Raw genomic sequence first — 54,994 nt, 5'->3', positions numbered from 1 at the left:
GCTGACGCACACCGGGGTCGTCAGCCACCGAACAGCAGGTACAGCCCACCGAACGTGTAGGTGACCATGGTGAGCAGCAGTGCCAGCTGCCCGGTCAGCTGATGGCCCCGCGGCAGGAGCCGAACCGATTTATCGTGTGCCGCAATCACTCCCAGAACGTGTCCGGCGAGGACGAACAGCACCTTGATCGACGCCGAGGCGGCCGGGTGCTCGGACAGCACGTACCAGACCTCGGCGTCGCCGAGCCCCAGCGGGTTCCATCCCCGACCCATCGGGTCGGCCAGCAGGATCACCGTCGCCTGCCCCTTCTCCACCAGATACGTCAGATAGTGCGCGAAGACGTAGCCGATGATGATCGGGATCAGCGAATGCGACAGCTGTCCCGGGAGAGCGGCGCGCTGCTCGGGCCGCAGTCCCCCGGCCGACCGCGAGGCCACCCAGAACGACACCCCGACGAAGCCGACGAAGGCCAGGACCCCGGCCGTGCGCGCGAGGGTGGCGCCGATCGGGGAACCGATCCCGTCCACCAGACGAGACCACCAGGGGAACGCAGAGAAGCTGTCGAAGGCCGTGGACCCCAGCAGGGTTGCCATCAACGCGACCGAGCCGGCGCGGACGGGCATCGACCCCAGGTGGTCCAGCGGGTTGCGCAGGACGATCCGTCCGCTCGGCCGGTCGCGGCTCAGCGGAGACAGCCGCGACGCCAGCGTGCTGTACACCTCGAACGGATCGCCCCGCTCGCACCAGCGCTCGCCGCACAGAAACGCCCCGGCCGTCGTGACCACGACATACACGAGCAGCCACGTCCGCACCGCGGCCACGGAACCCGGGTCGCCGGAGGCCAGTTCCAGCCAGACGAAGGCGAACAGTCCCGCGACCGCGGGCCAATAGCCCCACGAGTTGCGGTACCGCGCATCGTTTTCCGCCGGCGAGTGGCCGATCGCCGCGCACACCGACCGGTGCACGGTGCGGACCGGGGACAGCACCCGCCAGACCGGACCGAACGCCAGCGACGCCGCGACCAGCCCCACCCAGAGCAGCACGTAGAACGCGCCCGGCAGTGCGTTCTCCGACGATTCCGAGGGTCCGAAGAAGGCGGCGAGGGCCACCCACACCGCGAACACCACACCGGTCGCGGCCAGCACGTTGCGCGTGGCGGGCGCGTCGGCGAACCGGGTCACCCAGCCGGGCAGCCTGCGCCCCGGGTTGTCCGGATCCAGCTTCGGGGTGCGCCACGCGAACGCCAGCACCACGAAGGACACGGTGAGCGCCCAACTCGCCCCGATCAGCGCATACGTGAACGGGATGGGAAGGTCGGTGGATCCGCCGAGGCCGTGCGCGAGAACAGCGGTCATGGACGCACGAGCAGGGTGGCCACCGTCTTACCCGTGTCGTGCAATTCCACCGCCACCTGGCCCGGAACGTCAACGGAGAACTGGGTTTCCTGCGTTCCGGGGTGAATCTCGAACGAGCGCTCCGGAACGGCGTGCACGTGCAACTCGTCGTCGGCGTCGCTGTCGATCCGCACCGTGATGTTCTCCCCCACCGTGGCCTCGATGCGCTCGTTGCCCGGGGTGACCGTGCCGTTCTCGATCACGACGTCGATCACGACACCGCCCTCCGTCGCCGGGGTGTCGTCGTCGCCTCCGCAGCCCGACACCAGGGCCACGACGACAGCGGGCATCACGACAAGTCCGGCCAACCGCCTGATCACCTAGTTCTCCTCGTCTTTCTCGCTCGGGCCGTGCTTCGCGTTCTCGGCATTCTCGGCGGCTTCCGCCTTGCGGTCCCGGACCGCCAGGTAGATGACCAGCCCGGCCACCAGGAACGCGGGGACGAACGCCGGAATCGCCAGCAGCACCGAATGATCGGCGAGGTAGACGACGTCCGGATCGTGCACCGGGTTCATGTCACCGTCACGTCCTCGCGGGTGCCGGTCGCCGCCTGCCCCTGTGTGTACTTGCTGATCCGGCCCGCTCCCCACGCCAGGGCGGTGATCAGCGCCAGGGTGCACACGAGCACCACCAGCGATGCGGCGCCGAACAGCCAGGACGGGTGGTCGAAGTTCCGCTCCCGCTGCAGGATGGTGATCTCCGGGACGAAGTCGCGGGTCGAGGACGCGACGGCGGGCAGTTCCTCCGCGCCGATGCCCGGGTCGCTGGGCAGGTAGATCGGGACGGCCGTCATCGTTCGCCCGTCCTGCACGCGCAGCAACGTCTTCCACGTTCCGTGGACCGGGACCGGTTCGTGCGTCCGGTAAGTGCCGGGCCCGGTGCGTTCGAGCCGGTCGACGGTGAAACCGTTGCCCAGTCCGGGGCCGCCCTGCCAGGACAGGATGGACACCCACGCCGGATCGTCGCTCACGAGATCGGGTGGGTCGATTCGCACCTCCGCGTCGACCATGCGGCCGCCGTCCGGGGCGGCCTCCGTGAGAGCGATCGTCGCCGTGGCGTTGTCCGGGACCGCGGTGACCAGGCCGTTGGCCGTGGCACCGGCGATCACCACGACGGTGGCGACGACGATGGTGCGGCTGATCGCGGGGCGCGGAAGACCCTCGGATCGGAGCACCCGCGCGAGAAGGGCGCCACAGGCTCCGGCCGCGATGCCGACGGGCACGGCCATGGCCAGCGCCTCCGGCCACATGCTGGTGGGCCAGGGGTAGATGTACACGGCGTCGATCCACAGCGACTCGAGCCACAGCCCGACCGTCGCGACGAGGAGTCCACCGACGGCACCGAAGGCCACCCGGTTCTTGATCAGTGGCGTCAGAGCGAGCAGTTCGATCACCACCGCGGCGCCGAGGCACAGTTCGAACACGTTGGTGGGGGCACCGAGAACCGGTCCGACCACCAGAGCCGTGATCGCGCGCACGACGCCTGCCACCGCCACGGCCACGATCGCCGCGAACGGTCCGAGGACGATACGGGCCGCCACCAGGGTGAACGCGGCTGCTCCGGCAATCATCATCGGCTGCAGGACGAGGCGGAACTGCTCGACGCCGAAGTCGTATTCGATCTGGAAGACGGACAGGCCGATCAGCAGGCCGCCGAACATGCCGCACCGCAGGAACCAGATGAGCCTGCTGTCCGGCTTCACCTCCCCGGGGGTCGCCATCCGGCCCTCGTAGTCCAGGAGCAGGACGCCGATCAGCGACAGTCCCGCACCGCCGATCAGCATCAGGTGCGTCGGCCCCCACAGCGTGACGTCCTGACCGAAGATGCGGTGCCAGACGTCGTCGAGCGGGAACCCGATGAGGGCGTACAGACCCGCTCCGGCCACGAGGACGCCGCCGACCGGGACGTACCAGGTGCGGGTGATCTTGATCGCCGCACGGCCGGGTTTCTCGTCGCGCGGCAGGATCATCGCCAGCATTCCCGTGATGAACAGCAGGAACAGGCCGACGAGGATGAAGTAGTGCGCAGGGTTCGCGAGCGGCCCGTTGTCGCGGCCGCGCCCGATGTGCAGGCTGACGTCCCAGATGAAACCGAAGAACGCCGTCAGGATGGTCCCGACGAAAGTCACCAGGGGCAGGGCCACCCACGGGGGCCGGTCGAGTGCGCGCGACGCCGCGTCGGCGATCGTCTGCAGCCACGTGATCTTGCGTGTGCGGTGCAGGTACGCGATCCACAGCAGACCTATGGTGATGATCGCCGTCGCCACCGTGATTCCGATGATCTGGTCGAATGCCGCACCGCCACCCTCCCCGCCCGACTGGGCCAGAATGAGTGAACTCGGAGTAACAGTAACTTGGCTCACGTGGTGATTATGTGCGCCTCGTGCCGAAAATGCCAGACCCTCGACCCGGAAACCGGCGGTCCGTATACAAATCTATTCAGATCTGCGATCGAACGTAGATATGGCTAGATTCCGCTAGCGGCGCCTCGACCAGCGACAACTGCCACCGACCGCACGCGCAGCCGAGGTAGGTGACCACGCCCGTGCTCGTGCGATGCCGGGATACTTCCTGCCAGTCGTGTTCGTGATGTTCGCTCATGTACCCAGCGTGATGTAATGGCATTGTGCATCTCAACCCTTACGGGGAGTATGCGGTCACGCTCGCCGCCGACCTCGCGAATCACCCGCCCGATTCGACCGGCGAACTCGTCGACCGATGCGTCGACGCCGGCATCGTCGTCGACTTCCCCGTCACCGACGACGACCTCGCCGACGTGCTCGCCATGCTCGACCGGTGGTCGGCCATCGCCGACGCCACGAGCGACGAAGACCGGGCCGAACAAGTCAATCTCCTGCTCACGAAGGCGTCCGCGTACCCGCGACTGACCAACCACGCCGGCAACGGCTGGCACCTCCACTACCGCGACGACCAGCAGTCGCTGGCCGGGGTCCTCGAGGCACTGTTCTCCGTCGGCACCGCGCTGCACCTCGTCGGCCGGGGCATGCACCGCCTCGGCCGCTGCGCGCTCGAGGAATGCACCGCCATCTATGCCGACACCTCCCGCAACGGCCGTCAGCGGTACTGCTCACCCAAGTGCGCGAACCGGGACGCCGTACGACGTCACCGGGCGCGCTGAAGCTTGGTGGTGGGGTTGGTCAGTGCGCGAAATCTTCACCCGTGTACTCCCGCTTCTCCACCAGCACCAGCCAGTTGCCGGAGTTGTCCCGCATCACCGCCTCGACGCCGTAGGGCCGTTCGGCCGGCGGCTGCGTGAACTCGACGCCCTTGGCGACCAGATCCTTGTACGTCGCGTGACAGTCGGTGGTGGTGAGCCCGAATCCGCCCATCGTCCCGCTCGCCAGCGACCGGCGGACCGCCTCCGCCATTTCGGCGTCGAGCGGCGGCCCCGGCCGCATCAACGTGACCTCGAGCTCCGGGTGGTCGGGGTGCAGGATCGTCACCCACCGGAACCCGTCGCCCATCGTGACGTCAGTGCCCGGGGCGAAACCCAGTGTGTCGATGTAGAACTTCTTCGCGTCGTCCTGGTCGGTGACCCACAGGGTGACGAGAGAAACGTTGGTGATCATGCGACCAACCTATGTCCGGCGCAGCCGGCGGCGCTTCTCCGAAATTGCGGCGTTCACCGGCGGTCGCTCAGCCCGTGCATGAACACGTAGCACCCGGGGATTCGCGGCGCCCCGTGCTCGGCGAACTTCGCCTGGTACACCGACGGTGACGTGCCGACCAGCTGACGGAACTTGGCACTGAACGACCCGAGGCTGCTGTACCCGACGAGGTGGCAGATCTCGGTGACCGTCAGGTTCGTCGCCCGCAGCAGGTCCTGGGCGCGCTCGACGCGGCGCTCCGCGAGATACACACCCGGCGTCCGGCCGTAGACCGCCGCGAAGCACCGGAGGAAGTGGTACTTCGATACCCCCGCCGTCGCCGCCAGTTCCGACAGATCCAGCGGCGAGGCGTAGTCACGATCGGCGAGGTCGCGGGCACGGCGCAGGTGCGGGAGTAGTTCCTCGGGGACTCGCCCGACCGCCGGCATGCCTCCAGTCTGGCAGCCGCTACCGACTCGAGGACAGGAACGCCGTCGACCCCGACAGATCCCCGGGTCGGTGGGTGCGGGACTGCACGAGCCCGCGGCGTTCGAGGATCGGCCGGACACCTTCGCCGAAGTTGTACGCCTCCTCCAGGTGCGGGTAGCCGGAGAGGACGAAGTGGTCGAGTCCGAGCGACGCGTACTCGGCGATGCGGTCGGCGACCTCCTCGTGGGAACCGACCAGCGCGGTGCCCGCGCCGCCGCGGACCAGTCCGACCCCGGACCACAGGTTGGGGGCCACCTCGAGGGCGCGCGCCCCAGCATCCTTCGAATACACGCTTCCGCCGCCGCGCAAATAGGCGGCACCGCCGCCGTGCAGTTCGCGCATCCGCCGCTGTCCCTCGGAACCCGACCGGGCCAGGCTCTGCTGCGCCTGCTCGACCGTCGCGGGGTCGAGGCCGGACAGCAGGCGGTCGGCCTCGGCCCACGCCTTTTCGGACGTGTCGCGGCTGATCACGTGCAGCCGGATGCCGTAGTCGAGGGTGCGGCCCTGGACGTCGGCGAGGTCGCGGATCCAGGCGATCTTCGCGGCGACGGCACTGGGCGGCTCACCCCAGGTGAGGTAGGTGTCGGCGAACTGGGACGCGACGGTGCCCGCCGCCGGCGACGACCCGCCGAAGAAGATCGGCGGCACCGGATCAGGGATGCGCTGCAGCTGGGCGTTCTCCACCCGGATGTATTCGCCCGCGTAGTCGACCGGTCCCGTTCCCGCCCACAGCTTTCGGATGACGTCGAGGAATTCGCCGCAGCGCGCGTAGCGCTGGGTCTTGTCGAGGTAGTCGCCGTAGGTGCGCTGTTCGTGGTCCTCGCCGCCGGTCACGACGTTCAGCAGGAGCCGTCCCTGCGACTGCCACTGGAACGTCGCCGCCATCTGCGCGGCCAGCGTGGGGCTGAGCAGGCCCGGCCGCAGCGCGACCAGGAACTTCAGCGTCTCGGTGGTCTCCAGCATCATGGCCGTGGTGAGCCAGGCGTCCTCGCACCAGGCGCCGGTGGGCGTCAGCACCGATTCGAATCCGCTCGACTCCGCCGCCGCGCCGATCTGATTGAGGTACCGCAGCGTCGCCGGCCGGTCCCCCGCCATGGAACTCCCGTGACCGCCTGCCATCAGGTTGCGGGAATCACCGTAGGTGGGAAGGAACCAGTGGAAATGAAGAGACACGCGCGATCCTCTTGTCGACGACAGATGGGCAGCGCAGGCCAGTTCATCAACGACGCAGCCGGGCCGCGAGGGTTTCGATCACCGTGATTCAGAGTAGTGCAGCACCGACGCGAACGGCGTTAGCGTCGCCCCCCGTTATGACTACGCTGTCCGACGCCCCGTACACGTCCTCACCGGAATCCGATCTCGAGCGCCGCAAGCGGCTCCGCACCGTCGTCGCCGCCAGCCTGCTGGGTACGACAGTCGAGTGGTACGACTTCTTCCTCTACGCCACAGCCGCCAGTCTGGTGTTCAACCAGCTGTTCTTCCCCGACCAGAGTTCGTTCGTCGGCACCATGCTGGCGTTCGCCACGTTCGCGGTCGGTTTCGTGGTCCGGCCGATCGGCGGAGTCGTGTTCGGCCACATCGGCGACCGCATCGGACGGAAGAAGACGCTCGCGCTCACCATGTTCATCATGGGCATCGCCACCGCCCTGATGGGTGTGCTGCCGACCGCCGCACAGGTCGGGGTGATCGCGCCGGTGCTGCTGCTCCTGCTCCGCGTCCTGCAGGGGTTCGCGCTGGGCGGTGAATGGGCGGGCGCCGTGCTCCTCGCCGTCGAACACAGTCCCGCGAAGAGACGCGGCATCTTCGGCAGCATCCCCCAGATCGGTCTGGCACTGGGACTCGCTCTGGGCACCGGCGTCTTCGCCGCGTTGCAGACGATCTTCGACGACGCCCAATTCCTCACGTACGGTTGGCGAATTGCGTTCCTGCTTAGCCTGATTCTCGTGTTCGTCGGATTCGTGGTCCGGCTGAAGGTCGAGGAGACCCCGGCGTTCCAGGAGGTGCACGACCTCGAGAAACGCTCCTCCGCTCCACTGAAGGACGTGTTCCGCGGCCGGGTGCGCCGGGGCAGCATCCTCGGCCTGCTTTCCCGGTGGGGTGAGGGCGCCGCGTTCAACACGTGGGGCGTCTTCGCGATCACGTACGCCACCAAGGACCTGGAGTTCGCGAAGATCCCCGTTCTCCTCGTCGTCACCGTCGCCGCGACGGTCATGGCGGTGCTCCTGCCGTGCTCCGGCCTGCTCGTCGACCGGTACGGCGCCAAACGGATCTACCTCATCGGGATCGGGGCCTACGGACTCGCCGTCTTCCCCGCGTTCGCCCTGTTCGGGACGGAGAATCTCGTCCTGTTCGGCGTCGCGATGGTGCTCGTGTTCGGCGTCGTCCACGCCCTCTTCTACGGCGCGCAGGGCACGCTGTACGCGAGCCTGTATCCCACCGAGATCCGCTACACCGGACTGTCCGTCGTGTACCAGTTCTCCGGGATCTACGCCTCCGGCATCACGCCGATGATCCTCACCGCCCTGATCGCCGCCGGCGGCGGAACCCCGTGGCTGGCCTGCGGGTACCTCGTGGCCACCTCGGTCGTCAGCGTCGTGGCGACCGCCCTGATCCGCAAGCAGGACCTCTACCTCTGAGGCGCCTCTACCTCTGAGACCGCCGACCTCGCCGAGCGGGCTGCGCTGACCGAGTTCGATACACCGGTGTATCCGATACGCTAGTGTATCGACGGTTGTTGTCGACCCGATCGGAGGAGAGGCCATGCCGACGCCACCGGCCCGCTCCTCCGAGCCTGCCACCGGCACACCCCGGAGGGTGACGAAACGGCGCGGCCAGACTCGGCAGCGACTGCTCGACGCCGCCGTCGAGGTGTTCGCCGAAAACGGCTTCGGACGGTCGACGGTCGAGCAGATCTGCGAACGCGGCGGGTATACGCGCGGCGCCTTCTACTCCAACTTCGCGTCGCTGGACGAAATGTTCTTCGCCATGTGGGAACAGCGCTCCAGCGCGATGCTCGCGCACATCCGGCAGGCCGCCGACTCGTCGAGCATCGACCTCTCCGGGCTCTCGCCTGCCGACAAGCTGCGCGCCGGCACCGCACTGGTGCTCGACGTCGTCCCCGTCGACGACCAGTGGTACCGGATCAACGCGGAATTCACCGCCCACGCCCTGCGCAATCCGTCACTGAAGAAGGCCCTCGCAGCCCGCGAGCACACCATTCTCGACACCATCGTACCGATCCTCGAGACCGCCCTGCACCGACTCGGGCGCCGCATCGCCGGCGATCCCCGGGTGCTCGGCCGCGCGCTCGTGGCCCTCCACGACGGCACCAGCGTCCAGTGCCTCGTCGAAGACGAGAACGCGGCCGCGCGGGAACTGCGCGTCGAACTGTTCACCCGCGTCGTGGCCGCCTACACCGAACCCGACACCACCCACACCCACACACACCGGAAAGAGGGGTCCTCGTGACCGAACAGGCTGATGTGATCGTCGTCGGCGCCGGACTGGCCGGACTCGTCGCCACCTACGAGATGGCCAAGGCAGGCAAGAAGGTCCTCGTCGTCGACCAGGAGAGTTCGGCGAATCTCGGCGGGCAGGCCTTCTGGTCGCTCGGCGGCCTGTTCCTCGTCGACAGCCCCGAACAACGGCGCCTCGGCATCAAGGACTCATACGAACTGGCGATCCAGGACTGGATGGGCACCGCCGCCTTCGACCGCGAGCGTGAAGACCAGTGGCCGCGGTTGTGGGCGCAGGCATACGTCGAATTCGCGGCCGGCGAGAAGCGGCAGTACCTCCACGACCTCGGACTGCGCCTGATGCCGAACGTCGGGTGGGCCGAACGCGGACGCGGATCCGCACTCGGACAGGGCAATTCCGTTCCCCGTTTCCACATCACCTGGGGTACCGGCCCGGGTGTCGTCGAGGTCTTCCTCACCCGCGTCGTCGCCGCGTCGAAGCGGGGACTCGTCACGTTCCAGCACCGTCACCAGGTCGACGAGATCGTCGTCACCGACGGCGCCGCCACCGGTGTGCGCGGCACCGTCCTCGAACCGTCCACCGAGGCACGCGGTGTGAAGAGCTCGCGCACCGCGGTCGGGGAGTTCGAATTCTCCGCGCAGGCCGTGGTCGTCACGTCCGGCGGCATCGGCGGCAACCCCGAACTGGTCAAGAAGAATTGGCCCGCACGACTCGGCAAGGCCCCCGAGAACATGCTCGCCGGCGTCCCCGCGCACGTCGACGGCCGCATGCTCGAGATCACCGAGAACGCAGGCGGCAACATCGTCAACCGCGACCGCATGTGGCACTACACCGAGGGCATCCAGAACTGGGACCCGATCTGGCCCAACCACGGCATCCGCATCATTCCCGGCCCGTCGTCGATGTGGTTCGACGGCAACGGCACCCGCCTGCCCAGCCCCAACTTCCCCGGTTTCGACACCATGGGCACCCTCGAGCACATCGTGAACAGCGGCCACCACCACACGTGGTTCGTCCTCGACCAGAAGATCATCGAGAAGGAGTTCGCGCTGTCGGGGTCCGAGCAGAACCCCGACATCACCGGCCGCGATTTCAAACTGCTCGCCGAACGACTCAAGAAGGGCGCCCCCGGTCCCGTCGAGGCGTTCAAGCAGCACGGCGCCGACTTCGTCGTCCGCGACAACCTCCGCGACCTCGTCGACGGCATGAACGCCCTCACCCCCGACGCACCGCTGAAGTACGAGGACCTCGAACGTGAAATCGTGGCCCGCGACCGGGAGGTGAAGAATTCCTACACCAAGGACTTCCAGGTCATGGCGATCCGCAACGCCCGGAACCTGCTGGCCGACAAGATTACCCGCGTCGTGAGCCCGCACGAGTTGCTCGACCCCAAGAACGGTCCCCTGATCGCGGTCCGGCTGCACCTGCTGACCCGCAAGACCCTCGGCGGCCTCGAGACCAACCTCGACTCGCAGGTGATCCGGCCCGACGGCACGCCGTTCGAGGGTCTCTACGCCGCCGGTGAGGTCGCCGGATTCGGCGGCGGCGGCGTCCACGGGTACAGCGCACTCGAGGGCACGTTCCTCGGCGGCTGCATCTTCTCCGGCCGGGCCGCGGGTCGCGCGCTGGCCCGGTAGGCGGCTCCGCCGCCCGTGCGTGCGTAACGAGTCCCTGGACTCCTCAACCACTCACGGGCGCGAGCCTCTCGGAAGCCTCGAGTTCGCGGACCAGCGGCAGGACGTTGGCCCCGAAGTACTCGATCTCCTCCTGGAAGTGCAGGAAGCCGCCCAGGATGAGGTCGACTCCGCGACGGCGGTATTCGACGATGCGCTCGGCGACCTGCTCCGGCGTTCCGATCAGCTGCGTGCGGAATCCGTCGTTGTACTGGACGAGATCCTCGAACGTGGAATCCGCCCACATCCCCGACTTGTCGGCGGTGGACGCCCCCGCCTGCTGGACGGCGGACCGGAATCCCTCGACCGCCGGCTTGTTGGCCTTCTCGATGATTTCGCGGAGGGTGTCGCGGGCTTCCTTCTCGGTATCGCGGGCGATGATGAAACCGTTGAGCCCGAACTTCACTTCCCGGTCGTGCTCGCGCGCCACCCGTCGCACGTCGTCGATCTGCTCGGTGACGCCGTCGTAGTCCTTGCCGTTGCTGAAGTACCAGTCGGAGTAGCGGCCCGCGTTCTGCCGGGCGGCGGCGGAGTTGCCGCCCTGGAACAGTTCCGGGTTGGGACGGTCGGGGGTGTTGAGCGGTTTCGGCTTCAGGGTGAAGTCGTGGATGCGGTAGAAGTCGCCGCGGAAATCGACGTCGTCCTCGGTCCAGATCTTGCGGAGCACCTGCAGGAATTCGGCGCTGCGCCGGTACCGCTCGTCGTGCTCGAGCCACGGCTCCCCGAGGTGGGTGAATTCGTCCTTGAACCAGCCGCTCACGACGTTGACGGCGAACCGGCCGTTGGACAGATGGTCGGCCGTGGCCCCCAGTTTCGCCAGGACGGCGGGCTGCCACAGGCCGGGGTGGACCGCGGCGATCACCTTCAGCCGCTCGGTGGCCAGCAGGAGCGCGAGGCTGAAGCTCGTCGACTCGTGCTGGAACTCGGCCCCGTAGCTGGCCTCGTACCGGACCTGGCTGAGCGCGTACTCGAACCCGTTGTTCTCGGCGGTCTGGGCGAGTTTCTTGTTGTACTCGTAGTCCCAGTTGGTGCGCTGTTCGATGTCGGACGTGACCAGCCCGCCACTGACGTTGGGCACCCAGTAGGCGAACTTGATCTGCTCAGCGATGTGTTCGGTTGACATACCCAGCATGGAACCCGCCGGCCCGGCAGACGCCCACCCTTCCAATCAGCGCGCGTCCAACCCTTCACCCGGCTCGCGGGACCGTGTGAGGTTCGACGGCATGACAGCCGTACAGGAAAGAAGAGCTGCACAACCCATCGCGAGCGAGACCGACTACGACACGCTCGCCGCCAGGTTCCGTCCCCTCTTCGCGGACATCGCGGAAGGTGTGGTGGAGCGCGAACGCGACCACGTCCTCCCCTACGAGCAGATCGACGCCCTGAAGCGGGCCGGTTTCGGGGCGGTGCGCGTGCCGAGATCCCACGGTGGGTCGGGCGCGAGCATCCCCCAGCTGTTCCGGCTGCTCGTCGAACTGTCCGCGGCGGATTCCAACATCACCCAGGCGCTGCGCGGCCATTTCGCGTTCGTCGAGGACCGGCTGGTGGCCGCGGACGGTCCCGGCCGCGACACGTGGCTTCGGAGATTTGCGGACGGTCAGCTGGTCGGCAACGCGTGGACCGAAATCGGCGACGTCCCGCTCGGTGAGGCGAACACCAAGGTGTCACCCGTTCCCGGTGAGGCCCACTTCTTCGCGAACGGGACGAAGTACTACAGCACCGGTTCAATCTTCGCCGACTGGATCGATCTGTACTCGCAGCGGACCGATACCGGTGCGTTCGTGATCGCCGCGGTCGAGGCGCGCCAGCCTGCCGTCACGCACAGTGACGACTGGAACGGTTTCGGCCAGCAGACCACCGGTTCGGGCACGTCGACGTACGAGAACGCGATCGTCCAGCCGGAGAACATCTTCGACTTCTCCACCCGGTTCAAGTACCAGACCGCGTTCTACCAGTTGTTCCACCTCGCCACACTCGCGGGCATCGCGCGGGCGGCGACGGACGCGATCGCCCGCCGGGTGGCGGCCCGCACCCGCACGTTCAGCCACGGCAACGCCCCCACCTACGCGCAGGACGCGCAGATCCAGCAGGTGGTGGGCGAGGTGTCGGCCGCCGCGCACGCCGCCGAGGCGATCGCACTGCACGCGGCGGAACCCGCCCAGTGGGCGTACGAGGCCGCGTTCACCGGCAGCCGCGAGGAGGAGAAGTCCGCCAACATCGCCGCCGAGATCGCGTCGGCGCAGGGCCAGATCTCCGCCACCGCGCTCGTCGTCCCCGCCACCGCCAAAATCTTCGATGCGCTCGGCGCGTCCGGGGTCGGCCGCGACTGGGACCTCGACCGCTTCTGGCGGAATGCACGCACGGTCGCCAGCCACAACCCCGTGGTGTTCAAGGCCAAGGTGGTCGGCGACTACGAGATCAACGGAACGGAACCCGTCTACGTGTGGGCCATCGGCACCGCACCGACCGCAGAGGGAGACAAGGCATGACCGTCATCACCGAAGAGAAGATCTGGTCGGACGCCCCGGCCACCGCCGACGGCTGGATCGCGCGTGCGCGTGAGGTGAGCGCGATCCTCGCTCGCGACGCCGTCGAACGCGACCGCGCAGGCGGCGCACCGTTCGAGGAGGTCCGGCTCCTGAAGGACAGCGGGCTCGTCACCCTGCTCGGGCCCGCCGAATTCGGTGGCGCCGGGCAGCCGTGGGAGACCGCCTACCAGGTGGTCCGCGAGATCGCGCGCGGCGACGGCTCCATCGGACAGTTGCTCGGCTACCACTATCTGTGGGCGTGGGCCGTGCGGCTCGTGGGCACCGAACCGCAGATCGGCGCGGTCGAGGAGTTGTACACGAGCAACCGCTTCCTGTTCGGCGGGGCGGTCAACCCGCGCGACACCGACCTCACGATCGTCGACCGCGGCGACACACTCGTCTACAACGGGGTGAAGTCGTTCTCGACGGGCGGCCGCGCCACCGACCTCACCGTGCTCGAGGGCATCATCGAGGGCACGGCCACACACGTGTTCGCGATCGTGCCGACGGCGCAGGACGGCATCGTGTTCCGCGGTGACTGGGACAATCTCGGGCAGCGCCTCACCGACTCCGGCTCGGTCGAGATCAACGACGTCGAGGTGGCCTGGGCGGGGGCGGCCGGGTTCGTGGACAAGGAGTTCCAGCCGCTCGTCTACAACACGCTGAACTTCCCGGCACTCGAGATCGTGTTCGCCAACTTCTACGTCGGCATCGCCCGCGGCGCACTGGACACCGCGGCCGAATACACCCGGACCCGGACCCGTCCGTGGCCGTATGGCGGCGACGACAAGGAACTGGCGACCGACGAGTGGTATCTGCGCGAGGGCTACGGCGACCTGCAGTCGAAGCTGTGGGCGGCTGAGGCGTTCGTCGATCAGGTGAACCGCGAGGCCAACGCGGTGCTGCACGACGCGCGGGAGAACCTCACCGAACAGGCGCGTGGGGATCTCGCCGTCCGTATCGCTGCCGCCAAGATCCGCGCCGCCGACGTCGCCCTCGAGATCGGTACCAAGGTGTTCGAACTGACCGGTGCGCGTGCCACGTCCAACACGGTGGGTCTCGACATCTTCTGGCGGAATGTGCGGACGCACACCCTGCACGACCCCGTCGCGTACAAGCGGCGCGAGGTGGGCGGCCACCTGCTGACCGGCGAACTGCCCGAACCCACCTGGTACACATAACAATTCCGAACCCCGAGTCCGGCCACCCGTCGTGGGCGGCCGGATTCGGTGCGTCCGCACCACCGACCCACGGAGAACCATGACCGCCGTCCAGAACGCCCACCGCATCAGCGACGAAACCGAAGCCCTCACCGTCGCCGCCGATCTCGCCGCACACTTCGCCGAGGAGGCGGCGGCACGCGATTCCGGGCGGCAACTACCGTACGAACAGGTGCGGGCGCTCGCCGCGTCCGGACTGCTCGCGCTCGGCGTTCCCCGCGAGCACGGCGGCATCGACGCACGGACCGAAACCCTCGCCGAAGTGTTCCGTATTCTCGCCGAGGGCGATCCGAGCATCGCGCAGATCCCGCACAGCCACTACACGTTCCTCGAGGTGCTGCGCCATCAGGGCACCCCGGCGCAGCAGGAGTTCTTCTACTCCGAGGTGCTCGCGGGCCGCCAATTCGCCAATGCCCAGAGCGAGCGCGGAACGAAGACGATCGACATCGACGCCACGACACTCACCGAGCAGGGCGGGGACTTCGTCGTCGACGGTCGCAAGTTCTACAGCACGGGCGCGCTGTTCGCCGACTGGATCGCGGTGCGGGCCACGCTTCCCGGGCAGACGACGCAGGCGGGGAAACCCGCCAAGGCCGTCGCCTACCTGCCGCGGACCGCCGCCGGACTGTCGATCGTCGACGACTGGGACGGCATGGGGCAGAAGACCACCGCGAGCGGAACCGTCACCCTCGACGCCGTCCGGGTGCCCGCGTTCCACGTCGTGCCGTTCTCCCCCATCTTCGACGCACCCACCACCTACGGCTCGCAGGCCCAGATCCTGCACGCCGCCATCGACGCCGGGATCGCCGCGGCCGCGCTGAACGAGGGCGTGCGCGCCGCCCGCAGTGCGAGGCCGTATTTCGAGGCGGGCGTCACCGACGCCGTCGACGATCCCCTGCTGATCCAACTCGCCGGAGAGGCCGCGGTCGGCGTCCGGTCCGCGGCGGCACTGCTCCGGGAAGGTGCCCGCAGCATCGACGCGGCGCGGCGCACTCTGACCGAGCAGACCGCCGCGGTCGCTTCGATCGACGCCGCCGCCGCGAAGGTCGCCGCCGCACGCGCCTCACTCGAGGCGTCGAGCGTGCTGTTCGAACTGGGCGGCACCCGCAGTGCGTCGGACACGTCCAACCTGTCGCGGTACTGGCGCGACGCCCGCACCCACACGCTGCACGACCCCACGCGGTGGAAGATCCAGCACATCGGCCGGTGGACGCTGTCGGGCACCGTCCCGTCCCGGCACGGCCTGCTGTAGGCGGCTTCGCCGCCCGTGCGCCTTTCTGGTTGCTCCAGCTACCAAAAAGGCGCACGGGCGCTACGCGCCTATGTCCGCCTTCATCAGGAAGACGTTGTAGTCCGACCACGTCGACATCGTGAAGTACAGTTCGTCGCCGCTGGACCACGGGTGGATGAAGCCGCCGTACAGTTCCGGGTATTCGGCGGCGCTGACCATCGGCGCCCCGCCGGACCAGACGCCCTGCGGCGAGTCGGACTCACGGAGCACGATGGCCGCCTTGGACGTGTCGAGGTAGGCCATCTGCCACTTGCCCGTGGCTTCCTCGTAGCGCACGGACAGTTCGGCGGCGGGGGCGTCCACGATCGGCGTCGCCTCCGTGTACCCGCCGACCGGCGTCCAGTTACCGTTCTGCCAGTACTGGTACGCGGACGTGTTGAGCACGTCGGCGGCCGGGACGCGCGCCAGACCGATGGCGCCGAGCCTCGTGTTGGGGGTGCCGAACATGTACACGAAGTCGCCGGCCGGGACCATCGACGCGACCTGGAACTTGGTGACCCCGAAGATGTTGTCCCACTTCGCGTACGGGTCCTTGGTCCAGGTCGATCCGCCGTCGTCGGAGTAGGCGATGCCGCCGTAGTTCGTCCACCACGTGGCGGGGATGCTGTTCCAGGTGCGGATCGACATGTAGCTCATGTACTGCCGATTCCCGACGGCGAAACCGGACGTGGGGATGGTGGTGATCTCGATGTTGTCCAGTTTGCGGCTGTCGAGCAGTTCCGCCGCGTGGCACCGGCTGTCCTGGACCATGCTGTCGAGGCTCATGCCGTCGGACAGGTTGCGGTCGGAGCTGAAACCGAGGACGTTGCTGCGCCAGTCGTCACCCTGACCGCCGGGCGGCTGGAATCCCTTGCCGACGGTGTCACCGAATGCGACGGCGACCTGGTCGGGGGCGCTCTCCCAGATGATGCCGAGGTCGGTGCCGTTCACCTGATAGCGCTTGTCGGTGCGGCTGACGGAGCCGGCACCGGTCACCTTCGCCACTCGGGTCACGTCGCCGATCTTCGGGGTCGCCGGGGCCGCGCTGCGCGGCGCTTCCTCGGTCGCGGGGTGCACGAGGGGCGGCGGCGGGGGCAGCTGGATGTCGGCCCCCGGGACGGGAATGCCGAAGTGGAAGGGCGTGAACTTCACGCTGACGTCCGGGATGTTCAACTCGCTCGACAGGTTTCCCGGGCCGTGGTCGGTCTCGTCGGTGAGATCGGGGCACGGGTCGGTGCACGTGTCGGCGGGCAACGCCTGCGAGACGCGGACGGGATCCGTGACCGGGGCCGGATAGGGCACCGTCGTGATCTTCGGGTACGGGATCGGAATCTCGAGCTTGTCCGGGATGAGCGAGTGCGTCTCGTTCGACACCTCGCTCGCGCAGGGTCCGCTGCCGGGGATTCCGTTGGATACCGGCTCGGGTTCCGCGCCGGCGGCGTTCTGGTTGGAGTAGGCAATCATGCCCGAACCGATCGCCACAGCCGCGACCGACGCGATCCACCTCTTCGACATTCCCCGACCCCTCCGTCAACTCCGGCCACACCCGGCGAGGGGAACATAACATCGCCCTCCTACGCTCGCCGGTCACCACACGCCATACCTGGCGGTAACATTTGCGTCCCGATCCGCGAACGAAGGCTGTGACTCCAGACACGCGGCAGCAGAAGTTGACCGTACTCGGAGTCACTGATATCGCAGGTCAACGACTTCCGCCCGTCGCGTTCGCAGGCCGGACACCGTCGGATGATCGGTGAACACCCGATTTCATGTGTTGACGCTCCGGGTCGCCCGGTATTCACTGATCGTGCGCATTCACCGGGACTCCCGGCCCGCGACGAGACCCCGTGCTCGTCGCCCTCCGCGCTGCGGGTCCGCCCGCGTTCTTCCGCTCCAGCGCGACACCCCGTTCTGCACGGGTCCCGCACCCCAGTGATCACCGCCTCGACCGGCGGTATCGACCCGTGCGAACTCCGCTGTCAACGAAAGGAATCGACATGACCGCCGTCCTGGAACCGACCCTGTCCTATTCTTCGTCCATCCCCCGGGCGCACGTGCACCGCGCCGCGATCTGCGAGGTCTTCCTCACCGACATCACTTGCGAGAGCTATCCCCGATTCCTGCTCGGCGTGCAGCTTCCGCGGGTGCACAGCTACTACAGCGATCACAATATCGTTGCGCGGCAGTATGATCCGCTCCTCCTTCTCGAGACGTTCCGGCAGGCGTCGATCCTGATCTCACATCGGGGCGTCGACGCGCCACTCGACGCAAAGTTCGTGTTCAACGCCGGAGCGCTCGAGGTCGCCGATCTCGACGCCGTGCGAGTGGGCCCCGCACCCGCCGCCGGTGTTCTGGACGCCACGATCACCGCGGAGAAGAGGCGGGGCGCCGACATCGTCGGAATCACGCTCGAGATGACCCTGGCGCTGGACAGGGCGGCCGCCGCCACCATGAGCATGACCATCCAGTGGATGCCCGGCCACGCGTGGGACCGCCTCCGGCACCGGGGCCGGGCACCGCTGCGACTCGAACCCGCCCGTCCGCATCCGTTGCACGAGCGGGTCGAGCCTCGGGAGGTGGCTCGACATTCGTTCGACAACGTGGTGCTGAGCCGGGTCGAGATCGACGGCGAGACCGTGCGTAGCCAGGTTCTGGTGGATCAGTCCCACCCGGGCCTCTTCGACCATCCCCTCGACCACGTGCCGGGTGCGGTGATCTTCGAGGCCATGCGTCAGACGGCCCTCGTCGCTGCGCACGAATTGTTCGGTCTGTCACCGCGGATGCTCGTGCTCGTCGGGTGCGACACCGTCTTCGAGAGTTTCGGTGAACTGGAATTGCCGACCGATTGCGCGGCCGTCGCCGAGGCGGAGATCTGCTCCCGCCAGGTCGTCCTGTCCGTCACTCTGGCGCAGGAGGGCAGGCAGATCGCCCACGGCCGGGTCACCCTGCACCGGGTGAGCGCCTCGACTGCCGCCCTCGAACGGATCGTCCGATGACGACGCTCGACGACACCATGGTGTGGTTCGACTTCGGTGGCGTACTGTCACCCCCGCTCCCGGACCTTTTCACCGCGTACGAGGCGAAGACGGGCGTCTCCCCTGCCGCTCTGCAGGCGGCGATGCAGGCAGTCGGCCATGACCTCGGCGCGCATCCGCTCGCCCCGATCGAACTGGCCCAGATCACCGAACGTGAGTGGGGTGCGCGGCTGAGGGAGCACCTCGCTGTCGCCGACCCGGCTCTGGACCTGACTCCGGCACGGCTGGAGACGTTCGGCGAACAGTGGTTCGACGGCATCACCGTCAACACGTCGATGGCCGCCGCGGTACGCGGGCTGAAGGCTCACGGTCTGCGCGTGGGCGTCCTGTCGAACAACGTGGTCGAGTGGGAGCGGTTCTGGAGGCCGATCATCGAACCCGCAGGCCCGCTCGATGCGCTCGTCGACTCTTGCCTGGTCGGCGCGCGCAAGCCGGACCCGCAGATCTTCGCGATCGCGGAGAAGACGGCCGGTGTCGACGCCGGCCAGTGCATCCTGATCGACGACCTGGAGCAGAACGTGCATGCGGCGCGCAAGAGCGGTTGGCGTGCAATTCATTTCCGCAGCAACGCCCAGGCGTCGAGCGAACTGTCCCGGCTGACCGGCGTCGCCGCAGTCCTGTGAATCCCACCAACAGAAAGAGTAGAGCGTGACGACCCAGGCTTCGACACTCGCTCCCCCCGCACGCCGAACCGGTGTCGCGGTGTCCGTCCACGACATCCCGAACCTCGACCCACCCGTCGCCTACACGCCGGTGACCGCGGAAGGCGCCACCGGTCTACCGGACATCGTCCTGCCGAGCGGGCACACCGCCCTGCACCTCACCCGGTACGACGACGTGCTGAAGGTACTCACTGATCCGACGTTCGGCCGGAAGGACACCAACGTCGAAGGCGGGCCGAGCTTTCAGCCCACGACGATGCCACCGGACCTGCTCCTGAATCTGGACACCCCGGATCACGCGCGGATGAAGAGTTTCGTCAACGCCGACTACAGTCCCGCCGGTGTCGAGAAGCTGAAGGGATCGGTGCATCGCATCCTCGACCGGCGGATCGCGTTGCTGCGCAACCAGGACAGCCCCGATCTGTTCGCCACGGTCCTCGACCGCCTGCCGATCGAGGTGAATGCCGGCTTCCTCGGGATCCCGGAGTCGGACATCGACTACTTCCGCCCATCCTCGCGGGTGGTGCAGTTGTCCCACGACACCGACATCCCCGGCCTGCTCGAGAACTTCTGGCTCGTCTACCACTACGTGACCGACCTCGTGCAGCGGAAACGGCCGGTCGCGCCGGGTGGGCTGATCGACCGCTTCCTCTCTGCACGCAACGAGGCGGAACCGCCGCTGAGCGACGACGAACTCGTCGCGACCCTGCTCGGCTCCGTCCTCGGCGCCGACCAGAACGTGCTGTCGGTGCTCGCGAAGGCCGTGTATGTGCTGCTGCAGGCCCCCGCGCTCTGGACTCTGCTGGCGGAGGAACCGGCGGTGGCCCCGCAGTTGGTCGAGGAGTTGCTCAGGGTGCTTCCGCTGGGCACCATCTCGACGTTTCCCCGGATCGCCACCCGCGAGGTGCGCCTGCGGGACGCCGTGATCCCCGAGGGCGCCCTCGTTTACGCCGACGCGTTCGCTGCCAACCGGGATCCCGGCACGTTCCCGCAACCGGAACTCGTCGATCCGTTCCGGGACGGGAAACGCCACCTGCAGTTCGGGTACGGCATGCATCACTGCATGGGCGCATCCCTGGCCCGGATGGAGATCACCGTGACCCTGGTGCGGCTGGCTCAGGAGTTTCCGACCCTCCAACTCACCGCCGAACCCGCTGCGGTTCCGTGGGATTCGGGGGTACTCCTGCGGCGTCCGACGTCACTGCCCGTCCGCTGGTAGGCGCTTCGCGCCCGTGCGTGCTCAACGAGTCCCTGCACTCGTCAACCGCGCACGGGCGGCGGAGCCGCCGAACGTCTCGGCCAGGCGAGCCGGGAGTTCGCTGCCGTCGCCCCACACCCCCGACCATGCGACGACGCCGTCGGGCCGGACGAGGACGTCGGCTTCGAGGTTCCGTGCCCGGACCACCGCCACCCGCTCGCGCCAGCCGGTGTCGACGAGCGCGCGGGCTGATTCGGGTGCATTCCCGCACAGCAGGAGACCCCGGTTTCCCGCCGCGGCGTGCAACCGGATCAGGTCGGTGACTCCGGTGCCCGTCTCGATCACCGTGTTCGCCGCGAAGTCGCCGGGGCCCGCGTGGGTGAGGGCGCGGGGCGCCGGCCGGCTCTGCGCACTGATCGCGGACCCCAGCGCCCGGTTCCGGTCGCGGTCCCTCAGCAGGACGTCGAGTTCGTGTCGCAGGCGGTCGCCGTCGGCACCGATCCGCATGCGTTCACGCTGATCGGCGACGTTGGCGATCACCGCGGCCGCGCACGTGTGCCGCTCCCGGGAGTAGGCGTCCAGGACCGACGGTCCCGCCTGCCCCCGGGCGACGAGGGCGAGGCGCCACCCGAGGCCGATCGCGTCGCCGATACCGAGATTCAGGCCCTGCCCGCCGAGCGGAAAGTGCACGTGTGCAGCGTCACCGACGAGAAGTACCCGGCCGAGCCGGTAGTCGTCGACCAGCCGCGAGTAGTCGCTGAACCGGGACAGCGACCGCGCGTGCCGGAATGGAACGGGCCTGCCCGCGAAGCGGTCGACGGTCTGCTGTAGTTCCGCCGCGGTGAGGGGCCTGCGGTGATCCTCGTGCGGGCCTCCGAGGTCGAACGTGATGATGCGGCTGAGCCCGGAAGGGTTGACGTTGAGGACGGTCCAGCCGCGGTCTGTGCGCACCCATCCCCGGGGTGCGCCTGCGGGGTCGTCGAGGACGGCGAGACCCAGCAGCGCGGCGGCCGTCGGCACGGTCTCGGTCGCCGTGAAGCACACACTTCGTCGCACGATGCTGCGGGCGCCGTCGGCGCCGACCACCCAGTCGGCCGTCGCCGTTCGCGTGAGTCCCTCGTGGGTGAACGTCACCGTGGCCCCGGCGTCGTCCTGGTCGACGCCCGTGACGACCGCGGCCTTCAGCACCGGCGTGCCGAGTTCGATCAGCTTTGCGGTGAACAGCCTTTCGAGGTCGCTCTGACCGATACCGGCGATCGCCGGACCCTCGCCGGGTGGTGCCGTGATCTCCAGACCCCACACGCCGGCGTAGTGAAACGTCGTCGACGCGGCGGCGGCGTCGACGTCTGGCGCCGCGAAATGCCCGCGGCGCGTCAGCAGTTGGATGCTTCGGGCGTGGATCGTTCCCGCTTTCGGCACGTCCGTGGTGTGCGGCTCCGCCTCGAGGACGAGGACGTCGATTCCGCTGCGCGCCAATTCGAGTGCCGTCAGCGATCCCACCGGGCCGCCGCCGACCACCACGACCTGGTAGTGCGATCGCAGGTCGCCGGCCGCCGTCACGATGCGCTCGCCGCGCGCCGCAGCAGCACCGCGATGACACCCGACAACCCGGCGACGACGACGGCCAGCACGACCAGCGTCGTGTGGAACGCGCTGTTGTAGGCGTCGACCGCGGTCAGCCCTTCCTCGCCGCGGCGGGTGGCGAGCCCGGTGAGCAGCGCCGCGTACACGGCCACGGCGACGGCCTCGCTGCCCAGTCGCATCGTGTTCACCACCCCCGCAGCCATACCCGCCTTCTCCTCGGGGACGAGTGCGAGCGCCTGACCGTCGACGAGACCGGCGGACAGTCCCATTCCGGCTCCCGCGAGCAGCAGCGGCACCGCGATGACCGCGACCACCGTGTCGGGGCCCGCCAGCAGCAGCCCCAGGTCGCCGGCGATCAACGCTCCCAGGCTGATCCAGATCACCGCGAGCGGGTTCACCCCGGCGCCGACGGCGCGGCCCGCCGCGAGCGGACCCACCACGACCGGAATCGTGAGGAGCACGGTCACGAGTCCCGCCTTCGCCGAAGACTGTTCGGCCACGAACTGGAGAAAGGTCGGGAAGTAGGTGAGCAGCGTGACGAAGCCGAACGACGCTGCCACCGGGACGAGGCACAAGGCCATGAACCGCGGATGGGTGAGCAGTTCGAGATCCAGCAGCGGGGCGGGGCGACGCGATTCGACGCGGGCGAACCCGATCAGCAGCGCGACCGCGAGGACGAACGACGCCACGACCGCCGGACTGCCCCAGCCCCAGGGCCCGCCCTGGACGATGCCCACCATGGCGGCGAACAGACCCAGCACCAGGAGGACGGTGCCGAGGAGATCGAATTTCGCGGGCGCGACACCGACCGGTCGGGCGAGCCCGATCACCGGGGTCGCCGTCAGCACCACGAGCAGCACGGCGGCCTGGATCACGAAGATGGGCCGCCAGCCTGCAGTGTCGACGAGAAGCCCGGACAGCGTCGGTCCGAGGGCCACACCGATGCCGGCGGTCGTCCCGAACAGGGCGAACGCGCGCAATCGGGCGGGCCCGTCGAACGCGGACGACAGGATCGCCGCACCGCACGAGAAGATGGCGGCACCACCGAGACCGGCGACGCCGCGGGCGACGTCGAGGACCACGATGTTCGGGGCCAGCGCGCTGGCGATGCTCCCGGCCGCGAATGTGGCGGCCCCGGCGGCGAACAGGCGTCCCCGGCCGAAGCGGTCCGACAGCGACCCCCAGACCAGGGTGAAGCAGGCGAACGCCAGGTTGAATGCATTCACCACCCACTGCTGGCCGGATGCGCCGCCGCCGATGTCGGAGGAGATCGCGGGCAGCGCCACCGCGGTCCCGGAGATCGACATCGGGACGACGAGCACGGCCAGGAGGACCGCAGCGAGGGTGAGATTCCCGCGTCGAGGGTCGGCCGGTGTCGTGTCGGGTGGTGGCGTCGGTGTCGTGGCGTCCGCCGTGGTCAGCTCCGAGGTCATGTCGATCCTTCCTGAAGTGTGCGTTGCCCCCGTGCACCAGAGGTTCGATACAATACGAACCATGCACCAGAGCTAGGTTCGATGCAAGGCGAACCTTCAGTCTGGTGGTCGAAGACCCGAACCTGGAGGTGGCCGTGCCCGACGCCGAGGGACATCCCGCAGTCGACGAGATCGAACTGGTCTCCGTGCTCGCCGCACTCGCCGACCCCCTGCGACTGGAGGTCGTGCAGAAACTCCTGATCGAGGCCGAGGGCGCAGAACGCCACTGCACGTCGTTCGGGCTGCCCGTGTCCAAGTCGACCCGCAGCCACCATTTCAAGGTCCTGCGCGAGGCGGGGCTGATCAAGCAGGTCGACCGCGGCAATTCCCGGATGGCGCAGTTGCGCAGATCCGACATCGACGCCCGTTTTCCTGGGCTCCTCGACGCCGTGGCGACCGCACCCGCCTGAGGTTCTCTCGCCGCGCGCGAGGGTCTTCGCCGTGCGATGATCGGGCGCCGAGGGGGCGGTACGAGTGGAACAACGGGAACGCGGCGACGGCTGGATCCTGGTCGAAATCCTGGGGGACGCACCGACGGTGATCGCCGAGGGTATCAAGCAGCGGCAGTGCCGGCCGCTCGGCAACGTGTACCGCGGCAGGATGCTGACGCTGGTGGCGGGGGCCATCGACACGGTGAAGTCCTCGGGACAGCCGGTGCAGGTGACCCTCGGCGAGACGGTCGGCGACATCGATCTCGTCGTGGGACGACCGGTGCTCGGTCCGGGCGGAGACGTCCTGGCGGTGCAGATCTACACCGGTCGCGCGGACGGTCCGGTGCCGTGGCCGCACGCGGCGGCGGGGTGGGAATGGAATCTGTCCGTGGCGGCGGGGCCGCGACGCACCCGATGGACGCGTGAGTTCCGGAATCTGTACGGCGTGGCGGACACTCGGCCGGAGCACGACCACTTCGGCCTCGCCGACCTGTACCGGAGGGTGCCGCGTATCTCCGACATCGCGGTGCTGATGGAACGCGTCGACAACGCCCGCGACGGCGAGTTCTTGTCCGGGGAACTGATCGCCCGGCACGACGACGGGGCGCTGCGCCTCGTCCGCTTCGTGCGCCGAGCCGTCGCGACGCCCGAAGGGGTGGTGCTGCGGGGCGTCGACCACGACGTCACCCGCAAGACGGATGTCGGCGAGCTCGCGATCCGGGTGATGGACTCCGACGTCGCATCGACCGTGCATACCGTCGCGGGTGTCCATGCGGCACTGGTCGACTCACAGCACGGGTACGTCATCAAGTGGATCACGCCGCCGCTGGCGGGACTGTCAAAGGAGGCGGCGGGTGGCCAGATCGGATTGCTGCACGGCGAAGACCTCGCGGCGGTGCGGCAGCGGATCACCGGCCGTCGTCCCGGGCAGGCCCGCGTCGCCGTGTCGGACGGGTCGTGGGCCCGGCACACGGTGCGCGCGTTTCCCGTTCCCGGCTACGGTTCCACACCCGTGGTGATGATGACGTTCTCAGGCGCCGGTTCCGAACAGCATGCCCAGCAGGTAGGTGGCGGCGGCTGCGCCGTACCCGATTGCCAGCTGGCGTAGCGCCCGTTTGACCGGGGGTCCACCCGACAGCAACCCCACCACCAGGCCGGTTCCGAGCAACGCGACGCCGACGAGTGCGGCCGCGACCACGAGCGCGGCGGTCCCTTCCATGCCGAAGAGATACGGCAGCACGGGGATCACCGCACCGGACGCGAAGAAGCAGAAGCTCGCCGCCGCCGCACCGAGCCCGGTGCCGATGGCCTCATGCTCGTCGACGGCATCCGAACCCGAAACAGGCTCGGGCTGAACGGCTCTCTTCAACACGTCGGCCGCGCGTTTCTCGGCGTCCGCGGCGGGCATGCCTCGCGCCCGGTACACGAGTGCGAGTTCGTTCGCGTCGACGTCGAGGAGCGGCACCGCCTGGCGGGCACCCTCCCCCGGCGCCGACGCCTCGAGCAGTTCGCGCTGCGACCGCACGGACACGTACTCGCCTGCGCCCATCGACAGCGCGCCGGCGAGCAGACCGGCGAGCCCGGTCAGCAGCACGATGTGATTGTCGACGCCGCTGCCGCTGATGCCGAGTACGAGGGCGAGATTGCTGACCAGGCCGTCGTTGGCACCGAACACGGCGGCACGAAACGTGCCGGACAGACGATTTCGCCCACGCGCCGCCAGCGCCCGCACCACTTCTTCGTGGATGCGCTCGTCCGCGCCCATGGCGACGGTGGCGTCGACGTCCGTCGGGTACGGCGACCGGGTCTCCGCGCGTTGCGCGAGGGCGAGCACGAACACCGATCCGAACCGCCGGGCCAGCACACCGAGGATGCGCGTGCGGACGTCACCGCGAACGGGTTTGCCGACGTGCTCCCCGAGCAGCGCGCGCCAGTGCGCCTCGTGCCGTCCCTCGGCGTCGGCGAGCGCCAGCAGAATCTCGCGTTCCTCACCGGTGCGACGTTTCGCGAGATCGCGGTAGACGGCGGCCTCGGCGCGTTCGTCGGCGAGGTAACGACGCCATTTCCGGACCTCGCGCGGACCGGGATCCGGTCGTGCACCCGCAACCATCGTGAGCCTCCCGATCGTCGACGGATCGAAGCCTACCGACGCGACTACCGCACCGCGGCGGTTCGAGGTCAGTCGCCTGCGGCGAGGGCCTTTCCGAGCGAGTCCTCGGGTTCGGAGACCACCACCGGATCGCGCCCGGACAGCAGGTCGAGGACGGCCTTGGGCCGGGCCAGCGATTCGCGCACGGTGTTCCTGGCCATCGTGATCGGGCGGCATTCGCATCCGGCGTTGACGCCGGCGACGTCGATTCCGGCGCCGCGGCACAGCGCGACCGCGCGGGGGACGTGGAAACCCTGAGTGACGATCAACGCCTTGGTCACTCCGTACGTCTGGACCGCCCTCGCGCACGTGTCGTAGGTGTCGAGCCCGTACCGGTCGCCGACGATCCGGCTGCGGTCGATGCCCTTCTCGACCAGGTATTCCGTCATCGCCGCGATCTCGTCGCCGGATCTGCCTGCGCCGTCGCCCGAGACGAGTACCGCCCGCGCACGCCCGTCCTGCACGAGGCGGACTGCGACGTCGAGGCGCCCGGCCAGATACTCCCGGGGTTTGCCGTCGCGCACCTGCGCACCGAGAACGATGACGACGGGCGCTTCGGGTGCGTCGTCGACGTCGTAGACGTGCCCCTCGGCCTCGCGCGAGATCCACACCGTCGTGGCCGCGACGACGAGGACCGCGAGCGCTCCGAGCCCCGCTCCGATGCCGACCAGCCGGCGGACGATCCGTCGTTCCCCCATGCCGCCATCAAACCACAGCGTCAGGCGACGGCCGGTTCCTCCGGGGCGCGCCGCTCACGCAGTCCGGATACCAGGCACAGGCCCAGCCCGAAAAGGATCCAGCAGGTCAGCACGAGCAGGCCAGCGCCGGCGCCGTGTCCGTCGAAGAACGCCATCGAGCGCACCACGGTTCCCGCCGCTCCGGGCGGCAGGAGCTGCCCGAACGCGCCCCACCCCGACGGCAGCCACGCCGGGGAGCTCGCCAGACCCGACAGCGGGTTGGCGAGGAACATCATCGTCACCGCTCCGAGCGCGAACCCCGCGATGCCCAGGACGGATTCGAGCCCGAGGATGGTGAGGGAAATGGCAGCGATTCCGAGGATGACGGCACCGGACGTCGTCCAGTAGTCACCGTCGACGCTTCCGAGACCGAACTGCAGAATTGCGGTCAATGCGAGTCCGGCGCTCACGGCGAACAGCACCGCACCCGTCACCCGGCTCTTGACGCTGTGCGGGAACAGTCGCACCAGCACGATCGCGGGGATCATGCCGCCGAAGACCAGCGGAAGCGCCAAGCCGCCGAGGCCGGCGCCGGCGGGGTCGTCGGCCGTCAACGGAACGACGTCCTCGACCGGAACGGGCTGTCCCGCAGTCGCGCTCATGCCCGCCGCGAGACCGTTCATCGTCTGCGCGATGGGCGCCCCGCCGGCGCCGGCGGACAGGACCTTCATGCCCTCCGGTGTCGCGACGATTCCGCCGACCACCTCCCGGTGCTCGATCGCCGTCCGGACCGCCTCGGCGTCCGCGAACCGCTCGGTGGCGAAGGCCCCCGGTCGGCCTGCGTCGAGCGCGGCGTCGATCTGGGTGACGGCCGCGTCGGGCCCGGCGACGCCAAGCCGCAGGTCGTGTGGGCCGCTGTGGACGGCAGGCAGCGCGAACGCCAGCAGCATCACGGCGATCACGGCGGTGAGTCCCAGCACGACGGCGATCATTTTCACCGGATCGGACGGCCCGTTGCTCGCCCGCCCGGCGGGTTCCACCCGCGGGTCGAGTGTCCCGGTATCCGAAGTGCTCATCAGACTCCTCCTCCATTAAGTGGAGGGAATTCCTCCAGTACTTGTGGAGAATATTCCTCCGGTTATGCTGGGTTGTCAAACGAGAGAGGTGCCCCCGATGCGAGCCGACGCGCTGGAACGCCGTAACACCCTGATCAAGGCGGCCCGGGCGGTGTTCGCCGACCGCGGGCACGATGCGCCGCTCGACGCCATCGCCGCGCACGCCCGGGTCGGGATTGCCACCCTGTACCGGAATTTTCCGAGCCGGGACGACCTCGCCCACGCCGTCGCCCGGACGACGCTCGCCGAGGTCCGCGCACTCGCAGTCCGGGCGCTGGACGAGTGCGTCGACCAACCCGAGGCGGCATGGCGACGGTTCGTCGACGCCGTGGTCGAGTTGCGGATGGGAGCGTTGGTGCCCGCGCTTGTCAACAGCCTCGACGAACTGCCGCCCGACGTGCGCGACATGCGGGAGCAGACGAAGGCGGCGGTCACCGAGCTCATTCACCGGCTCCAGGACTTCGGGCTCATCCGCGAGGACGTCGTGCCGCTCGAGATCATCATGGGGATCGCGATGCTCACCCGGCCGCACGTGCTGATGTTCGAGGACACGACGGCCAATCTCGTTCCGCGGCTGATCACGGTCTTCCTCGCCGGGTTACGCCCGGACGGGTCCCCGCTGCCGCCGCCGATCCCCCCGAACGCGGCTGTACTGTGACGAACATGCAGCAAGGGGGGCCTGCGCCACAACCATGGAATCATCCACGTGCCGGTGACGAGCAGTTGCCGCGACTCAACGGCTGGGACGTGGCGGTGTCTGCGGCAGCGATCGTCGTCGCGGTCGCGGTCGCCAGCATCTCCGCGGTCGCGGCGTTCTTCTGGCTGCTGTTCCTGGACTACTGCCCACCCGAGACCTGCAGCGCCGAGAACGCGTGGATCGCGGTGTGCGTCGCACTCGCGGTCGCGGCACTGGTGACCGTGATGGGCGGCGCGGTCACGATCGCCCGCATCGCGCGGCACACGGTCGCGTGGCCGGTTGCATGCGGGACCCTCGTCCTCTGCGCGAGCGCGTGCGCGATCGGATTCGCCGGTTACGTCTCCGCGACGGGAATCTGAGCGTCCTCAGGCCACGTGATGACGATCGGTCCGGCTGATCGCGACGGCCGAGACGATCACGCCGACCACCACACCGACAAGAGTGTCGACGACGCGGCTCACCGCGATGTCCGGCACCACCGCCGACCCGAGACCCGTCAGCAGCAGCGCCATGGGAGTGATGGCGACGGACGCGAACGCGTAGTTCTTGATGACCACCAGTTCGGTCACGGTCTGCAGCACCACGATCACCACGACGGTCTGCCAGTACCCCATCGCCGCGGCGATCAGCCCGGCGGCGAGGACGGCGCCCGCCACGTTGCCGACGAGTCGTTGAATCCCCCGCTGCACGGTCTGACTGAAGTTGAACCCCTGCATGGCGGCCATCGCACCCATCGACGCCCACAGCGGATGTTCCAATCCCATTGCCACACAGATCCATCCGGCCAGAGCTGCGGCGGCGGCAATGCGGGCGGCGTTGACGATCCCCTCACGTGACCGCAGCCCCCGGAGCCCTTCCGTGAGGAAGCCGGCCGGCTCCGGCAACGCCGCGGCCACCGCATCGAAAGCCGGAAGATCGCTGCGGCGCTTCACCTTACGAAGCTCGGACTCGTGATCGACGAGCGCCCGCAGGGTGTCGTGGTCACGCTCGTGCGCCCACCGATCGACCACGGTGTCGGCTTCGGCGAGAAGCGCGAACAACTGGTGGGAGTGACCGTCCCTGCCCCGGCCGCTGTGCGCGATCACGTCCCGCGCGTTGTCGATGGCCTTGCGGGCGGCCACGATCGCGGAGGCGTCGTGCGCACGTTCCAGCTGTGCGACGGCCGCGAGCGCCCGCGCCACCGCCAGTCGCGCGGGACCGAGAGGAACGAACAGGCAGGGCGTCATGGCGGCGAGCCAGCCCACGGCGACACCGATCGCCACAGCCACGACCGCCGGTCCGAGATCGGCGAGCCGGGTCGAGTGCCCGACCGCCGCGGTGGCGGCGAAGATCAGGATGACGGGGCCGGGACCGGCGATCCGGAACGCCGCCAGCAGCCACGCGGCGATCCCCGACGCCACAGCCATGACCGCGATCTGCAGCCAGAGGGACAGCCCCGCCGCACCGAGGAGCGCTCCCCCGGCGACGAAGACGACGAGTGCGACACCGACGAGCCCCGTCTTGCGGGCGAGCCGCGGGTACGGCTCGTATCGGCCGAACGCGGCGGTCAGCGCACCCAGCGCCGCGAAGCCGGCAAGGTTGCCGTGCCCGAGCAGGCCGCCGATCACCAGCACCAGCGCCGTCGCCGCACCCACCCGCAGGGCGGGGGCGACGGTGGCGTCCGCGGTCCGGACCTCGAACGCTCGGCGCCACGTCGACGGCGCCACCGAGTGGGCCAGCGCCTCACGGGAGTGATGGAGCCGGCTGAGGTCGGGTGCGTATCGAGGGGAAGCCTGCATGACCTCAGCGTACCGTATATTTCACTAGTAAAATAGTTATGAAATAGTGTGAAGTTGGTCGCTACGATGGTTTTCATGAGCCCTGCCCCACGTCCGGATGAGGATTTCACCGATCGCGTACGACGCGAATGGGCGGAGACCCATCCCGACGTGGACACGTCACCGATCGAGGTGATGGGTCGCATCACCCGGATCGGATCCCAGGCCCTGCAGCAACTCGACCGCGCCCTCGACGCGAGCGGAGTCTCACGCGCCGAGTTCGACGTCCTGTGCGCGCTCGCCCGCAGCGACCGGCCCCTGCGGGCCAGCGAGGTCACCGCCGTGACCATGCTCAGCGGCGCCTCCACCACCAAGCACGTCGACCGCCTGGGCCGGCTGGGGCTGGTGGAACGACTGCCCTTCGAACGCGACGGCCGCGTCGTGCTGCTCCACCTGACCGAGGCCGGACGCGCCCTCGTCGACACCGAATTCCCGCAGCGCGTCGAACGCGACCGGCAATTCCTCGAGGGACTGGACGAGGACGAATGCGCGGTGCTGGCGGGGCTGCTCCGGCGGATCGCCGCCAACGTCGAATCCGGACTGCGTCCGTAGTCCGGGTCAGGGAATGATCTTCCGCGCCCGCAGGTCGCGGAAGATGTCGAGGAACATCTGCTCGGTCTCGACGTGTCGGTGGAAACCGAATCTGCGCGCCTTCGACCCGTCGGCGATGACGTCGTAGTCCCAGCCGAAGACGAAGTCGCCGAACGCCCACGACGAGACGTCCGAGTACGGCGTCGGCGCCAGTACGTGCTTCGCGACCAGGTCGTTCCACACCGATTCCTTGTCGGCCATGACGACGTCCATCGACATCGGCAGCGGCGGCGCGACGTCCAGTTCGAAGAAGTCGGCGATCTTCGGCAGCATCTCGTCCCAGCGGAACAGATCGCCGTTGTTGATGTTGAACGCCTGGTTGGCGCACACAGGTGTGGTGGCGGCCCAAACCGTCGCCTCGGCCAACAGTCCCGCATCGGTCATCTCGATCAGACTCGTGTAGGCGCCGGGCTTGCCCGGAAAGCGCAGCGGCACTCCGAGTTCCTTCGACATCGTGGCGTAGACGGCGATCACGAGCGCGAGATTCATCGGGTTGCCGAGCGCGAATCCGCACACGACCGAGGGTCGGATCGCGGACCACGTCCAGCGCTTGCCGCGCTGACGGTCCTCGAGGAACTGCTGCTGATCGACGTTGAATTCGGGCGGCATGTGCGGCGGGTCGCTCTCCCGCGCCGGCGTCTTGAACGGCCCGAGGTGGGCCCCGTACACCTTGTAACCCTGCATCAGGCTGATGTGCTCGAGCCCGGCGGCCACCGGTTCGAGCGCGTTCACCGTGTTGACGAGCATCGCGACGTTGGGAGCGACGAGTTCCGCCCATGACGGACGGTCCTGGTAGGCGGCGTAGAAGATGTGCGTCACCTCGCGCAGGTCGCCCAGCTTGTCGGCGGCGTCGCCCGCGTCGAGCAGGTCGACCGCAATGTGCCGCACCCGGTCGGCGTCGGTCCCGCCGCGGCGGGACAGTCCGATGACGTCCCACTCCCCCGTCGTTTCGAGATGGTCGATCAGATTGCCGCCGATCACACCACGCGCACCGACGACCACTGCCACTCTGCGCTTCGCCATCACTCGCTCCTATCGGTATATCGCGAAATTACGATACGTTGAGTGAAGCACAAATATCGGAAAATCGCGATATAGCGGTACGCTGGTTCCGTGAGCGAACTTCCGGACCCCGACGACCTCGCCCTCGTCTTCAAGGCGCTGTCGAACCCCACCCGCGTGCGCATCCTGCAGTGGCTGAAGGACCCGGACAGCTTCCCCCCACAACTCGAACCCGCCGAAGAAGTCGGCGTATGCCTGAAGCACATTCAGGCGAGGGCCGAGGTCTCCCAGTCGACAGCGTCGCAGTACATGGCCGCCCTACAGAGCGCCGGCCTCGTCACCAGCCATCGGATCGGCCAGTGGACCCACTATCGCCGCAACGAGGAGCAGATCGGTCGGCTCGCCGACCACATCCGCACCGAACTCTGACGAATCAGGGCATCTCCACGGTTTCGGCGCGCGCGATCTCGTCGAGCGCCCGGCGGACGTAGCCGCCGGCGGGCACCTCCGCTGCGCTCAGGAGGTCGGCGATCACCAGGATCGCGGCCTCCACGGCTCGCTCGGGCCTGCGCGGGTTCTCCTCGACGTCGGCCACACCGAGCGCGCCGGTCAGCACGGCGACCAGGGAGTCGACGTCCACGGCCGGAAACCAGAGCGCCGCCGCCCGCGCGCACCGGGTGAGCACGTCCTGCACGTCCTCCCCCGTCAGTCCGTCCGGGTGCAGCGTCTCGAGGAGTTCCCGGACCACCCCCGCCAGCACCGCGCCGACCTGCTCCGCCGGCAGGGCAGCCAGGTCTTCCGTCGCCTCGGTCAGCGCCGCCGCATCCGACGCCCGTGCCGCGACGATCGCGACGTCCAGCGCTTCGGCGATGTCACGCGCAACAGCAGGCCAGTGAGTGGGCCACATCCGGTAGATCCTCTTCTCGTGTCCGTCGAACCGAGGCTACTGAATCATGGGGCACCGACAGTCAGCGCAGCCGCTCGATCAGCCGCAGCGCGTCGAACGGGGCGTACCCCTTCATGTCGTTGTCGAAGTAGGCGAAGCAGTCGAGCCCCTGCCCGTGCCACCGCCCGATCTTGCGCGCCCACTCGTCGAGAGCCTCGTCGTCATAGCCGCTCGCATACAATTCCTTGTCCCCGTGCAACCGCAGGTAGACGAAATCGCTCGTGACCGCCTCCACGAACGGATACCGGCCCGCCGTGTCGGCGACGACGAACGCGACGTCGTGCGCGCGGAGCAACTCTTTCGCCTCCTCCGCCTCGAAGCTGTGGTGGCGAACTTCGAGGGCATGCCGGACGGGGCGGTCGGCGTCGGTTTCGGTCCACGTCCGGTCTTCGGTGAGCTTGTCGTCGTGCCGCGCTGCGAGCGCCGATGCCTCGGCAGTCGTCCGCGGCAACTGGTCCAGGAACGCTGCGAGACTCGTCGAATCGAACGCGAGCGTCGGGGGCAGTTGCCACAGCAGCGGTCCGAGCTTGGGTCCCAGCGCGAGCACCCCGGAGGCGAAAAAGTTCGCCAGCGCCGCCTCGACACCGACCAGCCTCTTCATGTGCGTGATGTAGCGACCGCCCTTGACGGCGAACACGAAATCCTCCGGTGTCTCGTCACGCCACTTCGCGTAGCTCGTCGGCCGCTGCAACGCATAGAAGGAACCGTTGATCTCGATGGACGTCAAACGCCCCGCGGCGTAGGCCAACTCCCTGCGATGCGCCAGTCCTTCCGGGTAGAAGTCGCCGCGCCACCCGGGATACGTCCAGCCGGAAATACCTACGCGGGCCTGCGCCATCTTCCGACCCTAGCGCCGGAACCTATTGCGTGTGGCCCGTCCCAGGGAGAACCATGAGAAGACCCCACAATCGAGGAGGCACCGATGCCGAGATACCTCTGGCAGGTCACGTACTCACCCGAAGGCGCGAAAGGACTGCTCAGCGAAGGCGGCACAGCACGACGCGACGCGATCACCCAGATGGTCGAAAGCGTCGGGGGCACAGTCGAATCCTGCTACTTCGCACTGGGTGGCCGGGATCTGTTCGTGATCGGTGACGTGCCCGACGACGTGGCCGCCGCCGCGCTCGGCATCCGCACCGCCGCCTCCGGGGCGGCACGGTCGGAATCGGTGGTGCTGCTGACACCGGAGCAGGTGGACGACGCGGTCCGCCGCGACGCCGAATACCGGGCGCCCGGCAGCTGATCGACCCCACTGCCTGCGGCGGCGAATATCGTTCTGCAGGATGATGTGCGGCCGCGGAGTCGGTCGATACCGTCGAGCCATGTCTGCCGACCAGACCTACTCGACCACGGTGAATCCGTTCACCACCGGCTCCGCTCGCCATGCCCTGTTCGCACTGAGGGCGCACCCCTGCGCGTCGTCGCACACTCCGTGCTGTCGCTCCCGGTCGGGACGGTCGCATGGTTCGTTGTGGCACTGAGCGTGATCGCCGCGTTCCGCGGGCTGTTCTACGGGCTGATCACCGACGACTCCTACGAGTACAGCTGGGGTGGTCCGACGCTCGCCGGCGCCTGGCTGGTGCATCTCGTGCTCGGTCTGCTGCTCGTGCCGGTCGCCGTGTGGATTCTGCGGGGCATTGCGGTGCTGCAGACCGGCACCCGGCGCCTGCTCGGCGACGGTGGTCCCGTGTGGGTCGTGCCGGTCGCGCTGATCCTCGCCGTCGCCGGCGCGCTGCTGTTCCGGTCGTGGCTCCATCAGATCTGAGATACCGGAATGAATGCCGGTGAGGGAAGGTTGCACGCCACATGACGGAGACCACAGGAAAAACCCCGCAGCTCGGACAGTTCGGCGTCTGGCGTCACGCCGGCGGATTGGCACCCGAGGTGGGTGCCGCTATCGAATCGGCAGGTTACGGCGCGATCTGGATCGGCGGTTCGCCGCCTGCCGACCTCGACGTCGCCGAACGCCTGCTCGACGCGACGTCCACCATCACCGTCGCGACCGGCATCGTGAACATCTGGACCGCACCCGCCGACGACATCGCCTCTTCCTTCCACCGACTCGAGGCCCGTCATCCGGGGCGCTTCCTCCTCGGCATCGGCGTCGGCCATCCCGAACAACCCGGCCTCAACTACAACAAGCCGTACGCCGCGCTCGTGGAGTACCTCGACGTCCTCGACGCCGCCGGGGTCCCGGCCGGACGACGCGTCCTCGCCGCGCTCGGCCCGAAGGTGCTCGAGCTGTCGGCGGCCCGCGCCGCAGGCGCCCACCCGTACCTGACCACTCCGCAGCACACCCGGGAAGCGCGTGAGCTGCTCGGCCCCGGTCCGGTGATCGCACCGGAGCAGAAGGTCGTGCTGGACACCGATCCGGAACGGGCTCGCCCCGTCGGACGTGAAGCGATCGAGAATCCATACCTGCACCTGCGCAATTACGTCAACAACCTGAAGCGGCTCGGGTACACCGACGAGCAGATCGCGAACGGCGGCAGCGACGAGCTGATCGACGCCCTCGCCGCCCACGGCGACGCCCCCTACATCGCGGGCCGCCTCCGCGAACATCTGGACGCGGGCGCCGATCACGTCGCGATCCAGGTGCTGCCCGCCGGCGACGATCCCCTCCCCGCCCTGCGGGAACTCGCGGGCGCGCTGGGACTCTGAGTTCTGCTAACGAAATAGTGTGATGGCGGGTACCGCATACTGAAAGGCGTTCGCCGAAACGGTCGGGGTATGGTCCCCTTCTGAACGGCAGGCAGGACTGAACGCAAGGTAGGAACTGTGCACGAGCCAACGCCACGTCCGGTCGGCCCATACGCTTCGGGGCCGCCACCTGCAGCCCTGACCGTGCATTCGGCGAGACTCGACCGGTTCCGCGCGGCCGAGTTGTGGCGGGCGCTGGTCATCGGCGTAGTCGTCGTCGCCTACACACTGCTCTCGCTCGTCACCTGGCCCGTCCGGCGTCGCGGCCGCACCCTCGCGGACGCGGCGTCGGAGGGCCTGGTCAACGGATTCGAGGTGCTCGGCCCGACGTTCGTCAAGGTCGGGCAGCTGATGGCGTCGTCCTCCGGCGTGTTCCCCGCCCCGCTGGCCAATGCCTGCCTGCGATGTCTCGACGACGTGCCGCCGGTATCCGCGCAGGAGGCCCGCCGGGTGATCGAGGCAGACCTGGGACACCCCGTCGACGCGCTGTTCGCGTCGTTCGACGACATCCCCCTCGCCGCCGCCTCCGTCGCACAGGTGCACGGCTGCGTGCTCCCCGACGGCCGGGAAGCCGTCATCAAGGTGCAGCGCCCCGACATCTTCCGCCGCATGGTGGTGGACCTGCGCACCGCGTACTGGGGTGCGCGGATCCTGGAAAAGCTCTTCGAGTTCTTCCGCATCGCCAACGCCACCGCCATCATCCGCGATCTCCACGCGGCCACGATGACCGAACTCAACAGCGCGGTGGAGGCCGACCGGCAGGCCCGGTTCAGGACGAACATCGGCGCGTTCGGCGACAACAAGGGCGTCACCACCCCGGAGGTGTACTGGGACTACTGCGGTCCGCACGTCATCTGCATGGAACGCATGTACGGGCTGCCGCTCGACCGGTTCCCCGACCTCGTCCACATGGACACCCGAATGCTGATCCGCCGCGGCGTCAAGGTGTGGATCGAGTCGGTCATCCTCCACGGCCCGTTCCACGGCGACGTGCACGCCGGCAACCTGTGGGTCCTCGACGACGGGCGCATCGCGATGCTCGACTTCGGTATCGTCGGTGAGCTACCCGAATCGTGGCGGCAGATCCTGCGCGACATGTTCTACGCGACACTGATCGACGGCGACTTCTCCCGCATGGCCCGCGGGATCCGCAGCCTCGGCTACGCGCAGGACAACGACGCCACCGACGACGAGATCGGCCTGCAGGTGGCGGCCGCCCTCGCACCCCTGCTGGGCCGGGACCTCGGTGAGCTGCGGCTCAGCGAACTCATCATGGCCCTCATCGGCATCGGCAAGAATTGGGGCGTCGCCAGCCCCGAGGAACTCGTCCTGTTCGGGAAGCAACTCGGCTACTTCGAGCGCTACGCCACCGAACTCGCGCCCGGCTGGGTGATCGGACAGGACCTGTTCCTGTTCCGCAACATCTTCCCGGACGCCGAGGCCGCGAAGGCCCGCGAACTCGGGGTGGAACTACCCGACGAGTGACGCGCGCCCGTGGGGCGTCCTTCGCGGCGAGCGTCAGGTAAGCGTCGCCCAGATCGTTCTCTAGTGCCCGGTCAGCGAATCCAGCACCGAGGCTCGGTGCAGGGGGTGGTCCGGAAGCCGGTCGGGGGTCAGGATCCAGTCGTTGTGCGTCCACGGGTCGGAGACGGTGAGAACCCCCGACACCGGAACCTGTTGCGCGACGCGTTCGAGCACCGCGACTCCCGGATCCGAAGCGGCGCCGGTACTGTCGCCGACGATGATCAGCGACGTCCCGACCGCGGGACCGTGGTCGGCGAGGTGCACGATGCGCGCGGCGTCCTCGGTGCCGTACCCGTGCGGGAAGTCGCCGAGGATCACCAGCCGCGGTTCCGGCAGGGTGTCCCGGATCCCGCTGCGGGCCGCCATCTCTGCGAGGTCGACGCTCTCGGAGAGCGCGGTGAGCCGGGCGGTGACGTCGGAGGCCGCGGACACGACGGGCGAGGCCAGGAGCGCACCGAGGGGTTCGGTGAACTCGCGCAGCGAGCCGCTGAGGTCGACGACCTCCAGCCGCCCCGCCGCCGCGGGCGTCGCCACCAGCATGCGCGCGGCCAGCGCCGCGACCACCGGTGCGGCCTCGGCCGGTTCGCCGACGATCCAGAGGGGACGCCCCAGCGGGTAGTGGACACAGAACGGGACCCGCAGCTCACCGAGGCCCGGTGCGGACAACTCGCCGAGTCTCAGGCCGTCCGTCACGGCGGTGTGGGTGACCGGGCTCGTCCACGCGGCGGATTCGAACGTGGCCAGCGACCGCGGCAGCAGCGGGTCGATGGCGCGGAGTTCCTCGGCCAGTTGCGAAGTCTCGCCGTCGAATTTGCGTTTTGCCTCGGCGACGAGGGCGTCAGACCGCTCCTGCGCCCTGGCCTGCGACTGGGCGACCGCCGGACTGTTGCGGGTGGACGGGTCGGCCACCGACGCGGACAGTTCGTCGTCCAACCGCGCCTGCGCGTAGTCGCGGGAGGATCGGAACGAGGCCGCCGACCGGGCGGCGTCCTCGAAGATCATCCACGCTCTCTCGAACGAGTGGGCCGGGTCGAGCGGGATGCCCGCCGGACCGGGCGTCGCCGGAACCTCTTCGGCGACAGGATGCGCGGGTTCGTCCACGTCGACGCCGTGCCTGGCGAGGAGTTCGGCGAGACCGCCGTCGTATCCCTGCCCGACGGCGCGGACCTTCCAGTCGGTGCCGCGGCGGTAGATCTCCAGGCAGATCGCGGCCGCCTCCGAGCCGACCAGCGGGACGTCGAAAACGACCACGGTACCGCCGCTTTCATCGGCGAGCGTGGCCGACAGACCCGAGCGGGCCAGCGTCGCCGGACCGCTCGGGGATGCCGGATCGACACTGACCACGCAGAGCACACCCGCCGCGGCGGCGTCCACCTCGTCCAGGTGCAGCCGGACCGTTCCGTCCGCGTCGAGTTCCACCCCGGCGGCGCGCCGCTGGTTGTAGAAGACGAAATGGTCCGAGGACAGCGCGCGGAGATCGCCGTCGACGATCAACGCCGAGACGTCGACCGGCGTCGCGTCGACTGCGCGGAAACGCAGTACGCGCGACGGCAGCGGGGCGTTCTGCCCCGGAACGAGGTGGACCGTCACCACCCGCCCCTAGACGCCGAGGAACCGGGCGAGTTGAGGCGCGGCCTCACCGGCGTGCTTGGCCTGGATGCCCTCACCGATGGCCTGCAGCTTCCATTCGCCGCCCACCCGGTACACCTTCGCCATCACCATTCCGGTGAACGGCATCCCGCCCTGCAGCGTGAACCGTGCGAGTTCGGCGTTCGACGTGGTGTCCACCAGTCGGCAGAACGCGTTCTTCACCTGCTCGAACGTGTGCCCGCGGTACGACGTCACGATGAACACGATGGTCGAGACGTGCGGCGGAATGCGGGTGAGATCCACGAGGATCACCTCGTCGTCGCCCGCGCCCTCGCCGGTGAGGTTGTCGCCCTGGTGCCGGATCGACCCGTCCTTCGACGTCAGCTGGCCGTAGTAGGCGACGTCGACCATGTTGTTGTCCGCGAACAGGACCGCCGACGCGTCGAGGTCGACGTTGGCGGAACGGTTTCCGAACATGCCGCGCTTCTCGATCGGATCCCAGCCGAGTCCCATCTGGATGTACGTCAGCGCGACGCCACCGTCCTTGCGGAGCGTGACCTTCTGGCCCTTGCTCAGGCTGACCGGCCGCGACTTGGTGAGACTGACCTCGGCCGGAGCCGCGGGGGCAGCGGGAGCCGGGGGCGCCGGGGGCGGCACCGGGGCGGCCGGCGGCGGGTAGGCCGGAGCGGGGGTGGCCTGCGGTGCCGGTGGCTGCTGGACCGGGGCGGGGGCGGGTGCGTCGTCGACGGACACACCGTGATCGGTGACGAGTGCGGCGAAACCACCGGCGTAGCCCTGCCCGACGGCCCGCACCTTCCAGGCGCCCTGGCGGCGGTACAGCTCGAGCGCGATGACGATCGACTCGGAGTTCAGCCCTTCGATCCGGTACTCGTACAGCGCGTTTCCGGCGCCGTCGGCGACCCGGGCCGTCGGCGGGGCGGAACGGCCGAAGTTGCTGGTGGCGTCGTCGAGAGTGATGACCGCGCGCACCTGGGCGATGTCGGCCGGCACCGCGCCGAGCGACACCTTCAGCGACGCCGCCTGTCCGGGGGCCCCGGGCACGAGTTGCACACCGGGACCGGACGGCTGGTTGAAGAAGACGAAGTCGGCGTCCGAGCGGACCTTCCCCGAATCCGTGACGAGCAGCGCGGACAGGTCGGCGGCGGCGGTCAGCTCGAGGGAGACGATGACGTCGTCGACGCTCAGTGGGCCGTTCTGACCCTTGGCAAGCGGAGTGGACACTGCGGTGGTTCCTTCACTGTGGGAGCGTCGGGTTTGTCCCGTTTGGCCTGTTTGCCTACAACCTACAAAAGAGCGCCCACGGCCGTGGTCCCCGCACCCCGCTCGACGCGGTCCGCGAACCAGCGCAGGATCTCCTCACCGGCGGCGATCCCGCTGCTTCCGGTCACGGACAGGGTCGGATGCTGCCAGTCGAGCGTTTCGAGTTCGCCGTGCCGGGGGCGGATGGCGGCGTCGGCGGCACTGAGCATGTTGGCGTCGAGCGCCCCGTCCCCCGCCGCGAGCACGGGCGCCTCCGGCGCGAGCACACCGTCGTCGACGAGCCGGGAACGGACCTCGGCGACTGCACGGCTCTTGCACACCGCGTCGGGCATCGTGTAGATCTTGCGGCCCTGGCGGGACGCACCCCAGCCCCGATCCACGCACCAGTCGTTCCACTCCTCGACGAAGCCTTCGGGCATCGCGTCGAGGTCCACGACCAGGTAGGAGAACAACTCGTCGGCCACCCGGGACGACCGGACCCAGCTGTCGTCGATCCGGCGGCTCAACTCGGCGCCGACCTCCACCAGCGACGCGCCGCCGTCGGCGATCGCGAGGTCGACGCCCGACCGCCAGCCCGCATCAGGGACGCCGTCGACGAGGATGTTCCCGCCGTTGGTCGTGATTGCGTACCGCCACGGCGCCCCCGGCAGGTCGATGCGCTCGAACTGCGCGACGGTGCGAGTGGTGGTGGGCACGACCACGGCGGACGCGGTGAGCGTGCGCAGCATGGCCTCGGCGGCCGACGTGACGTAGGACAGCGGTTTGCCGTCGTACACCTCGACGCACAGAAGATCGTCGTCGCCGGCCGCGGACGTCACGTCGCTCTCGGTGACGGCGAGTTCCATCGCCGCGCGCGAGTAGATCATGGTCCGGTCGAGGTCCGTCGCGATCAACGCGGTCATGTCACATCCTTGATCAGGCCCATGCACGAATACGCCAGGCCGGGAACCTCTTCGACGGGAACCGAGCGCGCGGCGGCGAGCAGCCGGATGTGCGCGTGCTCGGGGGCCTCGAGGTCGCGGAGGAACAGCCGCCACGGCACCCGGCGCAGCAGCACTCGGGTGGTTTCGCCGACGCCGGGCTTGACGAAGTTCACCGTCGAGATTCCGTACTGCTCCCGGACCGCCTCGACGGACTTCCAGCCGTCCCACGTGGGTATCCGGTCCGACCGCAGCAGTTCCTCGACGTCGCCGGGTACGTGCTCACGCACGTCCGCGAAGGACGCGCTGACGGAGTCGAGGAGGTGATTGGACACGTCCTCGCCCGCGAGGTGCGCGTAGAACTTGGCGCCGTGGAAGTCGCCGGGGCCGATCAGCGTGTCGTTGAGGACGGTCCTCGACACCAGACCCGACACGGTGGAGTTCAGGCACGCCGACGCGATCAGGAAGTCGTCGCGGGTGCCGAACGTGCGGACGCAGTGCCCGGGATCCGCGAGGACGGCGAGGTCGTCGTCGAATTCGGCGCCCCCGGCCTCGCGGTACTCCACGAGTGCCTGCGACAACTCGCGGGCGATGGCGCCCTTGCCCGTCCAGCCGTCGACGAAGACCACGTTCTTCGGGTCGTGGTGCCGCGCGAGGTAGTCGAGCGCGACGGCGTCGATCCCGCGGTCCCGGACGATCGAGACCGCGTAGTGCGGCAGCGTCAGGCCGTGGACGTCCCGCGCCCAGCGTCGCATGAGCACGCCCACCGGGGTTCCGGCGCGCGCCAGGGACACGAGCGTGACGTCGGGGCCCCGCTCGGCCAGCACGAGGTCGGTGACCGTCCCTACCGCGCGCGCGAGCCGGATGGAGCTGTCCTGCAGCACCTTCTCGAACAGTTCGCGGTACTCCGCATCGGGCTGGTACTCGATGGGCAGCGTCTCCGCGTAGTGGGCTGCACCCGACTGGATGCGGCGCTCCCGCTCCGCGACGTCGGCCTCGAGGTCGACGTGCGACAAGTCTTTGAGCAGCCAGCCCACCTCGTCGGCGGCGTACGAACCGAACGCCGGGCCGGTCAGCGGCGCCGTCACGACGACGCTCCCGCGCGTGCGGCCCGCAGCGACCGCGGGTCGGCGCCGGACACGACGGCCAGCAGCACGTCCGTTCCCGCCGCGGTGAGGACGTCGAGGAGTCCGCCGCCAGCGGTGAGCCGGTCGGTGTCGGCGGCGGCGTCGACCACCGCGACCACGACGGCGTCCTCGTCCGGCCACTGCGCGTTGTAGACGAACCGGGGCTGCTCTTCCCCGGCCTCGGGGGCGGTGAAACGGAATCCGCGGCGCAGCGGGTATCCCGGCTGGTCGAGCACGTAGGCGGGCGACCGGGACGTCGTCTGGAATCGGACCCGGAAACCGGATGCGGCGAGCGTGTCCGCGAGGCGCAGCGGAAGATACATCAGCTCTTCGTGTCCGACGACGATCACCGGACGCTCCGGGTCGAGCCGATCGCGCAGCACCGCGGCCGCCGACGCGACGGCCGCATCGAAGTCCTCGGTGTCTTCCTGCAGGAAGCCGTGACGCCCACCCTCCGGAACTGCCGCGGGCCAGGCCAGGTCGGCCCGCTCCACGGTCCCGGTCCGCGCGCCGACGGGGTTGAGCACGGGATCCGGAAGCGCACCGACGGCGTCGGTCAGTCCGTCGGGAAGCTCGGTGCGCCCCAACGCCAGACTCACGCTGTCGATCTGCACACCGAGTTCGGCGGCCGCGGCGTCGACGGCGTCCCGGTGGCTCTGGTCGCGCATGTCGACGAGCGACGCCACGACGTACCGGCTGCGCGGGTTCTGCCGGTGCAGCGCGCGGATCGCATCGACCGCGGTGGCGCCGGTGGAGATCTCGTCGTCCACGAGGACGAGGGGACGATCGCCGGCGAACAACTCGCCGGACGTCGGCTGCAGCAGATGGCTGGTCGCGTGCGAGTGGCCCTCCTCGAAACCGGCGGACGTCCCGATCTCGGGGACGTCCCGGCGCGTGGAGTGCAGGTAGCACCGTGCGCGCAGCCGCGCGGCGACGCAATGGCCCAGACCTGTTGCAGTCTCCGCGAACCCGAGCACGACGGGGTCCGCATCCGGCCCGAGGACATCGGCGACCAGATCACCCAGGAGGTCGCCGGCGCCGATCACGGCGCCGGGGTCGGTGGGCACGTGCTTGCCGAGGACCGTCGAGACGAGCAGGTGGGCGCGTCGCGGGTTGCGCCGCAGACCCGGCTCGACGAGTTCGGGGATCGTCAGTCCCGAGCTCGAATCGACGTGGGCGAGCGTCAACCCCAGATGCTCCGTGGCCCAGGGCACCGCGCGGACCGCGGTGGGTGAACTCATCGGACGGCCAGTGCGGTCAGTAGATCCACGAACGTGATTCCTTCGTTGGTCACGCCGAACACCTTCGCCCGGACGAGTGTCTTCTCGGCCCAGCTGCGGTGCGGGCGCATTTCGTTCATCTTGTTGCGGTACCCCGATGCCTGGACGCCGCCGACGCCCTCGGCGCCGAGAATGTCGAGCGCGTCGTGGTACTCCTCGTGCGTCACAGCGGACAGGGCGTGCACGGCCGCGACGTGCGTCGGATGGATGACCGTCTTGCCCTGGATGCCGTTGGCGCGGTCGAGGGCGATCTCCCGGAGCAGACCGTCCAGGTCGCGGCTGACCAGCTGCTGACGGAACCGCACCTCGTCGTGTTCCTCGAACGGTGTAGCGCGCAGGGTCGGCCGGAACATCCGCTCGTGATCGGCGAAGTACTCCCACACCGGACCGGTGATGACGTGCCCGGTCTCGTCGGCGCGGCCCAGGAAGTTCACGATGCCGGCGATCGCGTCCGCGACCACCCGCACGTCGTAGATCGTCAGGTCGCGGTCGCGGCGGATGCCGAACGTGGCACACATGTCGGTGGCGCCGATGCGCACGGCGAGGATCCGCTCGCGGTGCTCGACGAGCAGTGCGCCGATCTTCGCGAGTTCGTCGTCGCGGGACTCGCGGTGCACCAGAGCAGGCGATTCGAGCACCGGCATCGCATACAACTGCTTGCCGAGCCGCTCCGACGCCGCGGCCAGTTCGTCGAGGAACGCGCCGCCCGTCTCGCTACCGAACTTGGGAAACACGAACCCGGACAACACCTCGACGCCGGTCGTCAGCAGGCCGGCGATCCGCCGCAGGTCCTCGGCGGCCCGTACCCGCACGAACAGTTGCATCCGCGCGCCACCACGGGTTGCCAGCAGATCCAGCGCGTCGACGGCGTTGAGCAACGCCGATTCCACCTGGTCGTCCGCCACGGCGTCCTCGAGGTCCAGGACCATCGAGCAGACACCGTCAGCCGACCGGCGCAGGATGGTGTCCGCCAGGTCGGACCTCGTCGCAGGCACGTACAGCGTCGCGCCCAGCGCAACGGCCAGCACCGTTCGATCCTCGTCCGGCCCGAGCGCCTGCGGAGCGTGCAGGAACAGCCGGTCGTGCGTCTCGTGATCGAGGTGGTGAAAGTGCCGCACGTGCCGCATCGCCGTCGTCACACCGGACGGCACCGCCGTCGTCACGACCTCTTCGCTAATGCTCATCGTCCCCCCGTGTCATCGCTGCGCTGTGTGTCCTCTCATCTTCTGAACCACCTCGGCAATGAACACCGACACGGCGTCGAGCTGGGTGACGTACGCCCAGTAGTCGGGATGCCGCCCGGTCAGTGTCCCTGCAATTCGGTCAATTCGCTCGAGCTGAGCGTCCAGGACCGACCCCCATTCCCGCACGAGCCCACGATTGACAGCCAACATCTGGGCGTCGCGGAGGCGAAATCTGATCTCGTTCTCCTTGGACCGCGGGTTCTCCCGCACCTCCCGCAGCAACAGCAGACGATCGGTGACGCCGTCGACGTTCGCCTCCGCGTCGACGAGATGGGTCCGCGCCGCGGCCGTCAGATCCAGCGCCCCCTCGGGATTTCCCGCGGTCAGAGCCTTCTGTGCCTGCTGCAGATCGGTCTGCGCCTGCTCGATGTGCGTTCGGCTCTTGCGGTCGTTGTGGACGAGATCCGCCGAACTGGCCGCGTTGAATTCGCGGAGCAGCGCGGAGTAGGCGGGCGCGAGCCGTTCGGCCCGGGTCTGCACCGCGGCGATCCTCGTCGTTACCGACGACACCGCGTGTGCGGCATCCCGCTCCTTGGACGGAGCCGCGGCCAGCGCCTTCTCCAGCGCCGCCGACTCCTCCCGCACCCGCGCTGCCGCGGCGCGGACCGGGTTGGCGCCGCGGGCGCCCTGCAGCGCCACGACCGCGGCGTCGAGTGCGGCTCCCCGGTCGCGCACCGACGGGTAGCCGGCGTAGGCGGCGCCCTCGGTCTGCACCCGGTGCTGCGCCGCGGACGCGACCTGCAGCGCCTGCTGCGCGAGCTGAGGAACGGCCGCCAGCATCGCGGTCGACTCCTCGAGATGGCCGCGATGTGTGCGATAGAACTCGTCGAGGCTCTGAGTCGCCGCCACCAGCTGCCGCGTCACCTGCTCGTACGCGGCGGTGGCCGCGGGCGTCTGCACGTTCTCGAACCGGTCTTCCGCCGCCAGGTACGCCGTCGCGGCCTGGTAGCACCCGTCGCGGACCGGTTCCCACGCCCGGCGGATTCCGCGTTCCGGAGTCAGCTCCGCGGAGGCGTCCACGGCCGCGGCGGCGATGCTCTGCCGGTTGTCCATATCGAGAAACGCTGCGACCATCGTGTCGTGGGCAAGACGAGCCGAGTCGTCGCGCCGGGCTCTTCCTCGGAAGCGTCCCGCCCATCCGCTCGTCACGCCCTGAATCGTACTGGTCGGGGCGACAACTCCGAGTGGACCGGACCTGGCTGTGCACAAACCTGTGGACAGATCGACGGATGGGACAAGTCGGACAAATTCATTATCGTGGTGTCGCACGACGAACTCGGAACTTCGACAGCTGTCGAGGGTCCACCCACCTCCTCTCGAAAGGACCCCTGAATGGGCGTCAGCTTGACCAAGGGCGGCAATGTTTCTCTCACGAAGGAGGCGCCGAACCTGACCGCGGTGGCTGTCGGACTCGGATGGGATGCCCGCTCGACCACCGGCACCGACTTCGACCTCGACGCCAGCGCCATCGGTGCGGGTGCCGACAAGAAGGTCGTGTCGGACCAGCACTTCGTGTTCTTCAACAACCTGCGCTCGCCCGACGGCTCGATCGAGCACATCGGTGACAACACCACCGGTGAGGGCGAAGGCGACGACGAGGTGATCAACGTCAACCTGGCGGCGGTCCCCGCGAACATCGAGAGCATCCTGTTCCCCGTCTCGATCTACGACGCCGAGACGCGTTCGCAGTCGTTCGGTCAGGTCCGCAACGCGTACATCCGCGTCGTCGACCAGGCCAACGGCAACGAGCTCGCCCGCTACGACCTGTCCGAGGACGCGTCGACCGAAACCGCTATGGTTTTCGGCGAGCTGTACCGCCACGGCGCGGAGTGGAAGTTCCGTGCCATCGGCCAGGGCTACGCGTCCGGGCTGGCCGGTATCGCCCGCGACTACGGCGTCAACGTCTGACGGTCGTCCAGTTCCCCAGCCGGGGGAGGGTGTCACGGCCGTGACACCCTCCCCCGGTGTTCGTCCCCTGCAGTAACCACCCTGCATGCCCACTAGAGAAAGGCCACGCTTCGTGGTTCTGCGAATATTCGGTCTCTCCTTCGCCGTGACGGTGATCTCCCTCATCGTCGCCGCGATCTACGGAGGCCCCCAGGCCGTCCTCCTCGTGCTGATCCTCTCGATCCTCGAGATCTCGCTGTCCTTCGACAACGCCGTCATCAACGCCACCGTCCTGCGCCGCATGAGCGACTTCTGGCAGAAGATCTTCCTCACCGTCGGCATCGTCATCGCGGTGTTCGGCATGCGCCTGGTCTTCCCCCTCGTCATCGTGTGGCTGGCCTCCGGCCTCGGCCCCGTCGCCGCACTCGACCTGGCCCTCAACCCGCCCGCCGACGGCGCCGCGTACTTCCCCGACGGCAGCGCCAGCTACGAAACCCTGCTCACCGACGCGCACCCGCAGATCGCGGCGTTCGGCGGCATGTTCCTGCTGATGCTGTTCCTCGGCTTCATCCTCGAAGAGCGCGAGATCACCTGGCTGTCCTGGCTGGAGAAGCCCCTCGCCCGCGCAGGCAAGCTCGACCAGCTGGCCGTCATCCTCGCCGGCGTGCTGCTGCTGATCACCGCCGCCTACATCGCCCCCGAGGACACCGTGTCCACGGTGATGATCGCCGGCGTCCTCGGCATGGTCACCTACATCGCCGTCAACGGTCTCGGTGAACTGTTCAACACCCCCGAGGAAGACGCGGACGGCGTCGCCGTCGAAGGATCCACCGGCGGGCCGAGCGCGCTGGCCAAGGCCACCGGCAAGGCCGGGTTCTTCCTGTTCCTGTACCTCGAGGTCCTCGACGCGTCGTTCTCCTTCGACGGTGTCATCGGCGCCTTCGCGATCACGTCCGACCCGATCATCATCGCCCTCGGCCTCGGCTTCGTCGGCGCGATGTTCGTCCGTTCCATCACCGTGTTCCTGGTCCGCAAGGGCACCCTCTCGGACTACGTGTACCTCGAGCACGGCGCCCACTGGGCCATCGGCGCACTGGCCGTGATCCTGCTCGTGTCCATCGGCTACCACGTCAACGAGAACGTCACCGGCCTCGTCGGTGTCGCCCTCATCGGCGCCGCGTTCATCTCCAGCATCGTCCGCAACCGCAAGGCCGCCGCGGCGGTCGGCGAAGCGGCAGACGACGTGGACGAGCAGAAGTCGGTGTCCGTCGGCTAGGTTCTGCCTGTACTCACATCCAGCGGCAGTGCACGTGACTCGGTCACGGGCACTGCCGCTCGACACTGGAAAGGGCACCATGGGGCGGCTGCTCGACAAGTCGAAGAAGGTGGTGGAGGCGCAACTCGCCGGAACCACCATCCGGGCGATTCAGGGTTCGATGATCGCCTACGAGGGCAATGTCAGTTTCAAGTCGGCAGGCTTCGGTGGCGGCGACGGTGTCCTCGCCGGAATGAAGCGGCGTGCCACGGGCGAGGCGCTGTCGCTGATGGAATGCTCCGGCCACGGTGTCGTGTACCTCGCGGTGGGCGGGCAGTACGTCTCGGTCGTCGACCTGGCGAACGAGACCCTGCAGGTGGAGTCGCAGCAGCTTCTCGCGCTGAGCGGCAACCTGAACACCAACGTCACGTTCACCGGACTGCGTGGCGGAGTCGGCGGTCAGGGCCTGTTCACCACGACCGTCTCCGGTCAGGGTCAGGTGGCCCTCCTGTCCGCGGGCGGACCGCTCATCCACCTCGAGGTGTCGCCGCAGTACCCCCTCGTGGTCGACCCCGACGCGTTCGTCTCGGCGCGCGGGCAGGTGACGCAGTCGTTCGTGACCGACGTGTCGTGGCGCAACGCCGTCGGCCAGGGCAACGGTGAGGCCTTCTCCCTCAAGTGGGACGGTCACGGCGTCGTCTCCATCCAACCGGCAGAGCGGTGAGCCCCATGGTCTTCTCGAAAGTGAACTCGAAGGTCGTCAAGGTCGACGTCGGCGCCGCAGGCGGAGTGGTGGCCCGCACCGGCGCGATGCTGTTCTACACCGGTCAGGTCCAGTTCTCGCCGCACCAGGTGCCCGGTTCCCAGTCGATGGCGGGCATGGGCGGATTCACCCGGATGGCCGGACGCATGATGCAGGGCGAGCACGAACGCACGATGCTGGCGCAGGGGCAGGGCGAGGTGCACTACGGCCACGCCGGGCTCGAGGTGCACGTCGTCGACATGTCGCAGGGCGGTGCCCTGTGCGTCGAGGCGTCGCGGCTGCTCGCTCACAATGCGGGACTGCAGAGTTCGGTGGTCTCGGTGGTGAGTCAGGGCGGCGGCGGCGGGCGCGGCATGCTCGGCGCGCTGCGCGGTGCGGCGGCAGGCGCCCTGTCCGGCACCGGCATGTTCACGACGCAGCTGTCCGGGTACGGGTCGGCGGTTCTGCTCGCGCACGGCGGTTTCATCGAACTCCCGGTCGGCGGACCGAATCCGGTGTTCGTCGACCCCGACGCGTTCGTCGGCACGTACGGGAGCGTCCAGGTGGAACTGAAATCCGCCGTCGGCTGGCGCGAGGCCATGGGCCGCGGCGTCGGGGAAGCGATGCAACTGCAGTGCACCGGTCAGGGAATCGTCTACGTTCAGGCCTCGGAGGAGAAACTGTGACCGCCATCCACAATCCGTCGACGCTCGGCGCCAGCGACAACATTCCCGACAACAGCTACGCGTTCTGCATCGACCTCACCGCACCCTGGTTCATCCGCAAGGGTGCGATGATCGCCTACTACGGCCAGATGCAGTTTCAGGCGCTGACCCACGGATTGCACGGCGCCGCACTGCACATGGTCGCCAACCAGTTCTCGGCGCCGTTGTACATGGGCGACTACGCGGTGGCCGAAGGATTCGGGAAACTGATCATCGGCGACCGCGGGTACGACATCAACTCGTACGACCTCGACGACGGCAACCTCACGATCCGGGCATCGAATCTCCTTGCGTTCGAACCGGGTCTGTCGCTGAACCAGTCCATCGTGCCGGGATTCCTGACACTCATCGGGACCGGAAAGTTCCTGGCGTCGTCCAACGGTCCGGTGATGTTCGCCGAACCGCCGCTGCGGATCGACCCCGAGGCCCTCGTCGGGTGGGCCGACTGCCCGTCCCCGAGCCACCATTACGACCAGGGGTGGATCAGCAATTTTCTCGCCGCGGGCGCCCACATGATGGGCATCAACTCCGGGGAGGAGCGGCAGTTCGACTTCACCGGCGCCGGAACGGTTCTGATCCAGTCCAGCGAGAAGGTTCTCAGCGACACCCATGTCGTGCGCAGCATCGAGGGCCAGATCCACGGGATCACGCCGAGCGGTCTGCAGCGACTCAACGGGGTGATCTCCGCCAAGCTGGCGGAGCAGCCTCGCTGACGTGCAGGAGATTGCCAGGCTGAGCGGAGAGTTGTGGCAGGGACGGGGAGCAATCTGATCTGTGTCAGGAAGTCCTGACGCCGCATCCGATTCGTTCCAGGAGGAACCGCATGAAGTCTGTCGTGACCAAGGCCGTCGCAACCGGTGGTATCGCCCTCGCAGCACTCGGCATCGGAGCCGGCGTTGCCAGCGCCGACCCGGTGGGCCACAACCCCGTCCCCGCCCAGCAGCAGCAGGCACCGCAGCCCCAGCCACAGCAGCAGCACGCTCCGCAGCAGCAGGAGCACCAGCAGGCGCCGAGCCCGCACGGATTCTGGTTCTTCGGCACCTGGGTTCCCCTGCCCTGATCTGCGTCCCCTCACAGGACGAAGGTGCCCTTCGACGCTCCCACGGCGCCGAAGGGCACCTTCGAATTTCTACCGCGCGTGGTGCTACCGGGTGGGCCGCATACTCGGATTGGGGCCGAGCGTGATCGTCCGGGTTCTCGGCAGCAGCCCGATCTCCTTCCACCCCGCGGTCAGCGTGATCGTCCCCGATTCCGGGTAGTCGCTGATCCAGTAGTGCGGCGCGGAGTGATATTCGGACGCGTCGGCGGCCGCGGTAGTCGACGTCGAATGCGGGTGACGGGCGTCGGCGACGCCCTCCATGTCGTCGACCCGGACGTTCACCGCGAGATACGACCACCGCGCCGAGGGATCGTCGGGATCGTCGAGCGGACGCGTCTCGTGACGCGCCAGATCAGCGGATCTGCCTCGCGCCGTCAACTCGATGCGCAACAGCATGCCCTTCGGGTGGGCGACGACCTCCGACAGGCGCAGGGTCACATCGCGGCTCGTCACGAGCTCGACCGGCCCGTGCACCACGATTCCCTCCGTGGCAGGCGGTGGTGCCGCCGGCCACCGCCTCTTGCGCATGACTCAATCGTCCCACCGGCTCCGATCGGCTGCCACAGCTACGTTCCGCGCACTCAGGGCAGCTGGGCCATGCCGTACACGTTCGTCGCCCGGACCCGGAGCACCTGCCTGCGCTCGGACACCATCGCGCGGCGGAAATCCTCCCAGTCGTCGTGCTCTTTCCCCGCCGCCAGCCGGAACACCTCGACGAGTTCGTCCGCCGCCGCGTCGTGCGGGTCCGCCACCACCGCGCTCAGTTCCGCGTCGCCCTCCACCACCGCGTAACTCCAGAAGTCGGTCGCGCTGACGTGCAGCGACACCCGAGGGTCCCGCGCGGCGTTGCGGGTCTTGGCCCGATCCGCCGTCACCGACACCCGCGCCGTCTGCGTGTCGGGATCCCAGGCGTAGATCACGTTCGACAACTGGGGGCGTCCGTCGCGTTTGACCGTCGCGAGGACCGCCCGGTTGTGTGTGGCGACGAGGTCGAGAAGTGGACGCCGGTCGTCTTTCGCATCGAGACTCATGCCTCACCCAACCACGGACGGCGAAGAGGTGTTCCCGTTCTTCCCCGGGATCGGTGTGATCGGACTCCCCCTGGCGATCCGCGGCGCTCCTACCGACGAGTAGGGCGGCTGCTTCGGAAAACATTGGCCGGTAACGTGTTCCAGGACGTTCCCGGCTACTCACCGGTACGCATTCCCGGGTGGGATCCGCCGTTTTTCTCGGGTACGCTCTCGTGATCCCGAGCCGGAAGGACCACACGTGAACGACTCATATCTCGTCATCGGCGAAACCACCGTGGCCCGACGGGTCTGCGCATCCCTTCGCGAAAGGGACTTCGACGTCCGCCATCTCGTCGCCCCCGACGACGACGAGCTGCGCCTGGCGATGGCGGACGAACCGCGCGGGATGGCGGTCCTGGTGCGCGACGACGTCGTCGCGCTGCGGTACGCGCTGGCCGCCGCGCACATCTCGGCGTCGATCCCGTTGGTGGTGACGATCTTCGACCGCACCGTCGCGGACCAGCTGTCCCACCTGCTCCCGCAATGCACGGTGACGTCACCGGCAGACCTCGCCGCGCCCACGCTCGCCGGCCCGTGCCTGGATCCCGAACTCGTCGCGGCCCGGCACGCGGGTGAGCACATGCTGACGGTCCGGATGATCGACGGCCACCTCGAGGGCGCGCACGTCGACCTGCCCCGGCGGAACTGGTGGCACACGGTGGCGACCGGTGCGACGGGTCTGCTGCGGTCGCACGACATCGGTACGCGCATCCTGCTCGGTGGGCTCGCCGGACTCCTCACCGTCCTGTTCGCCGACTGGCTGTGGCTGATCCTCGGTCAGCACGTGGCGCCGCTCGAGGCGTTCAACGAAGCGGTCCGCGTGGTGACCACGGTGGGTCCGGGAGCCGACACCCACGGCAGCCCCGCCTACGCCGTGTTCGCGTCGGTGGCGATGCTCTTCACCGTGGTGTTCACCGCCATGTTCACCGCCGGCATCATCGAACGCCTGCTCGGCCCCCGGCTGGTCGGCCTGGTGGGCAGCCGGGTCCTGCCCCGATCGGGGCACGTCATCGTCGTGGGTCTCGGTCAGGTCGGACTCCGGCTGTGCCGGGAACTGCAGGCGCTCGGGGTCGCGGTGGTGGGCGTCGAGCGCGACCCCCACGCCAAAAACCTGCGACTCGTCCGGGCGATGAACATCCCGACGGTCGTTGGCCACGGTGGCGACCGCGAACTCCTCGAACGACTGGGTGTGCGCCGCGCGCTGGCGCTGGCCGCCGTCGGCTCCGACGACCTCGACAACATCGCCGTGTCCGTGGCAGCGCAGGCCCTCTCCCCCGGACTGCGCCTGGTCCTGCGGGCCGGTGAGCAGGAGGCCATCGCGGAGACGAGGTCGCTGCTGCGGCTCGGGATCATCCGCGACGTCACCAGCCTCAGCGCCACGTACGTGGTGGCCGAGCTGATCGGCCTGCACCCACAGGGCGTCGTGGCGGACGGCAGCCACCTCTACCTGGAGGTGGCGACCGCGGACACGTCCGAGCCCGTCTTCACGGAACTGCCCGTGTCGCCGCGGATGAGCTGCCGCCACCTCGTCACCGCGTAGCGACCTAGCCGGTCACTGCCAGCGCGTCGATCTCGACGAGCATGACCTCGTGCGGGAGATCGACGAAAACCGTGGTGCGGCACGGCAGCTGACCACTCGGGACGTTCTCCGCGATGAACTCGCCGTACACGTCGTTCATCGCCGCGAAGTCGTCCCGGGTGGTGAGGTAGACCCGGAACATCAGCACGTCCTCCACACTCGCACCGCCGGCCTCGAGGATCGCCTTGACGTTCTCGAGAGTACGGCGGGTCTGCTCGCGCACGTCGCCTTCGGCGATGTACTTGTTCGTGACGGGGTCCATCGGGCCCTGCCCCGACACCTGGAGCATGTTGCCCTTCTTGATGCCCTGGCTGAACGTGTGCGCGGGGGCGGGGGCGCCTTCGGTGCGGATGACGGTGGTGTCGGACATATCGATTCTCCTGTGTGTCGTTACTTTTCGGGTGGACGGGGGACGGTCAGGGCTGGGCGCGGTATCCGCAGTCGCGGGAGATCCGCGCTCCCACGGCCTGGAGGGGTTCGAGCAGGTCGAGGACGCGTTCGTAGCTGAGGACGACGTCGGGCACCGAGACCGAGACGGCGGCGACGACGCGGCCGGACGCGCCGCGGATGGGCACTCCGATGCAGTTGACGGACGGCTCGTTCTCCTCCTGATCGTGTGCCCAGCCCTGCTCGCGGACCAGGCGGATCTCCTCGAGGTAGCGTTCGGGCGTCGTGATCGTGTTGGCCGTGCGCGACGAGAAGTCCATCGAGTCGACGACGGTCCGCAGTTCCGAATCCGGCAGGTCGGCGAGGATCACCTTCGCGACCGCGGTCGAATTGAGATTGGCGCGCAGCCCGATTCGCGAATACATCCGGATCTGATCGTGCGATTCGAGTTTGTCGATGTACACCACGTCGCCGCCCTCCATCGCCGCGAGGTGCGTGGTGCGACCATATTCGCGGTTGAACGCGACGAGGTGCGGTGACGCGATGCGCCGCACCTCCCGCTGATCGGTGGCCTGCGCGGCGAGTTCGAAGATGCGGGAACCGAGGTGGTACTGGTTGCTGTTGTCCCGGAACGTGAACCGCTCGTCTGACAGCGTTCGCAGCAGCCGCAGCACCGTGGTCTTGTGGACTCCGGTCGATTCGGCCAACTGGTCGAGGTTGGCGGGGCCGTTGCCGAGTTGCACCAGCAGGTGCAGGGCGCGGGAGACACTCTGACTCATCCGTTCACTCCACTTCCTCGGAGGGCGAAGCCGTCGGCGGTGACGCTCGTTGCCGCCCAGTCTGATTCGGAACAGTGCAGCAGCGCGTCGAGCAGAGCGGCGGGCGGCGGGGGCGCCGAGTCGGCGGCGACTGTCAGGGTCGCGGCGGCACCGATGTGCCCGCGGCGCAGGCAGCGCGCCTGATCCTCGCCGCGCACGACACCGCTGAGATATCCGGCGGCGAACGCGTCGCCCGCGCCGACGGGTTCGACGACGTCGACGCGGAGCGCGGGAACGGCGATGCTGCGACCACTGCGGTCGACTGCGAGGGCCCGGTGCGCGCCGTCCTTGACGACGACGGTGGCGGGCGCCGGCAGGATCAACCGCAACTCGTGCGGATCCGCGGTGCCCAGCACGCGCAGGGCCTCGTCCGCGCCGACGAGCACCAGATCGGCGAGATTCGCCAGTTCCACGACCATCCGCGGGTCGCCGTCCGGCCACAGTTGTTCACGCCAGTTGACGTCGAAGCTGACGACTCCGGAGATCCCCGGCCGGTCGCGGAGCAGTCTCCGCATCAGGGCGAGGCACGAATCGGACAGGGCCGGTGTGATTCCACTGCAGTGGACCACGGCGGCGCGGCCGAACAGTTCCGCGACCGCCGGCCGGTCGAGGAATCCGGGGTCCATGGCCGACGCCGCCGAACCCGCCCGGGAATACAGGCTGTCGGTGCGCGGCTCGCCGTGCTCGTCGAGGGCGGTGGTCTTCGAGTAGTGACCGGTGGGCCGCGCGGGG

Annotated in this window: 57 protein-coding genes and 1 pseudogene (2 of these 58 running past the window's edge); 28 read left to right on the top strand and 30 right to left on the bottom strand. The window is 68.7% G+C overall.

The features are described 5' to 3' along the window. Positions 1-5 carry the end of a family 1 encapsulin nanocompartment shell protein gene (locus tag MLGJGCBP_RS43785; protein WP_072946333.1) on the top strand. 802 nt of this gene lie to the left of the window's left edge, so only the last 5 of its 807 coding nucleotides appear in the window; its start codon lies off the left edge, out of view; its stop codon occupies positions 3-5. A 15-nt stretch (positions 6-20) separates the two neighbouring features. Here MLGJGCBP_RS43785 and MLGJGCBP_RS43780 read toward each other — a convergent pair whose 3' ends face one another. The 4 genes from MLGJGCBP_RS43780 to MLGJGCBP_RS43765 are packed head-to-tail and all read right to left on the bottom strand — an operon-like array spanning position 21 to position 3,756. Continuing rightward, positions 21-1,355 (bottom strand): hypothetical protein, encoded by a 1,335-nt coding sequence (locus MLGJGCBP_RS43780; RefSeq protein ID WP_160103903.1) that lies wholly within the window; start codon positions 1,353-1,355, stop codon positions 21-23. Continuing rightward, positions 1,352-1,714, bottom strand: a complete 363-nt coding sequence (locus MLGJGCBP_RS43775) for a hypothetical protein (protein ID WP_160103901.1) — start codon at positions 1,712-1,714, stop codon at positions 1,352-1,354. The genes MLGJGCBP_RS43780 and MLGJGCBP_RS43775 overlap by 4 nt, the downstream gene beginning before the upstream one ends. Next, entirely contained in the window at positions 1,715-1,909 is a 195-nt protein-coding gene (locus tag MLGJGCBP_RS43770) for a hypothetical protein (RefSeq protein ID WP_087555218.1), read from the bottom strand. Beyond that, positions 1,906-3,756 (bottom strand): hypothetical protein, encoded by a 1,851-nt coding sequence (locus tag MLGJGCBP_RS43765; RefSeq protein WP_160103899.1) that lies wholly within the window; start codon positions 3,754-3,756, stop codon positions 1,906-1,908. The genes MLGJGCBP_RS43770 and MLGJGCBP_RS43765 overlap by 4 nt, the downstream gene beginning before the upstream one ends. 263 nt (positions 3,757-4,019) lie before the next feature. Here MLGJGCBP_RS43765 and MLGJGCBP_RS43760 point away from each other — a divergent pair, with 263 nt between their 5' ends. Further along, positions 4,020-4,532 (top strand): CGNR zinc finger domain-containing protein, encoded by a 513-nt coding sequence (locus MLGJGCBP_RS43760; protein ID WP_160103897.1) that lies wholly within the window; start codon positions 4,020-4,022, stop codon positions 4,530-4,532. 19 nt (positions 4,533-4,551) lie between these two features. On the opposite strand, the gene MLGJGCBP_RS43755 is transcribed toward MLGJGCBP_RS43760, so the two are convergent. The 3 genes and pseudogenes from MLGJGCBP_RS43755 to MLGJGCBP_RS43745 all read right to left on the bottom strand — a co-directional run bounded on the left by MLGJGCBP_RS43755 (position 4,552) and on the right by MLGJGCBP_RS43745 (position 6,663). After that, a complete protein-coding gene (locus MLGJGCBP_RS43755; RefSeq protein ID WP_160103895.1) occupies positions 4,552-4,983 on the bottom strand; it encodes a VOC family protein in 432 nt (143 codons plus the stop codon). 9 nt (positions 4,984-4,992) lie between these two features. Next, a pseudogene (locus MLGJGCBP_RS43750) lies at positions 4,993-5,450 on the bottom strand (helix-turn-helix transcriptional regulator). A 19-nt stretch (positions 5,451-5,469) separates the two neighbouring features. Beyond that, positions 5,470-6,663, bottom strand: coding sequence for an LLM class flavin-dependent oxidoreductase (locus MLGJGCBP_RS43745; RefSeq protein ID WP_160103891.1), 1,194 nt, complete (start codon positions 6,661-6,663; stop codon positions 5,470-5,472). 137 nt (positions 6,664-6,800) lie between these two features. Here MLGJGCBP_RS43745 and MLGJGCBP_RS43740 point away from each other — a divergent pair, with 137 nt between their 5' ends. The 3 genes from MLGJGCBP_RS43740 to MLGJGCBP_RS43730 all read left to right on the top strand — a co-directional run bounded on the left by MLGJGCBP_RS43740 (position 6,801) and on the right by MLGJGCBP_RS43730 (position 10,604). After that, positions 6,801-8,126: an MFS transporter gene (locus tag MLGJGCBP_RS43740; RefSeq protein WP_160103889.1), complete on the top strand. Its 1,326-nt coding sequence runs from the start codon at positions 6,801-6,803 to the stop codon at positions 8,124-8,126. 124 nt (positions 8,127-8,250) lie between these two features. Next, positions 8,251-8,958 (top strand): TetR/AcrR family transcriptional regulator, encoded by a 708-nt coding sequence (locus MLGJGCBP_RS43735; protein WP_160103887.1) that lies wholly within the window; start codon positions 8,251-8,253, stop codon positions 8,956-8,958. Further along, positions 8,955-10,604, top strand: a complete 1,650-nt coding sequence (locus tag MLGJGCBP_RS43730) for an FAD-binding dehydrogenase (RefSeq protein ID WP_160103885.1) — start codon at positions 8,955-8,957, stop codon at positions 10,602-10,604. Before MLGJGCBP_RS43735 ends, MLGJGCBP_RS43730 begins: the two co-directional genes overlap by 4 nt. Positions 10,605-10,647: 43 nt before the next feature. Here MLGJGCBP_RS43730 and sfnG read toward each other — a convergent pair whose 3' ends face one another. After that, a complete protein-coding gene (gene sfnG / locus MLGJGCBP_RS43725) occupies positions 10,648-11,763 on the bottom strand; it encodes a dimethylsulfone monooxygenase SfnG (protein WP_160103943.1) in 1,116 nt (371 codons plus the stop codon). Positions 11,764-11,863: 100 nt separating this feature from the next. On the opposite strand from sfnG, the gene MLGJGCBP_RS43720 reads away from it, so the two are divergent. The 3 genes from MLGJGCBP_RS43720 to MLGJGCBP_RS43710 all read left to right on the top strand — a co-directional run bounded on the left by MLGJGCBP_RS43720 (position 11,864) and on the right by MLGJGCBP_RS43710 (position 15,640). After that, positions 11,864-13,129, top strand: coding sequence for an acyl-CoA dehydrogenase family protein (locus MLGJGCBP_RS43720; RefSeq protein ID WP_160103883.1), 1,266 nt, complete (start codon positions 11,864-11,866; stop codon positions 13,127-13,129). Beyond that, positions 13,126-14,349 carry an acyl-CoA dehydrogenase family protein gene (locus tag MLGJGCBP_RS43715; protein ID WP_160103881.1) on the top strand — a complete coding sequence of 408 codons (1,224 nt, stop codon included), beginning with the start codon at positions 13,126-13,128 and terminating at the stop codon, positions 14,347-14,349. The genes MLGJGCBP_RS43720 and MLGJGCBP_RS43715 overlap by 4 nt, the downstream gene beginning before the upstream one ends. Positions 14,350-14,428: 79 nt before the next feature. Next, positions 14,429-15,640, top strand: a complete 1,212-nt coding sequence (locus MLGJGCBP_RS43710; protein WP_160103879.1) for an SfnB family sulfur acquisition oxidoreductase — start codon at positions 14,429-14,431, stop codon at positions 15,638-15,640. 60 nt (positions 15,641-15,700) lie between these two features. On the opposite strand, the gene MLGJGCBP_RS43705 is transcribed toward MLGJGCBP_RS43710, so the two are convergent. Next, positions 15,701-17,173, bottom strand: coding sequence for a DUF4185 domain-containing protein (locus MLGJGCBP_RS43705; RefSeq protein WP_160103877.1), 1,473 nt, complete (start codon positions 17,171-17,173; stop codon positions 15,701-15,703). A gap of 482 nt (positions 17,174-17,655) precedes the next feature. Here MLGJGCBP_RS43705 and MLGJGCBP_RS43700 point away from each other — a divergent pair, with 482 nt between their 5' ends. Genes MLGJGCBP_RS43700 through MLGJGCBP_RS43690 form a run of 3 tightly spaced genes read left to right on the top strand, consistent with a single transcriptional unit; the run spans position 17,656 to position 20,574 of the window. Next, the gene (locus tag MLGJGCBP_RS43700) at positions 17,656-18,654 is read left to right on the top strand and encodes a ScbA/BarX family gamma-butyrolactone biosynthesis protein (protein ID WP_160103875.1); all 999 of its coding nucleotides are present in this window, start codon (positions 17,656-17,658) and stop codon (positions 18,652-18,654) included. Next, positions 18,651-19,316, top strand: coding sequence for an HAD family hydrolase (locus MLGJGCBP_RS43695; RefSeq protein WP_160103873.1), 666 nt, complete (start codon positions 18,651-18,653; stop codon positions 19,314-19,316). Before MLGJGCBP_RS43700 ends, MLGJGCBP_RS43695 begins: the two co-directional genes overlap by 4 nt. Before the next feature lie 25 nt (positions 19,317-19,341). After that, positions 19,342-20,574 carry a cytochrome P450 gene (locus MLGJGCBP_RS43690; protein WP_160103871.1) on the top strand — a complete coding sequence of 411 codons (1,233 nt, stop codon included), beginning with the start codon at positions 19,342-19,344 and terminating at the stop codon, positions 20,572-20,574. A gap of 21 nt (positions 20,575-20,595) precedes the next feature. On the opposite strand, the gene MLGJGCBP_RS43685 is transcribed toward MLGJGCBP_RS43690, so the two are convergent. Together MLGJGCBP_RS43685 and MLGJGCBP_RS43680 are read right to left on the bottom strand one after the other, a co-directional pair. Continuing rightward, a complete protein-coding gene (locus MLGJGCBP_RS43685; RefSeq protein ID WP_160103869.1) occupies positions 20,596-22,113 on the bottom strand; it encodes an FAD-dependent oxidoreductase in 1,518 nt (505 codons plus the stop codon). After that, positions 22,110-23,570 carry an MFS transporter gene (locus tag MLGJGCBP_RS43680; protein ID WP_160103867.1) on the bottom strand — a complete coding sequence of 487 codons (1,461 nt, stop codon included), beginning with the start codon at positions 23,568-23,570 and terminating at the stop codon, positions 22,110-22,112. The genes MLGJGCBP_RS43685 and MLGJGCBP_RS43680 overlap by 4 nt, the downstream gene beginning before the upstream one ends. A 134-nt stretch (positions 23,571-23,704) precedes the next feature. On the opposite strand from MLGJGCBP_RS43680, the gene MLGJGCBP_RS43675 reads away from it, so the two are divergent. Next, positions 23,705-24,019 (top strand): ArsR/SmtB family transcription factor, encoded by a 315-nt coding sequence (locus MLGJGCBP_RS43675; protein WP_087555337.1) that lies wholly within the window; start codon positions 23,705-23,707, stop codon positions 24,017-24,019. A 64-nt stretch (positions 24,020-24,083) separates the two neighbouring features. Continuing rightward, a complete protein-coding gene (locus tag MLGJGCBP_RS43670) occupies positions 24,084-25,148 on the top strand; it encodes a GAF domain-containing protein (RefSeq protein WP_160103865.1) in 1,065 nt (354 codons plus the stop codon). On the opposite strand, the gene MLGJGCBP_RS43665 is transcribed toward MLGJGCBP_RS43670, so the two are convergent. The 3 genes from MLGJGCBP_RS43665 to MLGJGCBP_RS43655 all read right to left on the bottom strand — a co-directional run bounded on the left by MLGJGCBP_RS43665 (position 25,071) and on the right by MLGJGCBP_RS43655 (position 27,942). Next, positions 25,071-26,150 carry a VIT1/CCC1 transporter family protein gene (locus tag MLGJGCBP_RS43665; protein ID WP_160103863.1) on the bottom strand — a complete coding sequence of 360 codons (1,080 nt, stop codon included), beginning with the start codon at positions 26,148-26,150 and terminating at the stop codon, positions 25,071-25,073. The genes MLGJGCBP_RS43670 and MLGJGCBP_RS43665 overlap by 78 nt on opposite strands. A 68-nt stretch (positions 26,151-26,218) precedes the next feature. Then, entirely contained in the window at positions 26,219-26,887 is a 669-nt protein-coding gene (locus MLGJGCBP_RS43660) for a SanA/YdcF family protein (protein ID WP_160103861.1), read from the bottom strand. A gap of 20 nt (positions 26,888-26,907) precedes the next feature. Continuing rightward, on the bottom strand, positions 26,908-27,942 hold the full coding sequence (locus MLGJGCBP_RS43655) for an ABC transporter permease (RefSeq protein ID WP_160103859.1): 1,035 nt from the start codon (positions 27,940-27,942) through the stop codon (positions 26,908-26,910). Positions 27,943-28,039: 97 nt separating this feature from the next. Between MLGJGCBP_RS43655 and MLGJGCBP_RS43650 the strand changes: the two genes are divergently transcribed. Together MLGJGCBP_RS43650 and MLGJGCBP_RS43645 are read left to right on the top strand one after the other, a co-directional pair. Continuing rightward, positions 28,040-28,639 (top strand): TetR/AcrR family transcriptional regulator, encoded by a 600-nt coding sequence (locus tag MLGJGCBP_RS43650; protein ID WP_087555197.1) that lies wholly within the window; start codon positions 28,040-28,042, stop codon positions 28,637-28,639. Positions 28,640-28,734: 95 nt separating this feature from the next. Beyond that, on the top strand, positions 28,735-29,037 hold the full coding sequence (locus MLGJGCBP_RS43645) for a hypothetical protein (protein ID WP_236581698.1): 303 nt from the start codon (positions 28,735-28,737) through the stop codon (positions 29,035-29,037). Between the two features lie 6 nt (positions 29,038-29,043). Here MLGJGCBP_RS43645 and MLGJGCBP_RS43640 read toward each other — a convergent pair whose 3' ends face one another. Then, on the bottom strand, positions 29,044-30,456 hold the full coding sequence (locus MLGJGCBP_RS43640; protein WP_160103857.1) for an FUSC family protein: 1,413 nt from the start codon (positions 30,454-30,456) through the stop codon (positions 29,044-29,046). A gap of 66 nt (positions 30,457-30,522) precedes the next feature. On the opposite strand from MLGJGCBP_RS43640, the gene MLGJGCBP_RS43635 reads away from it, so the two are divergent. After that, positions 30,523-31,047: a MarR family winged helix-turn-helix transcriptional regulator gene (locus tag MLGJGCBP_RS43635; protein ID WP_160103855.1), complete on the top strand. Its 525-nt coding sequence runs from the start codon at positions 30,523-30,525 to the stop codon at positions 31,045-31,047. A gap of 6 nt (positions 31,048-31,053) precedes the next feature. Here MLGJGCBP_RS43635 and MLGJGCBP_RS43630 read toward each other — a convergent pair whose 3' ends face one another. Then, positions 31,054-32,109 (bottom strand): SDR family oxidoreductase, encoded by a 1,056-nt coding sequence (locus tag MLGJGCBP_RS43630; protein WP_442972154.1) that lies wholly within the window; start codon positions 32,107-32,109, stop codon positions 31,054-31,056. A gap of 90 nt (positions 32,110-32,199) precedes the next feature. Between MLGJGCBP_RS43630 and MLGJGCBP_RS43625 the strand changes: the two genes are divergently transcribed. Beyond that, positions 32,200-32,517: an ArsR/SmtB family transcription factor gene (locus MLGJGCBP_RS43625; protein ID WP_087555193.1), complete on the top strand. Its 318-nt coding sequence runs from the start codon at positions 32,200-32,202 to the stop codon at positions 32,515-32,517. Between the two features lie 4 nt (positions 32,518-32,521). Here the strand turns inward: MLGJGCBP_RS43625 and MLGJGCBP_RS43620 are convergent, their stop codons facing one another. Next, the gene (locus tag MLGJGCBP_RS43620) at positions 32,522-32,995 is read right to left on the bottom strand and encodes a hypothetical protein (RefSeq protein WP_087555192.1); all 474 of its coding nucleotides are present in this window, start codon (positions 32,993-32,995) and stop codon (positions 32,522-32,524) included. 61 nt (positions 32,996-33,056) lie between these two features. Continuing rightward, a complete protein-coding gene (locus MLGJGCBP_RS43615) occupies positions 33,057-33,872 on the bottom strand; it encodes a DUF72 domain-containing protein (protein ID WP_160103851.1) in 816 nt (271 codons plus the stop codon). 84 nt (positions 33,873-33,956) lie between these two features. Between MLGJGCBP_RS43615 and MLGJGCBP_RS43610 the strand changes: the two genes are divergently transcribed. The 4 genes from MLGJGCBP_RS43610 to MLGJGCBP_RS43595 all read left to right on the top strand — a co-directional run bounded on the left by MLGJGCBP_RS43610 (position 33,957) and on the right by MLGJGCBP_RS43595 (position 37,219). Beyond that, positions 33,957-34,277: a GYD domain-containing protein gene (locus MLGJGCBP_RS43610; RefSeq protein WP_087555190.1), complete on the top strand. Its 321-nt coding sequence runs from the start codon at positions 33,957-33,959 to the stop codon at positions 34,275-34,277. 45 nt (positions 34,278-34,322) lie between these two features. Further along, entirely contained in the window at positions 34,323-34,799 is a 477-nt protein-coding gene (locus tag MLGJGCBP_RS43605; protein WP_236581697.1) for a sensor domain-containing protein, read from the top strand. Between the two features lie 41 nt (positions 34,800-34,840). Continuing rightward, positions 34,841-35,695 carry an LLM class F420-dependent oxidoreductase gene (locus MLGJGCBP_RS43600; protein ID WP_160103849.1) on the top strand — a complete coding sequence of 285 codons (855 nt, stop codon included), beginning with the start codon at positions 34,841-34,843 and terminating at the stop codon, positions 35,693-35,695. Between the two features lie 117 nt (positions 35,696-35,812). Then, positions 35,813-37,219: an ABC1 kinase family protein gene (locus tag MLGJGCBP_RS43595; protein WP_160103847.1), complete on the top strand. Its 1,407-nt coding sequence runs from the start codon at positions 35,813-35,815 to the stop codon at positions 37,217-37,219. A gap of 60 nt (positions 37,220-37,279) precedes the next feature. On the opposite strand, the gene MLGJGCBP_RS43590 is transcribed toward MLGJGCBP_RS43595, so the two are convergent. From MLGJGCBP_RS43590 to MLGJGCBP_RS43560, 7 genes are all read right to left on the bottom strand, one after another. Beyond that, entirely contained in the window at positions 37,280-38,848 is a 1,569-nt protein-coding gene (locus tag MLGJGCBP_RS43590) for a TerD family protein (RefSeq protein WP_160103845.1), read from the bottom strand. Positions 38,849-38,857: 9 nt separating this feature from the next. Continuing rightward, positions 38,858-40,090, bottom strand: a complete 1,233-nt coding sequence (locus MLGJGCBP_RS43585; RefSeq protein WP_160103843.1) for a TerD family protein — start codon at positions 40,088-40,090, stop codon at positions 38,858-38,860. A 62-nt stretch (positions 40,091-40,152) separates the two neighbouring features. Further along, complete coding sequence (locus MLGJGCBP_RS43580; protein ID WP_160103841.1) at positions 40,153-41,031, bottom strand: HAD family hydrolase; 879 nt, start codon at positions 41,029-41,031, stop codon at positions 40,153-40,155. After that, complete coding sequence (locus MLGJGCBP_RS43575; protein WP_160103839.1) at positions 41,028-42,137, bottom strand: cysteine protease StiP family protein; 1,110 nt, start codon at positions 42,135-42,137, stop codon at positions 41,028-41,030. The genes MLGJGCBP_RS43580 and MLGJGCBP_RS43575 overlap by 4 nt, the downstream gene beginning before the upstream one ends. Continuing rightward, the gene (locus MLGJGCBP_RS43570) at positions 42,134-43,417 is read right to left on the bottom strand and encodes a phosphoribosyltransferase family protein (RefSeq protein ID WP_160103837.1); all 1,284 of its coding nucleotides are present in this window, start codon (positions 43,415-43,417) and stop codon (positions 42,134-42,136) included. Before MLGJGCBP_RS43570 ends, MLGJGCBP_RS43575 begins: the two co-directional genes overlap by 4 nt. Next, positions 43,414-44,640, bottom strand: a complete 1,227-nt coding sequence (locus MLGJGCBP_RS43565; protein WP_160103835.1) for an HpcH/HpaI aldolase/citrate lyase family protein — start codon at positions 44,638-44,640, stop codon at positions 43,414-43,416. Before MLGJGCBP_RS43565 ends, MLGJGCBP_RS43570 begins: the two co-directional genes overlap by 4 nt. Positions 44,641-44,652: 12 nt before the next feature. Beyond that, entirely contained in the window at positions 44,653-45,774 is a 1,122-nt protein-coding gene (locus MLGJGCBP_RS43560) for a hypothetical protein (protein ID WP_160103833.1), read from the bottom strand. Positions 45,775-46,032: 258 nt separating this feature from the next. Here MLGJGCBP_RS43560 and MLGJGCBP_RS43555 point away from each other — a divergent pair, with 258 nt between their 5' ends. The 6 genes from MLGJGCBP_RS43555 (at position 46,033) to MLGJGCBP_RS43530 (ending at position 50,369) form a co-directional block, all read left to right on the top strand. After that, entirely contained in the window at positions 46,033-46,608 is a 576-nt protein-coding gene (locus MLGJGCBP_RS43555; protein ID WP_087555181.1) for a TerD family protein, read from the top strand. Positions 46,609-46,720: 112 nt separating this feature from the next. Beyond that, positions 46,721-47,863 (top strand): DUF475 domain-containing protein, encoded by a 1,143-nt coding sequence (locus MLGJGCBP_RS43550; RefSeq protein ID WP_160103831.1) that lies wholly within the window; start codon positions 46,721-46,723, stop codon positions 47,861-47,863. 79 nt (positions 47,864-47,942) lie between these two features. Further along, the gene (locus MLGJGCBP_RS43545) at positions 47,943-48,566 is read left to right on the top strand and encodes an AIM24 family protein (RefSeq protein WP_009475139.1); all 624 of its coding nucleotides are present in this window, start codon (positions 47,943-47,945) and stop codon (positions 48,564-48,566) included. Between the two features lie 5 nt (positions 48,567-48,571). Further along, the gene (locus MLGJGCBP_RS43540; protein ID WP_124393958.1) at positions 48,572-49,270 is read left to right on the top strand and encodes an AIM24 family protein; all 699 of its coding nucleotides are present in this window, start codon (positions 48,572-48,574) and stop codon (positions 49,268-49,270) included. Next, positions 49,267-50,022: an AIM24 family protein gene (locus MLGJGCBP_RS43535; RefSeq protein ID WP_087555178.1), complete on the top strand. Its 756-nt coding sequence runs from the start codon at positions 49,267-49,269 to the stop codon at positions 50,020-50,022. Before MLGJGCBP_RS43540 ends, MLGJGCBP_RS43535 begins: the two co-directional genes overlap by 4 nt. Positions 50,023-50,132: 110 nt before the next feature. Beyond that, a complete protein-coding gene (locus MLGJGCBP_RS43530; RefSeq protein ID WP_087555177.1) occupies positions 50,133-50,369 on the top strand; it encodes a hypothetical protein in 237 nt (78 codons plus the stop codon). An 84-nt stretch (positions 50,370-50,453) separates the two neighbouring features. Here the strand turns inward: MLGJGCBP_RS43530 and MLGJGCBP_RS43525 are convergent, their stop codons facing one another. Then, complete coding sequence (locus tag MLGJGCBP_RS43525; protein ID WP_087555176.1) at positions 50,454-50,936, bottom strand: hypothetical protein; 483 nt, start codon at positions 50,934-50,936, stop codon at positions 50,454-50,456. A 53-nt stretch (positions 50,937-50,989) separates the two neighbouring features. Beyond that, complete coding sequence (locus tag MLGJGCBP_RS43520; RefSeq protein ID WP_160103829.1) at positions 50,990-51,439, bottom strand: PPOX class F420-dependent oxidoreductase; 450 nt, start codon at positions 51,437-51,439, stop codon at positions 50,990-50,992. Positions 51,440-51,677: 238 nt separating this feature from the next. Here MLGJGCBP_RS43520 and MLGJGCBP_RS43515 point away from each other — a divergent pair, with 238 nt between their 5' ends. Further along, entirely contained in the window at positions 51,678-53,018 is a 1,341-nt protein-coding gene (locus MLGJGCBP_RS43515; RefSeq protein WP_160103827.1) for a potassium channel family protein, read from the top strand. Positions 53,019-53,022: 4 nt separating this feature from the next. Here MLGJGCBP_RS43515 and MLGJGCBP_RS43510 read toward each other — a convergent pair whose 3' ends face one another. The 3 genes in view from MLGJGCBP_RS43510 to MLGJGCBP_RS43500 are tightly spaced (at most 46 nt apart) and all read right to left on the bottom strand, a layout consistent with a single transcriptional unit that may run on beyond the window. After that, positions 53,023-53,427 (bottom strand): RidA family protein, encoded by a 405-nt coding sequence (locus MLGJGCBP_RS43510; RefSeq protein WP_005251231.1) that lies wholly within the window; start codon positions 53,425-53,427, stop codon positions 53,023-53,025. 46 nt (positions 53,428-53,473) lie between these two features. Next, a complete protein-coding gene (locus tag MLGJGCBP_RS43505; RefSeq protein WP_087558018.1) occupies positions 53,474-54,223 on the bottom strand; it encodes an IclR family transcriptional regulator in 750 nt (249 codons plus the stop codon). Beyond that, a protein-coding gene (locus tag MLGJGCBP_RS43500; RefSeq protein WP_160103825.1) for a sugar kinase crosses the window boundary here: on the bottom strand, positions 54,220-54,994 show its 3' portion. 239 nt of this gene lie beyond the right edge of the window; only the last 775 of its 1,014 coding nucleotides appear in the window; its start codon lies beyond the right edge, outside the window; the stop codon is at positions 54,220-54,222. Before MLGJGCBP_RS43500 ends, MLGJGCBP_RS43505 begins: the two co-directional genes overlap by 4 nt.

Origin of the sequence: Rhodococcus sp. T7, from assembly GCF_009872365.1 — a bacterium.
GTDB lineage: Bacteria > Actinomycetota > Actinomycetes > Mycobacteriales > Mycobacteriaceae > Rhodococcus_F.
Note: the sequence above shows the minus strand (reverse complement) of the source record. Positions and strands in the feature narration are given on the sequence as shown.

What these genes read in the sequence shown, in the direction of transcription:
- MLGJGCBP_RS43510 (WP_005251231.1), bottom strand. Translation starts at nt 53,427, where the DNA reads ATGTCCGACACCACCGTCATCCGCACCGAAGGCGCCCCCGCCCCCGCG.
- MLGJGCBP_RS43610 (WP_087555190.1), top strand. Translation starts at nt 33,957, where the DNA reads ATGCCGAGATACCTCTGGCAGGTCACGTACTCACCCGAAGGCGCGAAA.
- MLGJGCBP_RS43545 (WP_009475139.1), top strand. Translation starts at nt 47,943, where the DNA reads ATGGGGCGGCTGCTCGACAAGTCGAAGAAGGTGGTGGAGGCGCAACTC.
- MLGJGCBP_RS43735 (WP_160103887.1), top strand. Translation starts at nt 8,251, where the DNA reads ATGCCGACGCCACCGGCCCGCTCCTCCGAGCCTGCCACCGGCACACCC.
- MLGJGCBP_RS43540 (WP_124393958.1), top strand. Translation starts at nt 48,572, where the DNA reads ATGGTCTTCTCGAAAGTGAACTCGAAGGTCGTCAAGGTCGACGTCGGC.
- MLGJGCBP_RS43640 (WP_160103857.1), bottom strand. Translation starts at nt 30,456, where the DNA reads ATGCAGGCTTCCCCTCGATACGCACCCGACCTCAGCCGGCTCCATCAC.
- MLGJGCBP_RS43655 (WP_160103859.1), bottom strand. Translation starts at nt 27,942, where the DNA reads ATGAGCACTTCGGATACCGGGACACTCGACCCGCGGGTGGAACCCGCC.
- MLGJGCBP_RS43560 (WP_160103833.1), bottom strand. Translation starts at nt 45,774, where the DNA reads ATGGTCGCAGCGTTTCTCGATATGGACAACCGGCAGAGCATCGCCGCC.
- MLGJGCBP_RS43520 (WP_160103829.1), bottom strand. Translation starts at nt 51,439, where the DNA reads ATGAGTCTCGATGCGAAAGACGACCGGCGTCCACTTCTCGACCTCGTC.
- MLGJGCBP_RS43705 (WP_160103877.1), bottom strand. Translation starts at nt 17,173, where the DNA reads ATGTCGAAGAGGTGGATCGCGTCGGTCGCGGCTGTGGCGATCGGTTCG.
- MLGJGCBP_RS43580 (WP_160103841.1), bottom strand. Translation starts at nt 41,031, where the DNA reads ATGACCGCGTTGATCGCGACGGACCTCGACCGGACCATGATCTACTCG.
- MLGJGCBP_RS43650 (WP_087555197.1), top strand. Translation starts at nt 28,040, where the DNA reads ATGCGAGCCGACGCGCTGGAACGCCGTAACACCCTGATCAAGGCGGCC.
- MLGJGCBP_RS43555 (WP_087555181.1), top strand. Translation starts at nt 46,033, where the DNA reads ATGGGCGTCAGCTTGACCAAGGGCGGCAATGTTTCTCTCACGAAGGAG.
- MLGJGCBP_RS43570 (WP_160103837.1), bottom strand. Translation starts at nt 43,417, where the DNA reads ATGAGTTCACCCACCGCGGTCCGCGCGGTGCCCTGGGCCACGGAGCAT.
- MLGJGCBP_RS43615 (WP_160103851.1), bottom strand. Translation starts at nt 33,872, where the DNA reads ATGGCGCAGGCCCGCGTAGGTATTTCCGGCTGGACGTATCCCGGGTGG.
- MLGJGCBP_RS43630 (WP_442972154.1), bottom strand. Translation starts at nt 32,109, where the DNA reads ATGGCGAAGCGCAGAGTGGCAGTGGTCGTCGGTGCGCGTGGTGTGATC.
- MLGJGCBP_RS43720 (WP_160103883.1), top strand. Translation starts at nt 11,864, where the DNA reads ATGACAGCCGTACAGGAAAGAAGAGCTGCACAACCCATCGCGAGCGAG.
- MLGJGCBP_RS43660 (WP_160103861.1), bottom strand. Translation starts at nt 26,887, where the DNA reads ATGGGGGAACGACGGATCGTCCGCCGGCTGGTCGGCATCGGAGCGGGG.
- MLGJGCBP_RS43525 (WP_087555176.1), bottom strand. Translation starts at nt 50,936, where the DNA reads ATGCGCAAGAGGCGGTGGCCGGCGGCACCACCGCCTGCCACGGAGGGA.
- MLGJGCBP_RS43740 (WP_160103889.1), top strand. Translation starts at nt 6,801, where the DNA reads ATGACTACGCTGTCCGACGCCCCGTACACGTCCTCACCGGAATCCGAT.
- MLGJGCBP_RS43600 (WP_160103849.1), top strand. Translation starts at nt 34,841, where the DNA reads ATGACGGAGACCACAGGAAAAACCCCGCAGCTCGGACAGTTCGGCGTC.
- MLGJGCBP_RS43505 (WP_087558018.1), bottom strand. Translation starts at nt 54,223, where the DNA reads ATGAGTCAGAGTGTCTCCCGCGCCCTGCACCTGCTGGTGCAACTCGGC.
- MLGJGCBP_RS43680 (WP_160103867.1), bottom strand. Translation starts at nt 23,570, where the DNA reads ATGACCTCGGAGCTGACCACGGCGGACGCCACGACACCGACGCCACCA.
- MLGJGCBP_RS43565 (WP_160103835.1), bottom strand. Translation starts at nt 44,640, where the DNA reads ATGAGCATTAGCGAAGAGGTCGTGACGACGGCGGTGCCGTCCGGTGTG.
- MLGJGCBP_RS43620 (WP_087555192.1), bottom strand. Translation starts at nt 32,995, where the DNA reads ATGTGGCCCACTCACTGGCCTGCTGTTGCGCGTGACATCGCCGAAGCG.
- MLGJGCBP_RS43530 (WP_087555177.1), top strand. Translation starts at nt 50,133, where the DNA reads ATGAAGTCTGTCGTGACCAAGGCCGTCGCAACCGGTGGTATCGCCCTC.
- MLGJGCBP_RS43695 (WP_160103873.1), top strand. Translation starts at nt 18,651, where the DNA reads ATGACGACGCTCGACGACACCATGGTGTGGTTCGACTTCGGTGGCGTA.
- MLGJGCBP_RS43710 (WP_160103879.1), top strand. Translation starts at nt 14,429, where the DNA reads ATGACCGCCGTCCAGAACGCCCACCGCATCAGCGACGAAACCGAAGCC.
- MLGJGCBP_RS43665 (WP_160103863.1), bottom strand. Translation starts at nt 26,150, where the DNA reads ATGGTTGCGGGTGCACGACCGGATCCCGGTCCGCGCGAGGTCCGGAAA.
- MLGJGCBP_RS43715 (WP_160103881.1), top strand. Translation starts at nt 13,126, where the DNA reads ATGACCGTCATCACCGAAGAGAAGATCTGGTCGGACGCCCCGGCCACC.
- MLGJGCBP_RS43780 (WP_160103903.1), bottom strand. Translation starts at nt 1,355, where the DNA reads ATGACCGCTGTTCTCGCGCACGGCCTCGGCGGATCCACCGACCTTCCC.
- MLGJGCBP_RS43700 (WP_160103875.1), top strand. Translation starts at nt 17,656, where the DNA reads ATGACCGCCGTCCTGGAACCGACCCTGTCCTATTCTTCGTCCATCCCC.
- MLGJGCBP_RS43770 (WP_087555218.1), bottom strand. Translation starts at nt 1,909, where the DNA reads ATGAACCCGGTGCACGATCCGGACGTCGTCTACCTCGCCGATCATTCG.
- sfnG (WP_160103943.1), bottom strand. Translation starts at nt 11,763, where the DNA reads ATGTCAACCGAACACATCGCTGAGCAGATCAAGTTCGCCTACTGGGTG.
- MLGJGCBP_RS43755 (WP_160103895.1), bottom strand. Translation starts at nt 4,983, where the DNA reads ATGATCACCAACGTTTCTCTCGTCACCCTGTGGGTCACCGACCAGGAC.
- MLGJGCBP_RS43635 (WP_160103855.1), top strand. Translation starts at nt 30,523, where the DNA reads ATGGTTTTCATGAGCCCTGCCCCACGTCCGGATGAGGATTTCACCGAT.